This window comes from Arthrobacter sp. K410C (genome assembly GCF_059090105.1).
This window is the reverse complement of record NZ_JBNHFJ010000012.1, coordinates 56,146-104,204: the sequence shown is the minus strand read 5'-3', so window position 1 is coordinate 104,204 and position 48,059 is coordinate 56,146. Positions and strand designations below refer to the sequence as shown.

General features: G+C 65.2%; 44 protein-coding genes, 1 pseudogene and 1 riboswitch (1 of these 46 running past the window's edge). Of the genes and pseudogenes, 25 read left to right on the top strand and 20 right to left on the bottom strand.

What is annotated here, in order from left to right; genetic code table 11:
- Window positions 1-432: 432 nt before the first annotated feature.
- The 3 genes and pseudogenes from AC5RU7_RS16180 to AC5RU7_RS16170 all read left to right on the top strand — a co-directional run bounded on the left by AC5RU7_RS16180 (window position 433) and on the right by AC5RU7_RS16170 (window position 3,227).
- Window positions 433-1,458, top strand: a complete 1,026-nt coding sequence (locus AC5RU7_RS16180) for an ATP-dependent 6-phosphofructokinase (RefSeq protein WP_494053093.1) — start codon at window positions 433-435, stop codon at window positions 1,456-1,458.
- A gap of 120 nt (window positions 1,459-1,578) precedes the next feature.
- Window positions 1,579-2,334: pseudogene (locus AC5RU7_RS16175) on the top strand (aldehyde dehydrogenase family protein); the annotation flags it as partial.
- 62 nt (window positions 2,335-2,396) lie between these two features.
- Window positions 2,397-3,227, top strand: coding sequence for an endonuclease/exonuclease/phosphatase family protein (locus AC5RU7_RS16170; protein WP_494053092.1), 831 nt, complete (start codon window positions 2,397-2,399; stop codon window positions 3,225-3,227).
- 106 nt (window positions 3,228-3,333) lie between these two features.
- Here the strand turns inward: AC5RU7_RS16170 and AC5RU7_RS16165 are convergent, their stop codons facing one another.
- The 6 genes from AC5RU7_RS16165 to AC5RU7_RS16140 form a co-directional block, all read right to left on the bottom strand.
- Window positions 3,334-4,539: a fumarylacetoacetate hydrolase family protein gene (locus tag AC5RU7_RS16165; protein WP_494053091.1), complete on the bottom strand. Its 1,206-nt coding sequence runs from the start codon at window positions 4,537-4,539 to the stop codon at window positions 3,334-3,336.
- Window positions 4,536-6,002 (bottom strand): aldehyde dehydrogenase (NADP(+)), encoded by a 1,467-nt coding sequence (locus AC5RU7_RS16160; RefSeq protein ID WP_494053096.1) that lies wholly within the window; start codon window positions 6,000-6,002, stop codon window positions 4,536-4,538. Before AC5RU7_RS16160 ends, AC5RU7_RS16165 begins: the two co-directional genes overlap by 4 nt.
- Before the next feature lie 127 nt (window positions 6,003-6,129).
- Window positions 6,130-7,317: a mandelate racemase/muconate lactonizing enzyme family protein gene (locus AC5RU7_RS16155; protein WP_494053090.1), complete on the bottom strand. Its 1,188-nt coding sequence runs from the start codon at window positions 7,315-7,317 to the stop codon at window positions 6,130-6,132.
- A 10-nt stretch (window positions 7,318-7,327) separates the two neighbouring features.
- The gene (locus AC5RU7_RS16150) at window positions 7,328-8,164 is read right to left on the bottom strand and encodes a carbohydrate ABC transporter permease (RefSeq protein WP_494053089.1); all 837 of its coding nucleotides are present in this window, start codon (window positions 8,162-8,164) and stop codon (window positions 7,328-7,330) included.
- Window positions 8,161-9,147, bottom strand: coding sequence for a carbohydrate ABC transporter permease (locus AC5RU7_RS16145; RefSeq protein ID WP_494053088.1), 987 nt, complete (start codon window positions 9,145-9,147; stop codon window positions 8,161-8,163). The genes AC5RU7_RS16150 and AC5RU7_RS16145 overlap by 4 nt, the downstream gene beginning before the upstream one ends.
- Window positions 9,144-10,406: an ABC transporter substrate-binding protein gene (locus tag AC5RU7_RS16140; RefSeq protein ID WP_494053087.1), complete on the bottom strand. Its 1,263-nt coding sequence runs from the start codon at window positions 10,404-10,406 to the stop codon at window positions 9,144-9,146. The genes AC5RU7_RS16145 and AC5RU7_RS16140 overlap by 4 nt, the downstream gene beginning before the upstream one ends.
- 108 nt (window positions 10,407-10,514) lie before the next feature.
- Here AC5RU7_RS16140 and AC5RU7_RS16135 point away from each other — a divergent pair, with 108 nt between their 5' ends.
- Window positions 10,515-11,258: a FadR/GntR family transcriptional regulator gene (locus tag AC5RU7_RS16135; RefSeq protein WP_494053086.1), complete on the top strand. Its 744-nt coding sequence runs from the start codon at window positions 10,515-10,517 to the stop codon at window positions 11,256-11,258.
- Window positions 11,259-11,433: 175 nt separating this feature from the next.
- Entirely contained in the window at window positions 11,434-12,843 is a 1,410-nt protein-coding gene (locus AC5RU7_RS16130; protein WP_494053085.1) for an aldehyde dehydrogenase family protein, read from the top strand.
- Window positions 12,844-12,912: 69 nt separating this feature from the next.
- Here the strand turns inward: AC5RU7_RS16130 and AC5RU7_RS16125 are convergent, their stop codons facing one another.
- The 6 genes from AC5RU7_RS16125 to AC5RU7_RS16100 form a co-directional block, all read right to left on the bottom strand.
- Complete coding sequence (locus tag AC5RU7_RS16125) at window positions 12,913-13,299, bottom strand: hypothetical protein (RefSeq protein WP_494053095.1); 387 nt, start codon at window positions 13,297-13,299, stop codon at window positions 12,913-12,915.
- A 168-nt stretch (window positions 13,300-13,467) separates the two neighbouring features.
- Window positions 13,468-13,893, bottom strand: a complete 426-nt coding sequence (locus AC5RU7_RS16120; protein WP_494009823.1) for a heat shock protein transcriptional repressor HspR — start codon at window positions 13,891-13,893, stop codon at window positions 13,468-13,470.
- A 15-nt stretch (window positions 13,894-13,908) separates the two neighbouring features.
- Complete coding sequence (locus AC5RU7_RS16115; protein WP_494053084.1) at window positions 13,909-14,880, bottom strand: DnaJ C-terminal domain-containing protein; 972 nt, start codon at window positions 14,878-14,880, stop codon at window positions 13,909-13,911.
- A 351-nt stretch (window positions 14,881-15,231) separates the two neighbouring features.
- The gene (locus AC5RU7_RS16110) at window positions 15,232-15,912 is read right to left on the bottom strand and encodes a nucleotide exchange factor GrpE (protein WP_494053083.1); all 681 of its coding nucleotides are present in this window, start codon (window positions 15,910-15,912) and stop codon (window positions 15,232-15,234) included.
- Between the two features lie 3 nt (window positions 15,913-15,915).
- Entirely contained in the window at window positions 15,916-17,787 is a 1,872-nt protein-coding gene (gene dnaK / locus AC5RU7_RS16105; RefSeq protein WP_494053082.1) for a molecular chaperone DnaK, read from the bottom strand.
- A 112-nt stretch (window positions 17,788-17,899) separates the two neighbouring features.
- Window positions 17,900-18,964: a helix-turn-helix transcriptional regulator gene (locus AC5RU7_RS16100; protein ID WP_494053081.1), complete on the bottom strand. Its 1,065-nt coding sequence runs from the start codon at window positions 18,962-18,964 to the stop codon at window positions 17,900-17,902.
- An 82-nt stretch (window positions 18,965-19,046) separates the two neighbouring features.
- Here AC5RU7_RS16100 and AC5RU7_RS16095 point away from each other — a divergent pair, with 82 nt between their 5' ends.
- Window positions 19,047-19,481: a nuclear transport factor 2 family protein gene (locus AC5RU7_RS16095; protein ID WP_494053080.1), complete on the top strand. Its 435-nt coding sequence runs from the start codon at window positions 19,047-19,049 to the stop codon at window positions 19,479-19,481.
- 20 nt (window positions 19,482-19,501) lie between these two features.
- Here AC5RU7_RS16095 and AC5RU7_RS16090 read toward each other — a convergent pair whose 3' ends face one another.
- Both AC5RU7_RS16090 and AC5RU7_RS16085 read right to left on the bottom strand, forming a co-directional pair.
- Window positions 19,502-19,726: a hypothetical protein gene (locus tag AC5RU7_RS16090; protein WP_494009829.1), complete on the bottom strand. Its 225-nt coding sequence runs from the start codon at window positions 19,724-19,726 to the stop codon at window positions 19,502-19,504.
- Window positions 19,727-19,774: 48 nt separating this feature from the next.
- Complete coding sequence (locus AC5RU7_RS16085; protein WP_494053079.1) at window positions 19,775-21,970, bottom strand: MMPL family transporter; 2,196 nt, start codon at window positions 21,968-21,970, stop codon at window positions 19,775-19,777.
- A 191-nt stretch (window positions 21,971-22,161) separates the two neighbouring features.
- Between AC5RU7_RS16085 and AC5RU7_RS16080 the strand changes: the two genes are divergently transcribed.
- The 7 genes from AC5RU7_RS16080 to pabB all read left to right on the top strand — a co-directional run bounded on the left by AC5RU7_RS16080 (window position 22,162) and on the right by pabB (window position 28,362).
- Window positions 22,162-22,674 (top strand): MarR family winged helix-turn-helix transcriptional regulator, encoded by a 513-nt coding sequence (locus AC5RU7_RS16080; protein ID WP_494053078.1) that lies wholly within the window; start codon window positions 22,162-22,164, stop codon window positions 22,672-22,674.
- Between the two features lie 47 nt (window positions 22,675-22,721).
- Complete coding sequence (locus AC5RU7_RS16075; protein WP_494053077.1) at window positions 22,722-23,540, top strand: methyltransferase domain-containing protein; 819 nt, start codon at window positions 22,722-22,724, stop codon at window positions 23,538-23,540.
- 85 nt (window positions 23,541-23,625) lie between these two features.
- Window positions 23,626-24,249: a LysE family transporter gene (locus AC5RU7_RS16070; RefSeq protein WP_494053076.1), complete on the top strand. Its 624-nt coding sequence runs from the start codon at window positions 23,626-23,628 to the stop codon at window positions 24,247-24,249.
- Between the two features lie 148 nt (window positions 24,250-24,397).
- On the top strand, window positions 24,398-24,937 hold the full coding sequence (locus AC5RU7_RS16065; protein ID WP_494053075.1) for a low molecular weight protein-tyrosine-phosphatase: 540 nt from the start codon (window positions 24,398-24,400) through the stop codon (window positions 24,935-24,937).
- Window positions 24,938-24,991: 54 nt separating this feature from the next.
- Entirely contained in the window at window positions 24,992-26,074 is a 1,083-nt protein-coding gene (locus AC5RU7_RS16060; RefSeq protein ID WP_494053074.1) for a GTP-binding protein, read from the top strand.
- A gap of 52 nt (window positions 26,075-26,126) precedes the next feature.
- Window positions 26,127-26,249 (top strand): type B 50S ribosomal protein L36, encoded by a 123-nt coding sequence (gene ykgO / locus AC5RU7_RS16055; protein WP_494053073.1) that lies wholly within the window; start codon window positions 26,127-26,129, stop codon window positions 26,247-26,249.
- A gap of 16 nt (window positions 26,250-26,265) precedes the next feature.
- Window positions 26,266-28,362, top strand: coding sequence for an aminodeoxychorismate synthase component I (gene pabB, locus AC5RU7_RS16050; protein WP_494053072.1), 2,097 nt, complete (start codon window positions 26,266-26,268; stop codon window positions 28,360-28,362).
- A 55-nt stretch (window positions 28,363-28,417) separates the two neighbouring features.
- On the opposite strand, the gene AC5RU7_RS16045 is transcribed toward pabB, so the two are convergent.
- Both AC5RU7_RS16045 and AC5RU7_RS16040 read right to left on the bottom strand, forming a co-directional pair.
- Complete coding sequence (locus tag AC5RU7_RS16045; protein WP_494053071.1) at window positions 28,418-29,149, bottom strand: polysaccharide deacetylase family protein; 732 nt, start codon at window positions 29,147-29,149, stop codon at window positions 28,418-28,420.
- 234 nt (window positions 29,150-29,383) lie between these two features.
- Entirely contained in the window at window positions 29,384-30,412 is a 1,029-nt protein-coding gene (locus AC5RU7_RS16040; protein ID WP_494053070.1) for a LacI family DNA-binding transcriptional regulator, read from the bottom strand.
- 193 nt (window positions 30,413-30,605) lie between these two features.
- Between AC5RU7_RS16040 and AC5RU7_RS16035 the strand changes: the two genes are divergently transcribed.
- The gene (locus AC5RU7_RS16035; protein WP_494053069.1) at window positions 30,606-31,772 is read left to right on the top strand and encodes an endo-1,4-beta-xylanase; all 1,167 of its coding nucleotides are present in this window, start codon (window positions 30,606-30,608) and stop codon (window positions 31,770-31,772) included.
- A 102-nt stretch (window positions 31,773-31,874) separates the two neighbouring features.
- Here the strand turns inward: AC5RU7_RS16035 and AC5RU7_RS16030 are convergent, their stop codons facing one another.
- Window positions 31,875-32,786, bottom strand: coding sequence for an aldose-1-epimerase (locus AC5RU7_RS16030; protein WP_494053068.1), 912 nt, complete (start codon window positions 32,784-32,786; stop codon window positions 31,875-31,877).
- Window positions 32,787-32,815: 29 nt separating this feature from the next.
- Window positions 32,816-33,841 carry a LacI family DNA-binding transcriptional regulator gene (locus AC5RU7_RS16025; RefSeq protein WP_494053067.1) on the bottom strand — a complete coding sequence of 342 codons (1,026 nt, stop codon included), beginning with the start codon at window positions 33,839-33,841 and terminating at the stop codon, window positions 32,816-32,818.
- A 141-nt stretch (window positions 33,842-33,982) separates the two neighbouring features.
- Here AC5RU7_RS16025 and AC5RU7_RS16020 point away from each other — a divergent pair, with 141 nt between their 5' ends.
- From AC5RU7_RS16020 to AC5RU7_RS15995, 6 genes are all read left to right on the top strand, one after another.
- Window positions 33,983-35,281, top strand: a complete 1,299-nt coding sequence (locus tag AC5RU7_RS16020) for an extracellular solute-binding protein (RefSeq protein ID WP_494053066.1) — start codon at window positions 33,983-33,985, stop codon at window positions 35,279-35,281.
- An 8-nt stretch (window positions 35,282-35,289) separates the two neighbouring features.
- Complete coding sequence (locus AC5RU7_RS16015; protein ID WP_494053065.1) at window positions 35,290-36,243, top strand: carbohydrate ABC transporter permease; 954 nt, start codon at window positions 35,290-35,292, stop codon at window positions 36,241-36,243.
- On the top strand, window positions 36,244-37,062 hold the full coding sequence (locus AC5RU7_RS16010) for a carbohydrate ABC transporter permease (protein ID WP_494053064.1): 819 nt from the start codon (window positions 36,244-36,246) through the stop codon (window positions 37,060-37,062). It abuts the gene before it with no gap.
- 2 nt (window positions 37,063-37,064) lie between these two features.
- Window positions 37,065-39,428, top strand: coding sequence for a beta-xylosidase/alpha-l-arabinosidase (locus AC5RU7_RS16005; RefSeq protein WP_494053063.1), 2,364 nt, complete (start codon window positions 37,065-37,067; stop codon window positions 39,426-39,428).
- A gap of 91 nt (window positions 39,429-39,519) precedes the next feature.
- Window positions 39,520-39,747, top strand: coding sequence for a hypothetical protein (locus AC5RU7_RS16000; RefSeq protein WP_494053062.1), 228 nt, complete (start codon window positions 39,520-39,522; stop codon window positions 39,745-39,747).
- A 61-nt stretch (window positions 39,748-39,808) separates the two neighbouring features.
- Entirely contained in the window at window positions 39,809-41,083 is a 1,275-nt protein-coding gene (locus AC5RU7_RS15995) for a multidrug effflux MFS transporter (protein ID WP_494053061.1), read from the top strand.
- 18 nt (window positions 41,084-41,101) lie between these two features.
- Here the strand turns inward: AC5RU7_RS15995 and cls are convergent, their stop codons facing one another.
- Window positions 41,102-42,541 (bottom strand): cardiolipin synthase, encoded by a 1,440-nt coding sequence (cls, locus tag AC5RU7_RS15990; RefSeq protein ID WP_494053094.1) that lies wholly within the window; start codon window positions 42,539-42,541, stop codon window positions 41,102-41,104.
- A gap of 132 nt (window positions 42,542-42,673) precedes the next feature.
- Here cls and AC5RU7_RS15985 point away from each other — a divergent pair, with 132 nt between their 5' ends.
- The 3 genes from AC5RU7_RS15985 (at window position 42,674) to AC5RU7_RS15975 (ending at window position 44,600) form a co-directional block, all read left to right on the top strand.
- Window positions 42,674-43,603 (top strand): aminodeoxychorismate lyase, encoded by a 930-nt coding sequence (locus AC5RU7_RS15985; RefSeq protein WP_494053060.1) that lies wholly within the window; start codon window positions 42,674-42,676, stop codon window positions 43,601-43,603.
- A 41-nt stretch (window positions 43,604-43,644) separates the two neighbouring features.
- Window positions 43,645-44,112 carry a pyridoxamine 5'-phosphate oxidase family protein gene (locus AC5RU7_RS15980; RefSeq protein ID WP_494053059.1) on the top strand — a complete coding sequence of 156 codons (468 nt, stop codon included), beginning with the start codon at window positions 43,645-43,647 and terminating at the stop codon, window positions 44,110-44,112.
- Between the two features lie 233 nt (window positions 44,113-44,345).
- The gene (locus tag AC5RU7_RS15975) at window positions 44,346-44,600 is read left to right on the top strand and encodes a hypothetical protein (RefSeq protein WP_494053058.1); all 255 of its coding nucleotides are present in this window, start codon (window positions 44,346-44,348) and stop codon (window positions 44,598-44,600) included.
- A 106-nt stretch (window positions 44,601-44,706) separates the two neighbouring features.
- On the opposite strand, the gene opgC is transcribed toward AC5RU7_RS15975, so the two are convergent.
- The gene (opgC, locus tag AC5RU7_RS15970; protein ID WP_494053057.1) at window positions 44,707-47,181 is read right to left on the bottom strand and encodes an OpgC domain-containing protein; all 2,475 of its coding nucleotides are present in this window, start codon (window positions 47,179-47,181) and stop codon (window positions 44,707-44,709) included.
- 235 nt (window positions 47,182-47,416) lie between these two features.
- A riboswitch (SAM riboswitch) is annotated at window positions 47,417-47,531 on the top strand.
- Window positions 47,532-47,544: 13 nt separating this feature from the next.
- On the opposite strand from opgC, the gene AC5RU7_RS15965 reads away from it, so the two are divergent.
- The gene (locus AC5RU7_RS15965; RefSeq protein WP_494053056.1) at window positions 47,545-47,817 is read left to right on the top strand and encodes a DUF1737 domain-containing protein; all 273 of its coding nucleotides are present in this window, start codon (window positions 47,545-47,547) and stop codon (window positions 47,815-47,817) included.
- Window positions 47,814-48,059, top strand: the 5' portion of a protein-coding gene (locus AC5RU7_RS15960) for a rhodanese-like domain-containing protein (protein ID WP_479772852.1). 165 nt of this gene lie beyond the right edge of the window; only the first 246 of its 411 coding nucleotides appear in the window; the start codon lies at window positions 47,814-47,816; the stop codon falls past the right edge of the window. The genes AC5RU7_RS15965 and AC5RU7_RS15960 overlap by 4 nt, the downstream gene beginning before the upstream one ends.

The window sequence follows — 48,059 nt, the reverse complement described above, 5'->3', positions numbered from 1 at the left end:
CCGCCCTGGCAGCAAAAGAACTCCGCGAAGCCATCGCATAACCCCACCCCGAACCGTGTACTGCCCGCACAAAACACCACCGCGGGCAGTACACGGCTCAGGCGGGCTCGGCTGGATCTGAGCACATTTCGAAGATGCCGGGCCAGCAGATTGACTCGTAAGTGAGGTGAGGTCGCGATGAATCAGGCGGACTGTGCTGATAATCGTTCGGCTGTGGAACCGCCAGCCGTCGGGCCGCCCAAGGACATGCCTCCTATCCCCGCCCCGCCCCGTCGACAGGTCCCGGCAGATCGAATCCGTCCCTCGCGCGGTCGGGAACGCGAGTTGCGGCAGCTCATCCACGACCTCGCCGTTCTCGCCGCAAGGCCCGATCGCCAGGCCAAGTAGACACAGCCCCAAGCAGGAGCCACGTAACGCAGATTTGAGCCAAATATGAAAATTGGAATCCTCACCAGCGGTGGCGACTGCCCCGGATTGAACGCGGTGATCCGCGGCGCCGTGCTGAAAGGCATCGCCATCCACGGCCACGAGTTCGTCGGATTCCTCGACGGCTGGCGCGGCGTGGTGGAGGGCGACATCATTGAGATCCCCCGCACCATGGTCCGTGGCATCGCCAAGCAGGGCGGCACCATCCTCGGCACCTCGCGCACCAACCCGTTCGAGAACGGCGGCGGCCCCGAGGTCATCAAGGCCCACATGGACCGCCTGGGCATCGACGCCATCATCGCCATCGGCGGTGAGGGAACCCTGTCCGCCGCCAAGCGCCTCACCGACGCCGGCCTGAAGATCGTCGGCGTCCCCAAGACGGTGGACAACGACCTCGACGCCACCGACTACACCTTCGGCTTCGACACCGCCGTGCAAATCGCCACCGAAGCCATCGACCGGCTCCGCACCACCGGCGAATCCCACCACCGCTGCATGATCGCCGAAGTCATGGGCCGGCACGTGGGCTGGATCGCGCTGCACGCCGGCATGGCCGCCGGTGCGCACGCCATCCTCATCCCGGAGCAGAAGCTCAGCATCGAGCAGATTACCCAGTGGGTGAAGGAAGCCCACGCCCGCGGCCGCGCGCCGCTGGTGGTGGTGGCCGAAGGGTTTGTTCCCGAGCACATGGAAACCCCGCACTCCGAACGCGGCCTGGACACCTTCGGCCGTCCCCGCCTGGGCGGCATCGCCGACCAGCTGGCCCCCGAGCTGGAAGCCCGGACCGGCATCGAAACCCGCGCCACCATCCTCGGCCATATCCAGCGCGGCGGCGTCCCCTCCGCCTTCGACCGGGTCCTGGCCACCCGCCTCGGCATGGCCGCCATCGACTCTGTGGTGGAAGGCTACTGGGGCACCATGGTGGCCCTGAAGGGAACGGACATCGAGCACGTAGGCTTCCAGGACGCCCTGGGCCAGCTCAAGACCGTGCCGCAGAAGCGCTACGACGAAGCCTCAGCCCTGTTCGGCTAGGGCAAGCACTGGGAAGAGAACCAGTGAGCGTCCACCCGCTCCTGGGAGGGGCGGGCTGGGGTGAGCAGCATGGTTGCAGCGTCAATGTAACACCAAACCTGCCACCGGGACCGAACCGAGGAGCGTGGCCTGCCCGCCGGCGTCCTCAACGTGGTTTCGTCTTCTTCTGCGTCCGGGATCTCAGGGCCTCTGCTGAAGGACTCCCGCCTGCGGAAGGTCTCCTTCACCGGGTCCACCCCGGTCGGTAAACGGCTGATGGCCGACGCCGCCCAGAATGTCCTGCGCACCTCGATGGAACTCGGCGGCAACGCACCGTTCATCGTGTTCGAGGACGCCGACCTGGACGCCGCAGTCGAAGGGGCCATGGCGGCGAATATGCGGAACATGGGCGAAGCCTGCACCGCCGCCAACCGCTTCCTCGTCCACGAAACCGTCACCGCCGAGTTCACCCGGAAGTTCGCCGCCGCCATGGGCGCCCTGGCCACCGGCCGCGGCACCGATCCAGCCACCCAAGTGGGCCCGCTCATCGACGCCGGCGCCCGCGAGGACGTCCACGCTTTGGTGAGTGCCGCCGTCGACGCCCGAGCAGTAGCGGTCACCGGCGGCGCACCCGTGGACGGGCCCGGCTACTTCTACCATCCCACCGTCCTCGCCAACGTCCCCAACGACGCCGCCATCCTCGGTCAGGAAATCTTCGGACCCGTCGCCCCCGTCACCACCTTCACCACCGAGCAAGAAGCCATCAACATCGCCAACGCCGCCGCCCCCTTCAGCGGCGTGAAGCAATCCGGGCTCGGCCGCGAGGGCGGATCAGAAGGAATTGCCGAATACACCACCACCCAATACATCGGCATCGCAGACCCCTACGCCGGCTGACGTCCGCACCGCATGCCCCAGGGATTCTGGCGATCCCCGCGGCGTGCGGGCAGGATGGATGGATGGCGCAGCACCTGGACATTCCGCCGGACTTTTACGGCGAGCTGATCACGACCACCGCCCGTGTGGTCACCTGGAATGTGTGGGGCCTGTACGGCCCCTGGCAGGAGCGTGAAGCGGCGATAACTTCCACCCTGCTGGAGGCAAAGCCGGATCTTCTTGTGCTGACGGAGTCCTGGGCGAAGGGTGACGACAGCCAGTCCGCGAGGCTGGCCGGACCTCTGCGGCTGCCGTACCACGCCTTTAGCGGGGTTCCGGCTCAGGAGGACGAGTCAGCGCTCTCGGGCGTTGCCGTCTTGTCCAGATGGCCGGTTGCCGATGCTGCCGGCTTCAGCTTTGGTGCGTTGCGGGTGCAGTACGTCCAGGTGGACGGCCCGCGTGGACCGCTCCACGTGTACGGAGTGGTGATGGACGCCTGGTGGCTGGACCAGAGCCAGGCACGGCAGGATGCGGTACGCGGACTGATCACCCACCTGCACGCGGCACAGGATGAGCGGACTCCCCTGGTTGTCTGCGGAGACTTTAACGCCGACCCCGACAGCGACGAAATGCGCCTCATGACGGGCCGAGCGGCAGCACCGGTTCCTGGTTTGTCCTTCTACGATGCCTGGGAAGTGGCGGCACCGGGCATAACGGGCAGCACGTGGTCCAATACCAATCCATGGGCAGCCCAGCTCTTGTGGCCGGACCGGCGGATCGACTATATCTTCACCGCCGCACCACGAAGGGGTGGAGCCGGACATCCGAGGGCAGCAGCCCTGCTGGGCACCACCCCGGTGGCTGGCACCTATCCTTCGGACCACTACGGGCTGCAGGCTGACATCCGTTACTAAAAAGGATCCTCCTGGACTTCACTGACTAGCGCTGAGCGCCGAAGTTACATCCGGAGGAGTACTACCAATGCCGGAAGGCTGCTTGCGCAGCCTTCCGGCACGGTCATTAGGCAATGGGCTGGGTGCTTGCGGCGTGTATTCTCGCCGTCTCGGTTCCCAGCCCGGAGAGGTAGTTGAACAACGCGTTGATACCAAACGTCCAGGGCTCCATGTCCTCAGTCTTTTGGGTTTGGTTGATCAGCGCCCCAAGCTGGGGGCTGCTGATGGTGACTATATCCCCGTGTTTATGGGTGAAGCCCATCCCTTCTGTGCCGCGGTCCTGCGTCGGTGCGAAGAGTGTTCCGGTGAAGAGGGAGAAGCCGTCAGGGTATTGGTGATGCTTGCCTCGAGCCGCTTTGACCAGCTCTTCGAAGGGGCGGCTGATGTGGGCCAAGCTATTGCGGCCCTCCAACCGGTAACCGTCCTGTCCCTCTACCGTGAGGGTAATTTCTTCTTCGCGGAGGGATTCCAGCGTGAAGTCCTGGTGAAAGAGCCGGATCCACGGACCGATGGCACAGGATGCGTTGTTGTCCTTGGCCATGCCCAGCAGGAGCGCGCTGCGGCCCTCCACGTCCCGGAGATTGACGTCGTTTCCAAGCGTTGCACCTCGAATCTTGCCGGCAGAGTCGACGATGAGCACGAGCTCAGGCTCGGGGTTGTTCCAGGAGGAAAAGCTGGGGATGCCCACACCGGAACCAAATCCCACTGATGCCAGGACGGGGGCTTTCGTGAACACCTCGGGATCGGGGCCGAGTCCGACCTCAAGGTACTGCGACCACATGCCCTGCCCCGTCAAGACGTTCTTGACCTCTTGCGCCTCTTCAGATCCCGGCCGTAGCGAGTCCAGGCTTCCGCCCAAGGCGTCCGCTAAAGTCTTTCGGACTTCTACCGCGCGGTTGAAGTCACCGCCACAACGCTCTTCGATAACACGCTCGATCATGCTCTCGACGAACGTCACGCCACAGGCCTTGATCACCTGAAGGTCAATCGGGGCCAGCAGATGAGGTCTGCTGCGGTCCCCTTCCAAAGAGGCTTCTATGAGTTCCGGGAGGACCCATTTGGGAGCGTCAGCCCTGGGGAGAAGGAATTCCAGCGGGTTCTCGTGATCCACCAGCTCGGCAACAGTGCGGATCTCGGGCGTCAGATCGAAAACCTCGTCACCGCGGACAGAGACCACTCGGGGACCCTCGGAGACGGGATCCCAGACGCGCCCAATAAGAACGGCTTCCTCCCAGTCAGCCGGAAGGATCTGCCGTGACGCCTCGTTGATCATTTGATGTCCTTACCTTTAGCGGTTGGTTCCCAGAATCCGTCTACCCTTCGTCGGACGCCCCATGGATTGCTGTCCTGCAGCGGCGCTGGAAGTTGCTGGGCCGGGAAGGAGTCGTAGGCGACGGGACGCATGAAGCGACCAATCGCTGCTGTTCCGACGGAGGTAGTGGTGGCGGTGGTGGCCGGATAGGGGCCGCCGTGGTGCTGGGCGTACGAGACAGTTACCCCCGTTGGCCACGCGTTCCAGAGCAACCGCCCGGCCCGCTCCCGCAACTCCACCAACAGTTCAGTGACGTCTTCGTCGGGCTCTGCCTGCACGGTGGCGGTGAGTTGCCCATCCAAGAGCCGGGCCAAGCCCGCCAAGTCAGTGCCCTGTTGGTAGCCGATCACCAGCGTGGCAGGCCCGAACATCTCCTGCTCCAGGATTCCCGGGCGCTGGTGGACGTCCTCAGCAGTGGTAAGCAGCACCGTCGGCCGGGGAGCCAGCGACTCGTCCCCGGGCACCAGGACCTGGACGCCGGGCGTTGCACGTACTGAGTTCAGGGCCTTGTCGAAACCTTCCCGCAGCTTCGGGCTCAAGAGGGGGCTTGACGGTTTCGAGGCCAGTTCCTGGTGCAGAAACCCAGCGAGCTCTTGGATGTCGTTCACCGGGGCGAACAGCAGCCCGGGCTTTGTGCAGAACTGGCCCATGCCCAAGGTGAAGGATGCCGCGTAGCCGGCGAGGATTTCGTTCTGTCTGGCACTCCATGCCTGCTCGGTGACGAAGACAGGGTTGATGCTCCCCAATTCCCCAAAGAATGGAATGGGAACCGGGCGGCGCGAGGCCCGGTCAAAGAGGGCCCTACCACCGGCCGTTGACCCCGTAAAGCCGATGGCCTTCACCATCGGGTGATCAACCAATAGTTCCCCTGCCTGCCGGCCAGCGATCGTGGAGAAAAGCCCGTGGGGCGCGCCTGCCCCTTCAAGGGCATCCTGGACGATGGCGCCGGTCCGCACAGCCAGGTTCAGGTGGCCCTCATGGATTTTGTGCACCACCGCACACCCGGCCGCGAGGGCTGACGCGCTGTCTCCGCCCATGACGCTGAAGGCAAAGGGGAAGTTAGAGGCGCCGAAAACACCGACGACGCCGAGCGGCACGGAGTAGCGCCGTATGTCCGGCCTGGGACCCATCCCCCAGCCAGGATCGGCATGGTCAATGGTTGCGTCCAGGTGTTCCCCGTGCATTATTTCCGCTATGAAAAGCCGGAGCTGAAACACGGATCGCTTCAGCTCAAAGCGGAGCCGGCCTTCCTCCAGGTGAGTTTCCTGGCGCCCAAGAAAGACCAGTTCGTCCGCGTGGGTCTCCAGTGCAGCCGCGATAGCCTCCAACCAGCGGGCCCGAATTCCCGGCTCAACATCTCTCGCCTGCTCAAACGCCCGGTGAGCGTCAACGATCTGCTGATCTGTCGCCTCAGGTGATGTCATCCTCATCGTTGGTTCCTTCCGGGGCAACGGCCCCAAATTCACTGCCGCCTTGCTGATTTCCAATGGCTTGAGCCCTCCGGACAGGGGCGCAAGGACGTGCGCCGGCGCCCCTTCGGGTCACTTTCGGTCAGAGGGCCGGCGTGCGTTCGAGGTTGAAGTAGGAGCGGGCATCCGGCGGCCGGATGTCAGCAACTGCGTCTTTGAAGATCCGCATCGGATGCGGCGTGTACGGATGCTCAGCAATCGCGTCGAAGTCGAGTTCGATACCCAGTCCGACGCCGCCAGGAATGAGAATGTCACCCTCCTCGGTCAACTGGAGGCGCTCGCTGGAGATCTCGCTTCGCCACGGTACGTCCGAGGCCATGATTTCCAGGTATCGGAAGTTGGGCAGCATCGCGCCCAACTGGAGTGTTGCCGCGGTACTGAGCGGCCCGCTCGGGTTGTGGGGTGCGAACGGGATGTAGTGGGCTGCGGCGAGCGTGGAGATGAATGACAGCTCCAGCAGGCCCCCCGCATGGGTGACGTCCGGCTGTACGTAGTCAACCGCATTCCGTGCCAGGGCGGGAACGAAAGTGTTCCGTCCGAACCAGCGCTCCCCTGCTGCAATAGGGACTGGCGATTTGGAGCGTATCTCCAGGAGCGAATCTATACCATCCGGCGGGCATGGCTCTTCGAAGAACACTGGTTGGAACTGCTCGATTTCGCGGGCAACGCGGATGGCTGTGGGCACGTCGAAGCGGCCGTGTCCTTCGATAAACAGCTCAATGTCGTCGCCTACTGCCTCACGGACAGCGGCGACGGGCTCGAGCATGCGCCGCAGATCCCGCGGTTCGAGGGTGAGGTCAGCGGCTTCGAAAGGGTCCCACTTGAGTCCGCGGAAGCCTTGGGCGACTGTCTGCAGGGCGGCGTCCGCGAAGTCCTCCGGCGTTTTGGCTCCTGAGAACCAGCCGTTGGCGTAGGCGCGGACCCTGTCGCGGACCTGGCCGCCGAGCATGCGGTGGACCGGGACGTCCAACGCGCGGGCGGAAACGTCCCACATTGCCATTTCGAGGGCGCTGAGAGCGGTCATGGTCACGGGCCCGCCGCGCCAGTAGGCGTCGCGATTGAGCTCGTAGATGTTGTGGGCGATCCGAGTGGGATCCTTGCCGCGTACCGCGTCGGCGAGGACGGCGACGGCGCCGCGCACGGCGTGCTCCTGGCCTTCGAGGGTTGCCTCTGCGACCCCGGTGAGTCCCGAATCGGTGTGCAGGCAGACGAAGATGAGGTTCGTCCGGTAGAAGTCGACCACAACTGTGTCGAGATTGGTGATTTTCATAGATGGAATGTCATCCCTTAACAGCGCCGGCGGTCATACCGCTGACGACATAGCGTTGTGCGAACAGGTAGAAGGCGACGGCCGGAAGCGTAAACAGCAGACCGACGGCCATGATGCTTTGGATTGAGGTGTCCTGCTCGCCGATGAAGCCAGCCACACCAACCGAAGCTGGCTGGAGCGATTTGTCGAACACAAACGTCACTGCGAAGACGTACTCATTCCAGGCGCTGAAGAAAGCGATGACCGCGGCGGCCGCGATAGCTGGCGCGATCAGCGGCAGGATGATGCGGGCGAGGACGGTGGGCGGGCGGCTGCCGTCAACACGCGCCGCCTCGTCCAGGTCCCGGGGAACGCCGTCGATGGCGCCCTTGAGGATCAGTGCGACAACCGGAAGGGTGAAAGCTGTGTCGGCCAGGATCAGCCCGTGCAGCGAATTCAGCAGGTCGAACCGCCGGAAGATGGCGAACAGCGGCACAACCAGCAGGGCTTCAGGGAGCATCTGCGTGAACAGCAGCGCCAGGCCAACCGCAGCCTTGCCCCGAAAGGTGAATCTCGACAGGGCGTAGCCCAGCGGGATCCCCAGTCCGATGGACAGAACAGTTGTCCCCGCCGCAACGATGAAGCTGTTGAGCAGCCAGCCGACGACCTGGCCGTCCGCGAGTGCGTCTGCGAAGACGCCGAACCGGGAGAAGTCGGGAAGCAAGTTTATTGAAGATGATCCGAAAAGCACGTCGTCAGGCGCCAGAGCGGTCACAAACATCCAGTAGATGGGAAAAACTGAAATCCCGAGGACGAAGAGAACGGCGAGGGTACGGGCTGTCACCCCGAAGCGTATGCGGCCCATCATGCCTCCTTGGCGGCCGCACGGGCGACCAGTTGACTACCGACGATGACGATCAGGGAGATGACAATGCCCACCATGCCAATGGCTGCTGCCGTCCCCAGCTGCTTGGACTCGAACGCCTGGGAGTAGAGGTCGATCACGAGGGTGCGTGTGGAGCCCAGCGGTCCGCCCCGGGTCATCAGCCAGATCAGCTCGAAGCGACGCAGTGACCAGATGGTCATGAGTACCGCGACTAAGCCGACCGTCGGTTTCAGGACCTGCCAGGTCACCACACGGAAGGTCATCCACCGCCCGGCGCCATCGACCTGGGCTGCCTCCACCAGCTCCTGCGGAACTCCTTGCAGGGCCGAGAGGAGCACAACCGCCACGAACGGCACCAGCTGCCAGATAGTGGTGACAAGGATCGCCCCGAGCGCCAGCTGCGGGTTGTCAAGGATGCCGTTCGGACCCGGGTCGATTCCTATTCCCCGCAGCAGGCGTGTCAGGATACCGAACTGCGGGTTGAACATCCATGTCGCGATAAGGGCAACTGCAATGCCAGGCGCCGCCCACGGCACGGTTACCAGCGAGCGGGCCACAACACGGCCGGGGAACCGCCCGTTCAGCAGCAGGGCAACGAGCAGGCCAAGGCCCACTGCGCCGACGACGCATGCTGTGACGTAGATCAGCGTTGTGAGAAGGGTCTGGCGGAAAGCAGGATCTGCCAGGACGGATTGGTAGTTCGCCAACCCGACCCAGACGTTATTGTTCGGGTTGAGCAGGGTCGTCCTCGTAAAGCTGAGCCAGACTTCCTGCAGGAGCGGGACCAGTTGAAAGACGACGATGTAGAGAATGGCGGGGGCCAGAAAAAGGTACGGCGTCCAGGGGCTGCCAACCGCGCTCCTGCGGCGGCGTTTGCTCCCTCTGCGATTGGTGTCCGGGGCCGGCTCTCCGGTCGGTCCCGGGGACCGCACCAGAAGGCGCGGTCCCCTGCTTGGTTCAGTCATCGCCCGACCAGCTCCTCCGCCTGCTTCTGGGCCTTCTGCATTGCAGTCGCCATGTCCTGCTGACCCTGAAGTGCGGCCAGCACCTCACTCACCACGATGTGACGGATGTCGGCTGTCTGCGGACCGAAGCCGTTCACGATCTGGGGAACCCCAGAATCGGTCAACTCATCCAGTGCCGGAAGGAACGGGTACTTCTCCAGGCTCTCAGCGCTTCGCTCTGTCGGAGTGGCAACGCTGCTGGCGCCCAGTACTTCCTGCAGCTTGACCTGCTGGGCGGGTTCGAGCAGCCAGTTGATGAAGTTCAAGCCGGCATCCTTGTGCTTGCTGTTGGCGTTGATAGTAATCGGAGCCAGCAACGCGCCCTGCTTCTTCTCCGGGAAGGGAATGCGTGCCACGCTGAAGTTGAGGTTCGCGTTGGCGGATTTGGTGGCAGTGACATAACCGCCGTTGTTCAGTTCCATTCCAACCTTGCCGTTGGCGAACATCTTGCGGAACGTCGCGGCGTCGGCACCCTTCGGGATGACATTTGCGTCGTAGAGCTGCTGGTATGCCTTCAAGCCCTCGATCACCTCGGGCGAGTCAATGGTGAGCTTCTCGCCGTCGGACCAGTCACCGCCGAAGCCCAGAACATAGTTGAAGATGTCCTGCCATACGCCGGCTTCCTCCGCCTGGGTTTGGCGGAAGGCAAGACCGTAAACATCTCCCTTGGTCGTATCCTTTGCCGTCTGGACGAACTCCTCGAACGTCTTGGGCGCTTCGGGGATGAGGTCCTTGTTGTAGAACATGCCGTAATTCGAGTTCTCGAAGACGACGCCGTAGCGGTGATCATCAACCGTAAGGTACCTGTCCGGGCCAGGGATGAGGTTCAATTTTTCCGCGTCGATATGGTCGTCGAGCGGTTCGAGCAGGCCTGAGGACGCCGCTGTCGAGAACTCGGGCATGTCGAAGCGGACGACGTCCGGCCCTTCGCCTCCGCCCATCTGGGTCAGCACGGTCTGCCCGAAGCTCGGGAACGGGATCGATGCGGGCTCAACCTTGACGACGTCCTGGCTGGCGTTGTACTCGTCCATAAGCTTCTGCAGGCCTGGACCGCGGCCAGGGTCACCAAGTGTCGACGCCGCGAAAGTAATTGTCGCCGGCTGCGGATTGGCCGACGAACCCTCCGGCGAGGGCGAACAGGCGGAAAGGACGAGAGCTCCCGCGGCCACAACAGCCAGAGCGGAGAGTGCTTTCGAGCGGCGGGATGGTCGTAAAGACATTGCTACTCCTTCGTAGGTGGCGGGGTGATCTGCCCCACATCTGGCTATATATTACTAATAATAGGTATAAAGGCAATAGTGGCCCCGAAGCAAGGTAAAGTAGCCCGTATGGCCAGCCTGCACTCCGAGATCGTCGACATGCTTGGACTCCGCATCGTGCGCGGTGACTACCCCCCGGGGGCGCGCATCGATGTGGACTCCCTTGAACCTGAGCTTGGCGTTAGCAAGACCGCCATCCGGGAGGCCCTGCGCACCATCCGGGAAAAAGGACTGATCGACTCCTGGCCCAAACGCGGCACGATCGTGAACGACCGCGCAGCCTGGAAGCTGCTCGATGGCGACGTGATCATGTGGCGGCGCTCGGCGCGCCGGGACGATGACCGGCTTCTTGCCGAGCTGTCCCAGCTGCGGGATGTTATTGAACCGGCCGCCGCCAGGCTGGCTGCGCAGTACCGAAAACCGGAGGACATCGAGGCGCTCAGGCGCTCGTTCGCTGAGTTCGAGACCGCGGGGCAGGACATCGAAAGGCTCGCCGCCGCGGACCAAGATTTCCACATTCACCTGCTGCGGGCGACACATAACGAGCTCATGATGCGCCTGGACGTGGTCATCGTCCACGCCCTCAACGCCCGTAACCGGATTCAACACCACCCTGGCGCGGCCTGGCTCGATCCCGTGCCAGACCATAGGAGCGTGCTGGAAGCTGTCGAAGCCGGCGACCCAGAGGCAGCAGAGGCAGCCATGAGATACGCGATTCGAGAATCCGATCAGGACCTGACCAGCGGAGAACCGGCGTTTACCGAGCCCGCAGCTCTCCCCGGCGTCAGTGCCCGGAGAACGCCCGCTGGGTAGGACGTGGCTGCAATGGGAAGCCTTTCGTCAGCGGCCCACCACGCGCAGCCTGTTCCTCCCACGCCAAGGGCCTTGCGCCAAAAGACAAGAGCGGAGCCGGGACGGTAAACCACACTGGGGGTAACCCGCTACGCCGCCCGGCTGGCGTCCTTGCCTACTCGAAGTGGAGTATCCCTTGGAAACCTACGATGCGCTCCTCGCGTCCATCACACCCACGTCCGGTCCCAGCCGGACCATCCTGAACCCCGCCACGGGCGAAGCTGTGGGCGAGGCCCCCATCCATGACCTCGAGTTCCTGGAGCAGGCCGTCGCCACCGCCGTCGAGACGCAGCCCGCATGGGCGGCGCTGGGCCACGACGCCAGGTCCGCCGCACTCCTGAAAGCAGCCGACGCCGTCGAACGCTCCGCCGAGGAACTCGCCCAGCTGCTCTCCCGCGAGCAGGGCAAACCCCTCAACGGCCCCAACGCCCGCTTCGAGGTGGGCGCCTGCGTGGCCTGGCTCCGCGCCACCGCCGGCCTGCCGCTGGTACCGGAAACGATTGTGGACGACGGCGAGACCCGCGCCGAACTGCACTACAAGCCCATCGGCGTCGTCGCGGCCATCGGTCCCTGGAACTGGCCCATGATGATCGCCATCTGGCAGATCGCCCCCGCCCTGCGCATGGGCAACACTGTAGTCGTCAAACCGTCCGGCAACACCCCGCTCTCCGTCCTGGCCCTGGTCAAGGTCCTCAACGAGGAACTCCCCGAAGGAATCCTCTCCGTGGTCTCCTGCGGCCGCGAAGTCGGCGCCCGGCTCACTAACCACCCCGCCATCGGCAAGATCATGTTCACCGGCTCCACCGCCGCCGGCCGCGCCATCATCAAATCCTCGGCAGACACCGTCAAGCGCCTCACCTTGGAGCTCGGCGGCAACGACGCCGGTATCGTCCTGCCCGACGCCAACCCCAAGGCCATCGCCGAGGACATCTTCTGGGGCGCGTTCCTGAACACCGGGCAAACCTGCGCCGCCCTCAAACGCCTCTACGTCCACGACGACATCTACGACGCCGTCTGCGAAGAACTCACCAGCGTGGCCAAGGCCATGCCCATGGGCAACGGCCTGGATGAGACCAACGTCCTGGGGCCGCTGCAGAACAAGGCACAGTACGACGTCGTCGCGCACCTTGTGGAGGCGGCAAAGGCTTCCGGAGCACGCGTCCTCCTGGGCGGCAACCCGGATCCCAACCAGCGCGGCTACTTCTACCCCACCACCCTGGTGGCGGACATCGACAACGACAACCCGCTCGTGGCCGAGGAACAGTTCGGCCCCGCCCTCCCGATCATCCGCTACAGCACCATCGATGAAGCAGTGGAAAAGGCCAACGCCCTCGACGTCGGCCTCGGTGCCTCGGTCTGGTCCTCAGACCTTAATGCTGCCCGCGAGGTGGCCACCCGGATCCAGGCCGGCACCGTGTGGATCAACCGGCATGGCGCGGTGGACCCCCGCATCCCCTTCGGCGGCGCCAAGCAGTCCGGCTACGGCCTCGAATTCGGCGTCGAAGGCCTCAAGCACCTCGGCGTTCCCCAGGTCATCAACGGCTAGGAAGCATTGGAGACGGGAGCCCCGCATGCCTCCCGGTGTGCGGGGCTCCCGGGCTTTTCGGTGATGCCGCTACCCCATGGCCGGGGCGGTGGAGGTGCGGCCAGCCAACTGCCGGCGGGCCCAGCGGGCCAGCTTCTTGCCCTTGCCCTTCCACCAGTTGTCCTCGTCCTTGTCATGGTGCAGCCGGAAGATGATGGCCACCAGCACGAACATGCCCATGACCACGTCCACCCAGGACGCCACAACCAGGGCGATCAGCACGGTGAGGCCGTTGGCGATGATGGACGGGACGGCCAGGGTCCGGAACACGGTGCTGGCGACGTACCGCCGGTGCGACCGCGGAACCGACAGGGCGCGCACCATGTCGAAGCACACGCACACCACCACGATGGTCTGCCCGACGGCCAGCAGGACCTGGCCGGGAACCGAGCCGCTGAACGCGGCCACCGACTCCATCCCCGGGCTCACGGCCGGGCCTTAAGCTGAGAACCACACATCAAAAACCCCCAGAAACTTAGGAACCACTGCTGATCCAGCGGTGGTTCCATTGAAGTTTCCGGGGGCGGACGGGGCACGAGTAGTGGGTACTCGAATTTCGGCCCGGACCTGCAGCCGAGTACTTATTTACTGTCCGATGGCCCGCGGCCGCCACAGCACCACGGCCTGCGACCTGGGCCGCGGGCGCTGGCCGCGTGCCAGGGTCACCACGTCCCCGGCCGCGCCGGCGGCGAAAATGCGGGAGTCGAACGGCTGCGGTCGGCGGCCCAGTTCCTCAGTCAGTTCAGAGACGCGCCGTTGCAGGGCGGCTACCTGGTTTTCGAGCTCCAGGATGCGCTTGATCCCCTCCAGCGAAACGCCTTCCTGGGACAGCCGCTGCACCTCCCGCAGCATGTTGACGTCCCGCTGCGAGTATCGGCGGGACTTCCCCGGCGCGCGGCTGGGCTTGACGATGCCCAGCCGGTCGTACTGCCGCAGGGTCTGCGGGTGCATATCCGCCAGCTCGGCCGCCACCGAAATCACGAAGATGGGCTGGTCCGCATTGATGTCCACCGAACACCTCCGCTGCTACAGCCGGGCCTTGGCGGCCAGGCCCTCGCGGACGTCCGCACCGGCTGTGGCATCGGCAAAGGCCTTGACCGCGGCTTCGGCTTCCTTATTCAGGTTCTTCGGTACCGCGACGTCGATTGTCACCAGCAGGTCGCCGGTCACCTTCGAGGTCTTCACGCCTTTGCCCTTCACCCGCAGGGTACGGCCCGACGGCGTCCCGGCCGGAACACGGACCCGCACCTTGTCGCCGTCGATGGTGGGCACCTCTATGTCGGCGCCCAGCGCGGCTTCCGGGAAGGTGACGGGGACGTGTATGCGCAGGTTGTCGCCGTCGCGCGTATAAAACGGGTGGGGCTGGACCGAGACGGACACCACCAGGTCGCCGTTGCCGGCGGCGCCGGGCTGGCCCTTGCCACGCACGCGCACCTTCTGGCCGTCCTTGATACCGGGCGGAACCCGGACGTCGATTACTTCACCGCTGGGTTCCCGTAGGCCGATAGTGGTGCCGCGGATGGAACCGGCGAAGGAAATGCTGGTGGAGGCGGAACGGTCCGCGCCCTTCTGCGGGGTCCGCTGGAACCCGGTCTGGCCGAAGCCGCCACCAAAGAGGTCGGCGAACTCGGGCGGAATGCCACCGGCGGAGGGGTTGAACCCGCCCGCATGCCGCCCCGTGTTGCCGGTGAAGAGGCCGCCGAACAGGTCCTCAAACCCGCCATTGCCCGCGCCGGCGCTGCCCGGAGCAAACCGGGCACCGCCACCCATGGCACGGATGGCGTCATACTGCTGGCGTTCCTCGGGATCGGACAGCACCGAGTACGCCTCGGAGATGTCCTTGAACTTCTTCTCGGAAGCGGTGTTCCCCGAGTTGGTGTCAGGGTGGTGCTCGCGGGCCAGCTTCCGGTAAGCCTTCTTGATATCGGCGTCGGAAGCGTCCTTGGCAACACCAAGGATCTTATAAAAGTCCTTGTCCACCCAATCCTGGCTAGCCAATGGCGTTTCCTTTCTTGTTCAAACCTACGTGCGCGGCCGGGCAACGCTCCGCTGGATAGGGGGCCGTGCCCGCTCCGCGGTGCCCGCCACGCCGCGGCCCCCTATCCAGCTGCGCTTCGCTTGCTCCCACCTTAGGCGAGACGAACGCTGAGCGACGGACGGATGAGGGGGCCCGGGAGTGGCATGTAAGGATCTGGCCGAGGGCCCCGACACGAGCTTGCGAGTGTTGGGAGGCCAGATCCGCTTCCGGAGCTGGGTGGCGAAGGATCGTAGATCTTCGCCACCCAGCGAAGGGGCGGGGCCCCCTTATCCGTTCGGCGCGGTCCCGGCGTAGCGCCGGAAGTACCCCGACTACGCCGGGACCGCGACGATGACCTGGGCTGCGCGGAGGACGCGTTCTCCTGACTTGTAGCCGGAGCGGAGCACCTGGCTGACGGTGTCAACCTCGATGTCCTCGCCGGGCTGCTGGATCAGGGCCTCGTGGATGGTGGGGTCGAACTCCACGCCGGTTTCGTCGATGCGGACCAGGCCGTAGGTCTTCAGCGCGTTCTCCAGCTTGGTGGCGATCGCGGCGAAGGGACCGTCGGTCAGGTCGCCGTGCTGCCGCGCGGCGTCGACGTCGTCCAGGACCGGAAGCAGGGAGTTCAGGACGCCAATGACGGCCATCTCCCCTGCCACGGCGCGGTCGCGTTCCACGCGCTTGCGGTAGTTGACGTACTCGGCCTGCAGGCGGAGGAGGTCGTTCTTCAGTTCGACCGCCTCGGCGTTGCCGGCTGAGCCTGCCGAAACCCCCTGGGCCACGGATTCCTCGGCGGGCACCTCAATGCCGTTGAGGATTTCCTCGGCCTGGGCAAGTGCGTCGCCGTCGGAATCCTGGGCGCCGGCTTCGGGGGTGGACTGGCTGCCCTCGGGGTGCCGTGCCTGGCCGGTCACCGGGTCAACCTTGCGGTTGTCCCGGATGACCGGTTCGGAGACGCCGCCCTGCTGGCCCGCGGATGAGTTGTGCTCTTCCTCGTTACCGTGGTGCGGCATAATTTACTTCTTCGCTTCGTCTTCGTCGATGATCTCGGCGTCGACGATGTCCTCGTCGGCCTCGGACCCTTCCGGACCTGCTGCTCCTTCGGCACCTGCGGCACCGGTGGCGCCGTTGGGCGAACCGGCCTGGGAGTAGATGGCCTCGCCGAGCTTCGTCTGGGAAGCCTGCAGCTTCTCGAACGCAGCCTTCACAGCGGCATCGTCGGTGCCTTCGAGGGCCTTCTTGAGGTCGTCGACGTCGGTCTGGACCTCGGTCTTGACCTCTTCCGGCAGCTTGTCCGCGTTGTCGGCGATGAGCTTGTCCACGGAGTAGGCGAGCTGCTCGGCCGTGTTGCGGGTGTCGGTGGCCTCGCGGCGGGCCTTGTCCTCGGCTGCGTGCTCCTCGGCGTCACGGACCATGCGGTCGATGTCTTCCTTGGAGAGCGCGGTGCCGCCGGTGATGGTCATGGACTGTTCCTTGCCGGTGCCCTTGTCCTTCGCGGAGACGTGGACGATGCCGTTCGCGTCGATGTCGAAGGTGACCTCGATCTGCGGGATGCCGCGCGGTGCCGGGGCGATGCCGGTCAGTTCGAAGGTGCCCAGCGGCTTGTTGTCGCGGGTGAACTCACGCTCGCCCTGGAAGACCTGGATGGCCACGGACGGCTGGTTGTCGTCGGCCGTGGTGAAGGTCTCGGACCGCTTGGTGGGGATGGCGGTGTTGCGTTCGATCAGGTGCGTCATCACGCCACCCTTGGTTTCGATGCCGAGGGACAGCGGGGTGACGTCGATCAGGAGGACGTCCTTGCGCTCACCCTTCAGCACACCGGCCTGCAGGGCTGCACCAACGGCCACGACCTCGTCCGGGTTGACACCCTTGTTCGGTTCCTTGCCGCCCGCCAGTTCCTTGACCAGTTCGTAGACAGCAGGCATACGGGTGGAGCCACCGACCAGCACGATGTGGTTGATGTCGGTCAGCTTGATGCCGGCTTCCTTGATGACGTCGTGGAACGGCTTCTTGGTGCGCTCCAGCAGGTCCTTGGTGAGGTCCTGGAACTTGGCGCGGGTCAGCTGCTCATCCAGGTGGACCGGGCCGTCGGGGGTGACGGACAGGTACTGGAGGGAGACGTTGGTGCTGGTGGAGGAGGACAGTTCCTTCTTGGCCTGCTCGGCAGCTTCGCGGAGGCGCTGCAGGGCGATCTTGTCCTTGGAGAGGTCGATGCCCTTGACCTTGAGCTGGTTCAGCAGGTAGTCAACCACGCGCTGGTCCCAGTCGTCGCCGCCGAGGCGGTTGTCGCCGGCGGTGGCGCGGACCTGGATGGTGGAGAAGTTGTCTTCGTCCTTGCCGACTTCCAGCAGGGAGACGTCAAACGTACCGCCACCGAGGTCGAAGACCAGGATGAGTTCGTCTTCCTTGCCCTTGTCCAGGCCGTAGGCGAGGGCCGCGGCGGTGGGCTCGTTGACGATGCGCAGGACGTTGAGGCCCGCGATTTCGCCGGCTTCCTTAGTGGCCTGGCGCTCGGCGTCGTTGAAGTAGGCGGGAACGGTGATCACAGCGTCGGTGACCTTTTCGCCCAGGTAGGACTCGGCGTCGTTCTTCAGCTTCATGAGGATACGCGCGGAGATTTCCTGCGGCGTGTACTTCTTCTCATCGATGGCCTTGGTCCAGTCGGTGCCCATGTGGCGCTTAACTGACGAGATGGTGCGTTCGATGTTGTTGACCGCCTGGCGCTTTGCGATTTCGCCAACCAGGACTTCGCCGGACTTGGAGAATGCAACCACGGACGGCGTGGTGCGGCCACCCTCGGCGTTGGCAATAACGGTGGGCTCGCCACCTTCGAGAACGGAGACGACGGAGTTGGTGGTTCCGAGGTCGATACCTACTGCACGTGACATTGTGTTGCTTCCTTCTTTCCTTGGAAACTTGCTGGCGCCCGCTAATTGAGCGTTCTGCACTCAACCTTACTCAGGGCTCCGATGATGTCAAGCAGAGTTGAGTCAACTACGCTCAACTTTGCTTACTCAAGGAAAAGGGCAGCAACGAGTTCCCCCCGGCTCGCCACACCACCTTGCTGAAGATGTGCCGCAGGTGTTCCTGTGCGGTGTAGGGCGAAATGCCCAGCATGTGGGCCATCCGCTGGGTGGCATGACCTCGCACAACAAGCTCCGCGACCTGCAGCTCACGCGGGGTCAGTCCGAAAATCGCCGCGGTCAGAGGGGCCAGGTGCGCATGATCAGCCGGTCCGATGATGACGCCTGCAGACCCGGGCTGCGCGAGCTCCGCCTCGACGCCGTACAGGGCAGCCCATTGCCCGTTGGCCAGCCGGAGATGGAGCGGCCCCGCCGGGCTGCCCCCGGCCAGCGTCGCGAACGAGACGGCGTGAATGGGCAGCGGCAGGCCGCCCGCAGACGCGGGACCGTCAGGAAACAGTGCCAGCCATTCCCGCGCAGTTGCGCTCACGGCAATCGGAAGGCCTGCCGGGTCAACGATCACCAGCCCGGGCGAGCCGGGGCTCGGCGCGGCGGAGGTGGGACCGGCAAGCAGTCCCCGCCTGACCCCCTCTGCCAGCAATGGCGCAACCGAACGCATGAACTGCCGGTCTGACTCGGCAAAGGCAGGCATGGCGGCCGGCCTGTTAAGACGCACAGTCGCCCATACCTGGCCGGCATCGTCCCGCAGGGCCACCACCATCTCCTGCTCAAGATCGTGGTCCCGCATGTAGTCGCGGTAAATGGCACTGTGCCAGGGGTTCCCGCCGGTAACTTCGGCGAGGGTCTGGACGCCGGCCGGGTTCCGTGCAACGTCAACCGACTTGTTCACATCGTCGTCGATGTATTCCCAGCGCATCTGGGCGGCACCGTCCAGCGTGCAGTCGGGCCCGTACACACCGTTGATCAAAAGCGAGCGGGGGTCCAGGGAGTACCAGGTGGGCGTCGCCGCTGCGCCTGCCGCCGAGGGCACCGCCTGCGCAACGAGCGGTCCGGCAGCGGCGCAGAAGGCCGCGGCGTGGAGGGCGGCATCAACCAGTTCGCCCAGGTCGCGCCTTACCCTGCCCGCCGCCCGCTGGTCCATCTTCCTGCCTCAATCCGCCAGAAGCCCCAATAACAGAATCCTGTTATCGACGGAAGCCGTCAATGCCCGCATCATGGCTGCCATGGATGAATTCACTGGTTATGGCCAGGGGCTTGCGAAGACCTTCATCAGCACTGTGGGAAGCCGTGATCCTGGCGGCTGGGCCGCAATGTTTACAGAGGACGCGACGTATAGAACACCAGATCTCCCGGACGCCCTTCATGGCCGGCCGGCTTTGAAGGCGATGGCGGAGACACTCTTCACCGCCTTCCCTGACATGGTGTTCGTGGTGCGGTCGGTAACAGAGCAAGGCAACGTGGTGGTCCTGGAAGGCGCAACAAAAGGCACCTTCACCGGGCCGATGCAAACGGCCGCGGGAGAAGTGCCGCCGACCGGCAAGTCCTACGAGGCACCCTTCGCTGCCGTGTGCGAACTATCAGACACCGGGCTCATCAAGGCCTGCCGCGAGTATTACGACACGGCGGCTTTCGCCACCCAGCTCGGGCTGGCCGGCTGACCCTGGCGCTGCCGAAGCGGCTACCGCTCGGCGTCCGGATCGCCGTGCAGCGGACCGCGCTCGTCAGTGGTGGACATGACCTGCCCGTCCGTCAGGCCTTCACGGACGGCATCCTCGTTTCGGAAGTCCTCGGCGGGGTTCTCGGCGTCGCCCTCCCCGTACTGGCCGCCTTCACCTTCCAGCCCCGGCTCTGTGCTGCCGCGGCGGGGGTGCTCATCAAATGCTGCTTCGTGGCTTTCGGTCATGGCGGAACCTCTCCTTCGAGTCCGCGTCCGTGCGGGCGCACTGGCAGTCTATCGAGCAGCACAGCCAGCCAACAGGGCTTCATCCCGGTCTGGCCGTTCTTCAGTCTCCTGCCGGGAGAGCTTGCCGGGCCACCAGATCCTGGGGCCGATGTCGTAAGCCAGCGCGGGTACCAACAGCGAGCGCACCAGCACCGTATCCAGCAGGACGCCGAACGCCACAATGAAAGCCAGCTGCACCAGGAACATGATGGGAATGACGCCCAGCGCCGCGAACGTGGCCGCGAGCACCACGCCGGCGGACGTGATCACGCCGCCGGTCACGCCCAGGCCGCGGAGGATGCCGGGGCGGGTGCCGTGCTTCAGGGACTCCTCCCGAACCCGGCTCATCAGGAAGATGTTGTAATCCACACCCAGGGCAACCAGGAACACGAAGCCGAACAGCGGCACGGTGGCGTCGGCACCCGGGAAGCCCAGGATGTTGTTGAACACCAGCGCGGACACGCCCATGGCCGCCGCGTAGGAGAGCACCACGGAGAGCACCAGCAGGACCGGCGCGAGCACGGACCTCAGCAGCAGCATCAGGATAAAGAGGATCACCACCAAGACCACCGGGATGATGATCACCAGGTCACGCTGGGCTTTGGTGTTGGTGTCCAGCGCAGTGGCGGTGACACCGCCCACCAAGGCACCGGGGTCCACCGCCTTGACGTCCACGCGGAGGGCCTTGACGGCTTCTTCGGCCTCGAGAGAGTCCGCTGCGGAGTTCAGCGTGGCATTGATCAGCACCTTGCCCTCGCGGACGTCTGGCTCCCTGGGAGCCCCAGGGGCGCCGGTGATCGGTACGCTGCCTTCAACCAGCAGGTAGGCCTCCCCCACGCCGTCGGCCGCTTTCACCGCGTCCAGCACTTCCTGTGCCTTGCCTTCGTCCGCAACCACGACGGCGGGGCTGCCGCTGCCCGCGTCGAAGTGGCGGGCCAGCGCGTCCTGGCCGTCCACCGCATTGGAGGCGGTGAGAATGACGTCCGTCTGCGGGACGCCGTTGGCCTTGAGCTGGAGGACGCCGGCGGAGGCTGCAGCCAGCAGCAGGACGGACGCGATCCAGACGGTCCGCGGACGCCGCTGCACCAGCGCGCCGGTGGCCCGCCACAACCCCTTCTGGCCTTCCAGCCCCGTGACCAGCTCGGGCTCGCGCTCGCCAGCGGGGGCGGGCTTGGGACGGAACGGCCAGAAAACGGCACGGCCCAGGAGCGCCATCAGGGCGGGCAGCAGCGTGAGTGCGGCGAACAGCGAGCAGATGATGCCTGCCGCTGCCACGGGCCCCAGCGCCTTGTTGGAGTTGAGGTCTGAGAAGAGCAGGCAGAGCAGGGCGATGATGACCGTGGCGCCGGACGCCAGGATGGGCTCAAACGAGGTCCGCCAGGCCGTCAGCGCCGCGGATGTCCGGTTGGCCGTGTGCGTCAGCGCCTCACGGAAGCGCGCCACATAGAGCAGGGCGTAGTCGGTGGCCGCGCCAATCACCAGGATGGAGAGGATCCCCTGGCTCTGGCCGTTCAGCTGGATCCAGCCCGCCTTGGCCATGCCGAAGACCAGCAGGATGGCGGCACACAGCGCGAACACCGACGTCAGGAGCACCATGAAGGGCAGGAGCAGCGAGCGGTACACCACCAGCAGGATGACGAACACAGCGGCCAGCGCCACCAGCAAGAGGATGCCGTCAATCCCGGCGAACGCGGCCACGAGGTCGGCCGCGAGGCCGGCGGGCCCGGTCACGAACGTGCTCATCCCCCCGGGTGCAGCTTCAGCCACAAGGTCCAGGAGCTCTTTCACGGCCTCCTGCACTTCCACCTCGGACTCGCTGATGGGCGCAATGAACTGGACCGCCTTGCCGTCCTTCGACGGAATGGGCCCAACCACCGCGCTGCCCAGCTTCAGCTCTTCCAGGTCCGCCCGGAGCGCGGCCACTTCCCCGAGCTGCGCCGACGTGAAGGCCTCGTCGCTTTCGATGACGATGACGCCCGGCACCTCGTCCGAGTCCCGGAACTTGGCCTGCCAGTCCTGGGCGGCAGTGGCCTCCGCACTTGCCGGAAGGAAGGACGCCTGGTCATTGGAGGACACTTCCTCCAGGCGCCCGAAGGTGGGGCCGCCCACGCCGGCGAGCACCAGCCACGTGAGCACCAGGATGACGGGGACCAGCCAGCGCAGCCAGAACGGCACGCGCTCCCTGCTTTCGGTTTTGTGTTTCATGATGCCTTCCGGACGTACGGGACACGAGCAGTAGTTCCAGAGTAGACTATCTCCATTGTAGAGATAAGTGGTCATCAAGGTTTTTCTTAGCAATCGCCATGAGGGCACGGAGGGCAGGGCTGAAGTAGTATCCGTCAGTACGGCCGGGCGCACCCGGCGGTACTGCCCACCAGAAGGATGAGGAGGCGGCCATGGCAGCAAGCGGGCCCGCGGACACGCCGCACCCTCCGGCATCCCCTGGGCAGAATGGCGGCCCGCACCCCCTCGTCCGGCTCCTGCAGGAGTTCACCCTGGAGGCCAACCGGTACGTGGACACTGCCGGCAGCAGGAAGGACATGCACCGGACGGACCTGAACGCCCTGGCCGTGATCATGCGCCACACGGCCAAGGGGAATCCGGTGACACCGGGACTCCTCCGCAAGGAGCTGCACCTCAGCTCCCCCGCCACCACGGCGCTGATTGACAGGCTGGACAGCTCCGGCCACGTGGTCCGCGAGCGCAACAGTTCCGACCGGCGGCAGGTGCAGCTGAAGATGACACCCAAGGCCTTCCAGGAGGGCGGCGCCATATTCGCGCCCCTTTCGCGTCGAATGGGCAGTGCCATGGCGGAATTCTCGGAGGAGGAGCTGGAAACCGTCTCGCGGTTCATGACCGCAATGGTGGAAGCCACTGTGGCGGCGCGCGAAGAATCCTCGGCGGATTAGGCCGGCGAAATCCTTCCGCGCCGAGGCGTGAGGGGTAGCGTTTGGTTATGAGTGCCCAGCAGCCCGAAGAAGACGTCTACACGCACGGCCACCACGAATCGGTGGTCCGCGCCCACGCCGCCAGGACCGCCGAGAATTCCGCCGCCTTTGTCCTGCCCCACCTGACCTCCGGCTCGGACCTGCTCGATGTCGGCTGCGGACCGGGCACCATCACCTGTGATTTCGCGGCCCTCGTCTCGCCCGGAAAGGTCACCGGCCTGGACCGCTCACCGGACATCATCGCGCAGGCCCAGGCGCTCGCCGTCGAACGCCAGGTCCCCAACGTGGAATTCGTGGCCGGCAACATCTACGACCTCGAGTTCGAGGACGAGACGTTCGACGTCGTCCATGCCCACCAGGTACTGCAGCACCTCACCGACCCCGTGGAGGCCCTCCGGGAAATGCGCCGCGTGGCCAAGCCGGGCGGCATCGTCGCCGTGCGCGACGCCGATTTTCACGGTATGAGCTGGTATCCCGCCATTCCTGAACTGGACGAGTGGATGGAGCTGTACCAGCGCATCGCACGCCGCAACGGGGCAGAGCCCGACGCCGGGCGGCGCCTGGTCAGCTGGGCGCAGTCGGCGGGATTCACGGACGTGGCCCCCTCCAGCAGCAACTGGCTGTACGCCACCGGACAGCAACGCCGCTGGCAGGCCCGCGTCTGGGGCGAGCGGGTACTGCACTCAGCCTTCGCGGAACAGGCGCTGGAGTACGGCTTCGCCAATCCTGCGGATCTGGCACGGATCTCGGCCGGCTGGCACCGCTGGGGCTCGACCGACGACGGCTGGTTCCTGATCCCCAACGGCGAGGTCATCGCCCGCGCATAGGCCTACGTTGCCCATCCAGGCGTACGGTCCCGTAGCCACCTTGTGGCGACCCCGTCACCGGCCCTCTGCCGCGTAGGATTGACAGGTGCAATTTTCCCTCTGGCTGGCCTTGGCCGGCGCCGGCGCCCTGATCAGCTTCACCCCCGGCGCCGGAGCCATCAACACCATGAGCAACTCGTTGATCGCCGGCTTCCGGCGGTCCATCTGGGGAATCCTCGGGCAGCAGGCGGCACTGGTGGTGCACGTGGTGATCGTGGCACTCGGCGTCGGCGTGCTGGTTGCCAGCTCGCCGGTGGCCTTCAATGTGATCCGCTACGCGGGCGCCGCCTACCTCATCTACCTGGGCGTCCGCCAGTTCCTCAGCAAACCGAGCCTTGAAAAGGAGCAGACGGCGGCGCTGCGGAACGAGCCCTCCTTCTCGATCTTCCGGCGCGGGTTCTGGGTCAACCTGCTGAACCCGAAGGCCATCGTCTTCTTCCTCGCCTTCACTCCCCAGTTCATCCGGCCCGAACAGCCCTTGTGGACGCAGTACGCCGTGCTGACCGCCACCATCGTCGCGATCGACATCCTGGTGATGTGGTTCTTCTTCGCCGCGGCAGCCAGGTCTTTCCAGCGCTTCACCCAGACTCCCCGGGGACAGCTGGTGCTCAGTAAGGTGTTCGGCGTGCTGTTTGTGGCCGTCGGGATCCTCCTTGCCCTGATCCACTGATTCCCGGGCTCACTGATCCCCGGCCTCGCGGAGCACCCAACCTCACTACATACCCCTTCGGGGGGTTCGTCATGCATCTTTACAAACCCGTCAATTTTTATGAACCACCCGCTAGCCATGAGGCCGGAAAGCGCGCATGCTTAGCATCATGAACTCAGCGTCGAGCCCATACCGCGTCATCGCCGTCTGCACCGGCAACATCTGCCGCTCACCCATGGCGGAACTTATGCTGAGGGCCGCGTTTGAGCGCGAAGGGCTGGACGGATTGGTGGCGGTGGACTCGGCGGGCACCACGGGCTATGAGTCCGGGCGCCCCATTGACCCGCGGGCCGCGCGCAGGCTCGCAGCCACGCAATTGGCGTCCGAGCTGCACATCGCGCGGGAGTGGCTCCCGGAATGGTTCCGCGAACGGGACCTCATCCTGGCGCTCGATATCGACCACTACGCCTGGCTGAGCGAGGCGGCGCCGGACCAGGAGTCGCTGGGCAAGATCCGCATGCTCCGAAGCTTCGATCCCGCAATGGCCGGCAAAGACCTGCTGGACCAGGGCATCGAGGACCCCTGGTACGGCGGGCATGCGGACTTCGATGCGGTCTGGCACCAGATCCAGGCCGCCCTTCCGGGAATCGTGGAGCACGTCAAGGCGGCCGTCTCCTCGGACGCGCAGCTGCAACGGCAGGGAAGCTGACGGCCCACCGCCCATTCTTGCAATTGAGAACCGTTCTCAATTAGGCTCTTCGCTATGAGCCTTATTGTTGTGAGTTCCCTTGATGCCCTCTGCCGCCGGGAAGCCTGCGGGGACCTGGCAGCTGAACATCCCGGGAGCCTCGTGGTCTTCCACGACCTGCTGGAGAACGGACTGGTCATCCGGAGGGTTTTTGATGCCGCAGGTCCCGTCGAATACGAGGAAACCATGCTCGAACACGGCTGCCTCAGCTGTGCGGTACGCCTTGACCTCGTGCCCGCGATCGACCGCCTGGCGGCATCAGCAAAAGGCCCGATCATCATCGGCCTTCCGCCTGCCGTTCCTGCATCGGTGGCAGTCACGGCACTCAACCACGGGCTCAGCCGGCCGGCGACAGTTTCCTCGGCCATCCTTGCCCTCGCGCCGGACGCCCTGGAGGACCACATCTGGGATTCGCATACCCTGTTCGAGTCCGGATTCACCCCCATGGCAGACGACGAGCGGACCGCCGGCGAATTCCTGCTGGGCGAACTGGCATTCGCGGATACCGTCCTGGTGGCGGAGCCCGAAATCGTTCCGGCCCATCCCGCAGGCCGGGAGCGCGGCCTGCACCTGCTGCGGGAACTCGCACCGCATGCGCACCTTGCACACAATGCGGCAAACGTCCGTCCAGGTGGGCATCATTTTCCAGAAGCCGCCTCCCGGACGTCAGCGGGAACCATTCGGGTCCGCCGCTCTTCCGGTCCTGCTACGGCATCGCCCTTCGTTACCGTGGTCCAGCGCATGGAGCGGCCCCTGCATCCGGGGCGGTTCCGCCAGGTCCTGGGCATGCTCGCCGAGGGCTGCTGCGTCCTGCAGGGCCAGTTGTGGGTTGCCTCCGCACCCGAGTGCCGCATCGCCATCCAGGGCATTGGCCCCCGCGTCTGGCTCGAAAACACCGGGACATGGCGGGAAGAACCCGCCGGAACGGGGCAGGCGGCACGTGTACCCGGCCCCGCCGCCACCGTCCTGGCTGCAACGGGGGAGGGCCTGGACCCGGCGGAGTTCGAGCGGCTGCTGCGGGAGTGCGAGCTCACCGACGACGAGTTGGCAACCGGCGCGGTCCTGTCCGACCCCTTCGGCCTGCGGCCCGCCAACTGACCTTCCCGCCTGCCAGCCCATCAACCACCACCCCACCCACAAGGAGCACATAATGAAAGTACGGAATTCACTGCGGGCGCTGAAGAAAATCCCCGGCGCGCAGATCGTTAGGCGCCGCGGCAGGACTTTCGTGATTAACAAGACGGACCCGCGGATGAAAGCCCGGCAAGGATAAAGGTACGCTCTACTTCATGAGCCCAGCCCCCGTCATCATCGCCATCGACGGGCGCTCGGGCGCTGGGAAGACCACTCTCGCCGTCGAACTGGCTGCCCGCCTGCGCGCCCACCACAAGGTCTCGCTGTTCCATCTCGAGGACATCTACCCGGGCTGGAACGGCCTGGCCGCCGGCGTGGAGCGGTACGTCGCCACCGTCCTCACCCCCTTGCACAGGGGTGAGGCGGCAACGTGGGTGGCCTGGGACTGGGAAAACCATTACGACGGCGAGCCCCGGGTCACCCTCCCCGCCGAGATCGTCATCGTCGAGGGCGTGGGCGCCGCCGCGGCAGGTGCCCGGCCGCTCCTGGACGCCGTGATCTGGGCTGAATCCCCTGACGACGTCCGCCGCACCAGGGCCCTGGACCGCGACGGCGCAACCTATGAACCCTATTGGGACCAGTGGGCAGCGCAGGAAGACGAATGGCTGGCCGGAGATGACGTCCCGGCGCGTGCCGACGTACGCGTCCAGAACCTGGCGGACGGCTCCGCCGTCGTTGACCTCCTGCGGCTCCTCCCCTACCTTCCGGCGCTGGCTCCCGTCCTGGCACCCGAACTGTCCGCCCGCCGCGGGCTCCGCCTTCGGTCGGAACGGCTGCAAGAGCGTCCTGATACCGCGGCGCTGTTCCGTTCCCTCTACGGCGGCTCACCCAATGCGGTCTGGCTGGACTCCTCCAACGCCGGAACGGCAGCCTCAGCGGGCAGCGGTGCGGCGGGCACGGACGAGGTGTCCGCGCGAACCGCCGCGGAGCGCAGCCGTTTCAGCATCATGGCGGACGACGGCGGCACGTTCGGGCAGTCGGTAAGCCACCGGTCCGGTGAAAGCCTGATCAGCGCCGGTTCCGCAACCGCCAGGGTCACCGGCCACTTCTTCCGCTGGCTGGACACGGTGTGGGGCCGCCGCGCGGTCCGCGCGCCGGAGGGCTACCCCGGCCAGTTCACGCTGGGCTGGCTGGGCTGCCTGGGCTACGAGCTCAAGCGTGAAACAGGCGGCGCCGACCTGCCCGCCGCCACCCCGGACGCCGCCCTGATCTTTGCCGGCCGCGCCGTGGTGCTGGACCACGCCGAAGGCACCGCCTGGCTCCTGGCCCTCGAGGCACCGGACGCGGAGGACTGGCTGGCGGCTGCTGCCGCCGCAGTTCACCAGGCCGCGGTTCACCAGACCGCCGCCCCGGAACCCGGCGGCAGCACCGCCGTCGTACTTCCCGAGGCCCCCGCCTTCCGCAGCCGGGACACCGGCGAGGCCTACCGGAAGAAGATCGCAGCCGCGCAGCACGAGATTGCCGAAGGCAACACCTACGAGGTGTGCCTGACCACCACGCTCGAGGCACGGGTTCCAGCCGATGCCCTGGACCCGTGGCGCATCTACCTTGCGCTCCGCGGCCGGAATCCTGCACCCTTCGCAAGCTTCCTCCGGCTGGACGGGGTGACGGTGGCAAGCACCTCGCCGGAGCGGTTCCTGAAAATTGCGTCCGACGGCGGCATGCGCGCCGAACCGATCAAGGGAACCCGCCGCCGGGCTGCCGATGAGCAGGAGGACGCACGGCTGCGGACGGACCTCGCCACCTCGCTGAAGGACCGGGCGGAGAACATCATGATCGTGGACCTGCTGCGGAACGACCTCAGCCACTTTGCGGTCCCCGGCTCCGTCACGGTCAGCAGGCTGTGCGCCATCGAAAGCTACGCCACCGTGCACCAGATGGTCAGCACCATTGACGCCCGCCTGCTGCCCGGCTCCTCGCGGGCGGAGGCAGTTGCCGCCTGCTTCCCCGCTGGATCGATGACCGGGGCGCCCAAGATCAGCACCATGGCCATCCTCGACCGGCTGGAGGAAGGCCCGCGCGGACTGTATTCCGGCGCCATCGGCTACTTCTCGCTGAACGGCGCCACGGATCTCGCCGTCGCCATCCGCACCCTGGTGATCAATGCCCGGGGTGACGGAACGGCGGAGCTCACGCTCGGCGTCGGCGGCGCCATCACCGCCGATTCCGTACCGGACGAGGAGTACGAGGAGATCCGGACCAAGGCGTATGGGGTCCTGTCCACGCTGGGCGCGGAGTTCCCGGAGGACTGAAGGCGGCTGCTCGGCGGGCGGCCCGCGCCGGGCAGACCCGCCCTGGCCGGGCCGGCTAACCCCGCCGGGCAGGCCTGTCGAACTTCCAGCCCTCGGCTTTGAGTTCCGGGATCACCTGGTCAACCGCTTCCACCGTCTGGGTCCTGTCGCCACCGCCGTCGTGCAGGAGCACCACGCCGCCGGGCCGGACCCCTTCGCGGATCCGGCGGACCAGTTCGGGCGTTCCCGGCGGCTCCCAGTCCCCAACGGTCAATTGCCAGCCGAGAGGCTGCATTCCCAGTTCTGCTGCCACTTGGGGCGTCTGTCCCCAGCTCCCGTAAGGGGCACGGAAGTAATCGATTTTTGCGCCCGGGACGGCCTCACGGATCACGGCGCTGGTTTCCAACAGGTCAGCCTTGATGGCCTCCGGGCCCCACGTGGCCATGTTGTCGTGGTGCATGGTGTGGTTGCACAGAAGATGGCCGGCAGCAGCGATCTGCCGCGCTACCTCGGGGTACTGCTTCACATGGTCGCCCCACAGGCAGAACGTTGCCTTGACATGGTGCTTCTCCAGCACGGCCAGCAGCTTGGGGGTGCTGATGGGGTCGGGACCGTCATCGAAGGTCAGGCTAAGGTACTTGCCGTCATGTCGGGTCGAATCGACAATCGCCGGGGTTGCCTGGTCCGCCTGCGCCGGCGTTGCTGCGGCCAGGCTTGCCGGAATGGAGCCACCTACTGCCAGGACTGCGGCGGCGAGGGGCAACGCGGCCTTGCGCAGGGAAATGAGGCGGCGAGTCGGGAGGGGCATGTTTTTCCTTCCTGTCGTCATGACCGCCCCAGGCACAGTGCCGGCCGCGGCCGCACTAGAAGGCCGGACAACAGCGGTGTCTGCGGAACAAGGCAGCATTGACAGCCGGTGGGTCATGGAAAACTTCCGGTAATTTCCGGAACTCGCTCAGCGTAGGCTTCCGCCCTGAATGCCGTCAAGGGTTTTTCGGAATGTTGCCGGCTGTTTCAAAGCGGCCGATACATGAAGAGGGATTCAGCGGTTGGCGGCTGGAGCCGTACTTTCCCGCACCACCAGCCGGGTGGCAAGTTCCACCCGGGGGCTTTCCACGCCTTCGCCCTGCAGGATCCGGAGGACGGTGCGGGCAGCCAGCTTGCCCATCTCGGCCAGCGGCTGCCGGACGGTGGTGAGGGGCGGCGACGCCCAGCGGGCTTCCGGCAGATCGTCGAACCCCACAATACTGATGTCCTCGGGTACCCGCAGGCCCTTCTTCCGCACCGCTTCATAGACGCCAAGGGCCATCTGGTCGCTGGCTGCGAAGACGGCGGACGGCGGCTCAGCCAGCTCAAGCAACCGGCAGCCGGCACGGAACCCGGACTGGTAGTCAAAGTCCCCCTCCATGACGAGCCCGGGATTAAACGAAACTCCTGCCGCGTCCAGGCCGGCCCGGTAGCCGTCCAGCCGCGCCCTGCTGCACCAGAGGCCAGGGGCCCCCGCCACGAAGCCGATCCGACGGTGGCCCAGTCCTGTCAGGTGTTCCGTGGCGCCCACAGCACCGGTCCAGTTGGTGGCACCGATGGTGGGCACGTCCAGGTCAGGGACACCGGCCGGATCCACCACCACTGCCGGGACGTGGAGGCGCTGCAGCTCGGCGCGAAGGAACGAATCAAGGTCCGTGGTAACCAGGATGGCACCGTCACTAGCCCTGGCGCTGACATTGTCCAGCCATTGACGGGTGGATGTTGGATTGCTCTGGCGGTGGATGGCGGATACGACGGTCGAGGCGCCAGCTTCGTTGGCGGCTTCCTCCACGCCGCGGATAATCTCCACGGCCCACGGGCTGTCCAGGTCATTGAACACCAGGTCGATGAGGCCGGCCCGGACTTCTGGGCGGACGCCCCGTCGCTGGTACCCATACTCCCTCAGCAGCGTTTCCACGCGTTCCCGGGTCTGCGGTGCAACATCGCTGCGGCCGTTGAGCACCCTGGAGACAGTGGGCACCGATACTCCCGCTTCGGCAGCAATTGCCGAAATGGTGACTGTCCGGCGGGGGCTCTCCTGCACGCATTCCTCCTGGTCCGCTGCAAGTATAGGCCCTCGCGCGGCAGCGCCGGGCGTCACAAGTTTTCGAGAAACCCTTGACGCGCTCTCCGGAATGTTCCTAACCTACAACAACTAACTTCCGGAAAGTTCCGGAAGTTAGTTCATCGGCCTTATGTGGTCCGACTGACTCTGTACCTCAAAGGAGAGCTCTTTAATGAAGGTTGCCCAACTAGTCGCCGCCGCAGCGCTGGCGTCGACGTTTGTCCTTCCCACGGCACTGCCCGCAACGGCCGGCCAGAACGACCAGCCGCAGGCACCGGGCATTGCCAAGCAGGACACCCTGCGCTGGGCTGCGCCCAAGGGCGTCCGGATCGGAACAGCCGTTGCCGGCGGCGGCCACCACGAAACCATGCCCTACCCCAACCCCTTCACTTCCGACGCACAGTACCGGGAAGTCCTCGCTGCCGAGTTCAGCTCTGTCTCGCCTGAGAACCAGGCCAAGTGGGAGTTCATCCACCCTCAGAAGGACCAGTACCGGTTCGCCGAGATGGACGCCATTGTTGAATTCGCCCAGCAGCACGGACAGGTGGTCCGCGGCCACACCCTGTTCTGGCACAGCCAGAACCCCGCATGGCTGGAGCAGGGCAACTTCAGCAAGGAGGAACTGCGCTCCATCCTGAAGGACCACATCACCACCGTCGTGAGCCGCTACGCAGGCAAGATCCAGCAATGGGACGTTGCCAACGAAATCTTCAATGAAAACGGCACCCTGCGCACCACCGACAACATCTGGATCCGGGAACTCGGTCCGGAGATCATCGCCGACGCGTTCCGCTGGGCCCATGCGGCGGACCCGAACGCGAAGCTCTTCTTCAATGACTACGGCGTGGAGAGCATCAACGCAAAGAGCACGGCCTATGTGGACCTCATTTCGAAGCTCCAGGCCCAGGGCGTCAAGGTGGACGGCTTCGCTGTCCAGGGCCACCTGAGCACCCAGTACGGCTTCCCGGGTGACCTGCAGGCGAACCTTCAGCGCTTCGATGACCTCGGCCTGGAAACGGCTGTCACTGAGATCGACGTCCGCATGAACATTGCCGCCGGGGCAACCCCCACGGCGGAGCAACTCGCCAAGCAGGCCAGCTACTACCAGCGCGCGCTGGAAGCCTGCCTGAACGTTGATGACTGCAACTCCTTCACCATCTGGGGCTTCAACGACAAGTACTCCTGGGTGCCTGTCTTCTTCAGCGGCCAGGGCGAGGCAACAGTGATGTGGGAGGACTACACCCGCAAGCCGTCGTACTACGCACTGCAGTCCACCCTTCTGCAGGCAAACCCAGGCGGAGAACAGCGCTCAAACCACCACCCCGCGTACCGGCAGTAACCACTGCCACCTGCAGTGCTGACAAGGCCCAGTGCTGACAAAGCGCAGGCCTGACAAAGCGGCCCGGAACCATCAGGTTCCGGGCCGCTTTTTCTGTGGCGGCTAACCCTCCAGGGCGTGGATGCGATAGGTAAGCGTGTGCGACTGGCCCGGATCCAGGATGACCAGATCGCTGCCGGAATTGAAGGCATCTGGAGGGCAGCTCATCGGCTCCACCGCCAGCCCCTTCCGGCCGCGCAGCTCTCCTGAATAGAGCTGGACCCAGGGGGCTTGTGCTCCCGTAGATTGAACCACCGCCGACAGCTGGAGGCCGGGGTTGCGCAGGATGACGTGCCACTCCCCCTCCGGCAGAGCGGTGAAGGCATGGTCCAGGGACTGCGAACCGATGCGGCGGGCAGCCGAGAAATCGAAGTCAGTGCCCTTCGCGTCAGCAAGGCCGGCGGGCCGGAGTAGCTCGTCCGTCAGGAGCACTTTGCCAGCCCGGAATTCCAACTCGCACTTGGCGATGTCCTCGCCGCCAACAGTGACATAAGGGTGTGAGCCGCAACCGTAGGGCGCCGGCGATGTCCCGCGGTTGACCGCGTTGAGCTCGATGCGCAGCCCGGCAATTGGGTCCAGCGCGTAGGAAGCCGTTAGCGCGAGGGGAAAGGGATACCCGGGTTCGCCGTGCAGCAGGTAAGTGAGCGTCACCTCGGCCTGGGAGCGCTGCTCCACACGCCATTCGCTCCACAGGGCAAGCCCATGGAGTGCACTGCCGGTGGCTGCCTCATTGACGGGTAGCTGGTAATGCTGCCCGCGGAAGGTGTAGGCGCCGCCGCTGACCCGGTTCGGCCACGGCATGAGGGTCTTCCCGGCGAAGGCGGGAGGAAGTTCCTCAGGAGGAAAGGGCAGGACCAGGTCCGTGCCGCGGAAAGAAAGCTGCTGAAGCCCTGCTCCAACAGTGGTGACCGCTGCGGTGTAGTCGCCCGCCTCGAGCGTGACGAACTCACCGTTGGTGTTGACGATGGATGACATGAGGTTCCTTTCCGGGAACACCGCCAGGGTCAGTCCTGGCCCGGTGGCGCCGTGCTTTGGCGGACAACAAGCGATGTTGCAAGGTCGAGGCGCAGGTTGTTGGGCCGTTCACCTTCCCGCAGGCGCAGGACCATCCGGGCGGCCTCTTCGGCCATCTCGATCAGGGGTTGGTGCACAGTGGTGAGGGCAGGGCTGGACCAGCGTGCCACCTGGAGGTCGTCGTATCCCACAATTGACAATTCGCCGGGAACAGCCAGGCCAAGCTGGCGTGCGGCGTCCAGAACGCCCAGGGCCTGCAGGTCGCTGCCAGCGAAGATGGCGGTGGGCCGCTGCTCCATCTGCAGCAGCTCAAGGGCATGGCTTCGGCCGCCGTCCACGTGGAAATCGCCGTACCGGATGATGGTCCGGTCGATGGGAATGCCCGCAGTGTTCAAGGCGGAGCTGTAGCCATCGATCCGGGCCAGGGAGCACATCATGTCCCCAGGACCGGAGATGGCGGCAATGCGGGTATGGCCAAGTTCAATAAGGTGGCGGGTGGCCATCATGCCCCCGGCCCAGTTGGCCGACCCCACCGAAGGCACATCGGGGGCAGGGTCGCCTGCCGGGTCGATGATCACGAACGGGATGGAGCGCGCGTCCAGCTGCTGCCGGTACTCCTGTGGCAAATCGGAAAAGACCAGGACCACGCCGGCCGGCCGGCGTGCCATCACGCCTTCAACCCAGTCAACTCCGGGCGCATGCCTCGTGCCGCTCTCGGTGAGGATCACGCTCATGCCATTCGCTTTTGCGACGTTTTCGACCCCGCGGATGATTTCCAGCGCCCATGCACTCTCGAGCTCATGAAAGACCAGCTCCAGGAGGAGGGACTTCGATGCGGTGGTCTTCCGCCGCTTGTAGCCGTGCTCCTCGAGGAGCTCCTCAACTTTCGAACGTGTTTTACGAGAGACGTCGGAACGTCCGTTCAGAACCTTCGAAATAGTGGACAGTGATACACCCGCCTCCTCGGCCAGCTGGGCGAGGGTAACGCGCGTGTCGGGAGATGCAGGGCTGGACATGAGCACCAGCATAGCGGCAGTTTGCCTTATGAGGGGCCACAAAAGTTTCGTGCCTTGCACTGTCGATGTAACGCAACTTACACTTGCAGGCATCACATAACTTTCGATCAAAGCATCGAAACTTTCGAGAGGCGTTCGAAGATGAACAAGCACGGATGGGTCGCCCGCAGTCTTGCCGGCGGTGCGGCTCTTGCCCTTGGCCTGACGATGGCCGGCTGCTCGGGAGGGTCCGGCTCGTCGAGCCGGCCCGAGAACGAGATCCACGTCGCCATGTACGGCGACGCAGGTAACACAGTTGAACAAAAAATGATCGACGCCTTTAACGCCACCTCCGAGGTGAAGGTTGTCCTCGACAAAATCCCTGGTGCCGAGTACCAGTCGAAGCTGCAGACCATCATGGATACGCCGACCGCCCCGGATATCTTCTTCAACTGGGGCGGCGGCAGCATCAAGAGTTTCGTGGATGCCGACCTCGTGCTCCCCCTTGACGATTTCATCAAGGAAGATCCGCAGTTGAAGGACGCCTTCCTGCCGTCCGTGTTTGACACTGCCGTTATTGACGGAAAGTCCTACGGCATCCCGATGCGCGGCACGCAACCGGTCATGCTCTTCAACAACTCCAAGGTCCTCGCTGACGCTGGCATCACTGCCCCGCCGGCAACCTGGGAAGAGCTGCTCGAGGACGTGAAGATCCTCAAGGACAAGGGCATCACCCCCATCGCGCTGGGTGCCGGCGACCGGTGGCCTACGCTGATGTGGTTTGAGTACCTTTACGACCGGGTTGCCGGAGATGGCCTCTTCAAGAAGGCCCTCGAAGGGGACACCAGCGTCTGGGAATCTGAAGACAGCCGCAAAGCCCTCGGCATGCTTCGGGAACTCGTTGATGCAGGAGCCTTCGGCACCAACTTCGACTCAGTGAAGTTCACAGACGGCGGGTCCCCCGCCCTGCTTGCCAGCGGCAAGGCGGGCTTTGAACTGATGGGCTCCTGGGAGTACTCCACCCAGCAGAGCAACGACGCGCAGTTCGCCGCGGAGGTCCTCGGTTACAGCGAGTTCCCGAAGATCGAAGTCGGAAAAGGTGACGAGAACAACCTCGTGGGTAACACCAACAACTTCTACTCGATCCACAAGAACACCCGCTACCCGGAAGCCGCCCGCGATTTCCTGAAGCTCATGTACTCGGACCAGTTCGTGCAGGAGCAGGTAGGAATCGGTAACCTCCCCACCACCTCGAACACGGAGAAATTCCTCGACCAGGCGGCGGATCCCGAATACGCAAAATACCAGTTCGACCTGGTCAAGGAAGCGCCGTCGTTCCAGCTTTCCTGGGACCAGGCGTACCCGCCGGAAGCAACTGTCACCATCCTCACCGCCGTCTCCCAGTTCTTCAGCGGACAGATTGACGAAGACGGCTTCATCAAGGCCATGCAGAGCCTCTAGGAAAAATCATGACCACGACGCTTGCAAACCGCAGGCGCCCGGCACGCGCGGGCGGCCCCGAAGAGGGCCGTCCCGCGCGCCGGGGCGGCTCCTCGTCGAGCCGCCCCGGCTTTGTCTGGGCCCTTCCTGCCACCATATTCTTCGGACTTTTCGCGCTGGTCCCGCTTGTCGCGGTGGCAGTGCTGTCCTTCACCACGTGGAGAGGCCTCGGCGACCCCAAGTTCGTAGGCTTCAAAAACTGGGAATCCCTCTTCCAGGACCCGGTCATGCTCCAGAGCCTCTGGCTCAGCCTGCTGTTCATTGTGCTTGGCATCGTGACCCAGACACCTCTGAGCATCCTGCTGGGAGTCTGGGCGGCGGGCACACAGAAAAACCGCGCCATCCTGAGCGCGATCTACTTCGTTCCGCTGCTGCTGTCCTCGGCCGCGATCTCCGTCCTGTGGCGTGCCCTTCTTGACCCCAACTTCGGCATTCCCGGCCAGATGTCGTGGCTGTTCGGAGACGGCAATATCCTGGGCAGCCAGACGGGTGCCATCGCGGTGCTGATCTTCGTGGGCATGTGGCAGTTCACGCCGTTCCACACGCTCATCTACCAGGGCGCAGCGAAGCAGATTCCGCATGTCCTCTACCAGGCCGCATCAATTGACGGCGCAGGCACAGTCAGGCAGTTCTTCAGCATCACCCTGCCGCAACTGAAAAACAGCATCATCACGTCCGTGATCCTGATGGTGGTGGGTGGCCTGACCACTTTTGAGACAGTCCTCATCCTGACCAATGGCGGACCGGGCACCAGCACCACTATCACCGCTTTCCACATGTATCAGGAGGCGTTCCGCCGGTTTGATTTCGGCGCCGGCAGCGCCATCGCCCTCGTACTCGTCGTCATCTCCACGGCAATTTCCTTCGCTGTGGTCCGCGTTTCCGGATACGACAAGATGCGCAGTTCCCTGGAGGGGCTCTAAATGAAAACGCGTCCGAATTACCTTGCCGGCATCGGAGCCTTCATCTGGCTGGCCATCGTAGCGGTGCCGTTGTACGTCATGCTGTCTGCAACATTCCAGACGCGTGCCGAATTCGGCGACAATGGTCCGCTGTCCCTGCCTACCAGCTTCACGCTGCAGAACTATGTGGATGCCATCACCAGTGGGTTCGGCCGGTACTTCTTCAACACGGTCATCGTTACGGCCGGCGTCGTCGGCCTGGTCCTGCTCCTGGTACCCCCGCTGAGCTATGCGATCGTCCGGAGCCAGAGCCGTGCCGCCTCGGTCGTTTTCCGCGTGTTCCTGCTGGGACTGGCGATTCCCGCCCAGGCCGTCATCGTTCCGGTGTTCTACCTGATCAACACCGTGGGCCTCTACGACAACCTGCTGGGCGTCATTCTTCCGACGGCGGCCTTCGCCCTTCCGATCTGCACGATCATCCTCAGCGGAACCATGCGGGACATCACTCCCGATCTCTACGAGGCAATGGCCATGGACGGCGCCACCCCCGCACGTTCCTTCCTTCGCCTGGTACTGCCGCTGTCCAAGGGTGGACTGTCCACCATCGCGGTGTTCTCGGCACTTCAGGCATGGAACGGGTTCCTTTTCCCGCTGATCCTTACGCAGTCCGAATCAACCCGGGTGGTCACCCTTGGCCTGTTCAACTTCCAGACGCAGTTCGGCATCAACATCCCGGGACTCCTGGCCGCCGTGACCCTCTCCATGGTGCCGGTACTGCTCGCCTACCTCTTCGCGCGCCGCGCGCTTGTCCAGGGCCTCATGGGCGCTGGCGGAAAGTAATCATGACGGAAACCAAAACCCACAGCGCGCCTTGGCGCGACACCACGGCCCCACCGCAAGAGCGCGCCGACAGCCTCATCGCAGCCATGACCCTTCGGGAAAAGACCGCCCAGCTCTTCGGGGTGTGGGTGGGCGCCTCCACTGAAGGCGGCGAAGTGGCACCCCACCAAAATGAGATGAATCCTCCCGTCGACCTGGACGAAATCCTGCCGAACGGCCTTGGACAGCTCACCAGGCCGTTCGGCACAGCACCAGTGGACCCTGCCCTGGGCGCCTTGTCGCTCCAGCGGACCCAGCAGCGTATCGCCGGAGCCAACCGTTTCGGCATCCCTGCCCTGGTCCACGAAGAATGCCTCGCCGGCTTCGCCACCTGGCAGGCCACCGCCTATCCGGTCCCCCTTGCCTGGGGTGCCACCTTCAACCCGGAGATCATCCGTACCATGGGCGCCGCGATCGGCGCTGACATGCGCTCCGTAGGCGTGCACCAGGGCCTCGCCCCCGTCCTGGACGTCGTACGTGACGCCCGCTGGGGGCGGGTGGAGGAAACCATCGGCGAGGACCCCTATCTCATCGGAACCCTGGCCACCGCGTACATCCAGGGCCTGGAGAGCAGCGGCATCATCGCCACCCTCAAGCACTTCGTGGGCTATTCGGCGTCCAAGGCCGGCCGGAACCTCGCACCTGTTTCCGTTGGCGCCCGGGAGCAGGCGGACGTCCTGCTGCCGCCCTTCGAGATGGCCATCCGCGAGTCGGGCGTCCGCTCGGTCATGCACGCCTACACGGACATGGATGGCGTGCCCACGGCCGCCGATGCCTCCCTGCTCACCGGGCTTCTCCGCGATACGTGGGGCTTCAGCGGCACGGTAGTGGCCGACTACTTCGGGGTGGCCTTCCTCAAGAACCTCCACGGCGTCGCCGGATCCCTCGGTGAAGCGGCGGCCGCCGCGCTGGCGGCGGGCGTCGACGTCGAACTTCCCACCGTGCACGCTTTCGGCGAGCATCTCATTGCGGAGATAGAGGCCGGGCGCCTCCCCGCGAGCATGGTGGACCGTGCCCTGCACCGGGTCCTCGTGCAGAAAATTGAACTGGGCCTGCTTGATGAGGACTGGTCGGCGGTTCCGCCTGCCCTGGCGAACGCCGACCTGCTTGATACCGCCGGGCTGGAAGGCAGCCTCACGCTGGATACCGAGGCCAACCGGAAGCTCGCCGCCCTGATTGCCGAGCAGTCGATCGTCCTGGCCAGCAACAACGGCATCCTGCCGCTCGCGCACCCCGGCCGCATCGCCGTCGTCGGACCGAATGCGGACAACACGCAGGCGTTCCTTGGCTGCTACTCCTTCCCGGCGCACGTCGGCGGCCAGCATCCGGACGTCCCGGTTGGCATCGAACTGCCTACCGTGGCGCAGGCCCTGCGGGCCGAATTCCCGGACAGCACCGTTACCGTGGCAGCGGGCTGCTCGGTTGACGGCTCCTCCACCGAAGGGTTTGACGACGCCGTTGCTGCCGCCACCAACGCCGACGTCGTCATCGCCGTCCTCGGCGACCGCGCCGGACTGTTCGGCCGGGGAACCAGTGGCGAAGGCTGCGACGCGGAATCGCTGGTGCTCCCGGGCGTCCAGCAGCAACTGCTGGACCGGCTGATCGGAACCGGCGTTCCGGTAGTTGTCGTACTCCTCACCGGCCGCCCCTATGCCGTTGGCTCCGCCGTCGAGAATGCCGCAGCAATCGTCCAGGCGTTCTTCCCAGGCGAAGAAGGCGGCCCTGCCGTTGCAAAGGTCCTCAGCGGCCGGGTCAACCCAAGCGGGCGGCTTCCTGTCAGCATCCCCGCCCGGCCCGGGGCACAGCCCTCCACATACCTGGCATCCAAGCTGGCCCGGGCCAGCAGCGTCTCGAATATCGATCCGGCCGCGGCCTACCCGTTCGGCCATGGCCTCAGCTACACCACTTTCGAGTGGAGCACGCTAACCGTGGACGGACCCACCGCAGTGCCGGTGGACGGCGAAGTTAAGGCGAGTGTCACCGTCACCAACACCGGGGACAGGGCCGGAACAGAACTTGTCCAGCTGTACCTGTCTGACCCCGTGGCTTCAGTTGTCCGCCCGGAGCAGCGGCTCGTGGGCTATGCCCGCGTACCCCTGGAACCCGGAGCTTCCGCCCGCGTAGCCTTCACAGTCCCGGCCGACGTCGCGTCTTTCACCGGCCGGGACGGCCGGCGGATCGTCGAGCCCGGTGATCTCGAGCTCGGCTTCGGCGCCTCAAGCGGGGATATCCGCCTGCAGGCAACAGTCGCCCTCACCGGCGAAACACGCACCGTGGACCATACCCGCCGGCTGCACTGCGACGTCCAGGTTAAGCCGGGCAACTGATGTACGGCCGGGGTTTCCTGCCCGGGCGCCCCGGCCGTACACCTCACCTTGCAGCACCGGACCCAGCAGTCCACGAGCGAAAGGAAACCACATGGGCAACAGCCCGCATCTCCTGACGATTTCTGCCACTACCCGCTCCGAGGCGGACGAAAAGCTCAATGCTTCGGTCCGGCAGCTCCGCGACCTTGCCAGGGAATACCCTGGCATGGGGATCCTCGTGACAAAACGGGGCGCAGGGCACTTCACGGTCGAACTCACCGACCAGGTGCCCTATGGGCAGACACGGGAATCCGAGAACCACCTGGACACCGCCGGCTGAACCGCCCGAGCCATGCGGCAATCCCACACCATCAAAGCTTCCAACAAGTTAGGTTTGCCGCGTGACGGACACCCCGCAATCCCCAAACGCCAGCCCCCGGCCGGCGCGCAGCTTCAAATACGTCCTGATGCTGGGAGCCCTGGCAGCGCTTCCCGCAGTCACGACGGACATGTACCTGCCGTCCTTGCCAGCCGTCGTTGAGGATCTGGAAACCACCCAGGCCGCAGCCCAGCTGACGTTGTCCGGAACCCTCCTCGGCGGCGGCATAGGGCAACTTGTCATCGGCCCGTTCTCGGACCGGTTCGGGCGGCGGTTGCCCGTGGTCATCGGCATCTCCATGCACATCGTGATTTCGCTGCTGTGCTCCAACACGCCCAACATCGAGACACTCACTGGGCTGCGCGTCCTGCAAGGCTTCTTCAACGCCGCGGCCGCCGTGGTGGCCATCGCCGTCATCCGTGACCGGTTTGTAGGCTCAGCCGCCGCCCGCCTGCTCTCCCGCCTGATGCTGGTCATCGGCGTCGCTCCCCTTTTTGCCCCCACTGTTGGCCAGGCCGTCGCCGGGATCTGGCACTGGCGTGCCGTCTTCTACGTACTGGCGCTCATCGGCGTCGTCCTGGTGGCCATCGTGTTGAAGTTCATGCCCGAAACGCTGCCGGACGGCAGCCGCAGCCCTGGCCACCCCCGGCATGTCGCCGGCGCCTACTGGTCACTCCTGCGCGACAGACACTTTATGGCCCTGGCCGTCATACCGGGGCTCGGCCTTGCCCTGATCATGAGCTACGTGGTGGGTTCCCCCTTCGTTTTCCAAAACGAGTACGGCTTCACCGAGCAGCAGTTCGCCCTCGCCTTCGCGCTCAACGGTGCTGCGCTTGTCCTCTCGGCACAGCTGAATGCCATGCTGGTCCGGAAGTTCCCGCCCGTGCGCCTCCTGCGCACTGCCGTTCTTGTCCAACTGGCCCTTGCAATGATCCTCCTGGCCACGGTGGCCACGGGCGCCGGTGGAGCAGTGGGCCTTATGGCAGGGCTTTGGCTTGTATTGGGTGCACAGGGAATGATCCCGGCGAATGCCTCCGTGCTCGCCTTGCACAACTACGGGCATATGGCCGGGACCGCGGCCGCCGTTATCGGTGCCCTGCAGTCCGGCGTTGCCGGGCTTGTCAGTCCCCTGGTGGGACTGCTGGGTGGAACCGCGCTCTCAATGGTGGGCGTCATGATCGGCAGCTGTGTTGTGACAGTGCTTGTGCTTGCCGCCGGAACCCCTGCCTACCGCAGGGGCGGATGGCCGGACCACGCGGACCGCCCGGATGACGAGCGGGTCCCGGCCGAGGACTAGCGGTACACGCCCAGGCCCTTACTGCACCGTTGCGGTCAGCCGGGCAACGTTGTCCACGTAGCGCGCTGCAAAGGGACGGTTGCGCCACACGGGGAGCTTGAGCTCGTGCGAAATGTCCCGGTAGGTGTCCTCCACCGCCCGCATCTTGGTGACGATGTCCTCGCCGAGCAGCATCACGGACACCTCAAGGTTCAGTGAGAAGGAGCGCATGTCCATGTTGCTGGAGCCCAGGACAGCCACTTCGTCGTCGATGGTGAAGTGCTTGGCGTGGAGCACGAACGGGGCCTTGTAGAGGTAGATCCGGACGCCGGCCTCCAAGAGAGCCTCGTAGTAGGACTGCTGGGCGTGGTGGACCAGGAACTGGTCACCCTTCTCGGAGACGAAGAGTTCCACGTCCACGCCCCGCTGGGCTGCAGTGGTGATGGCGTATAGCAGCGAGTCGTCCGGCACGAAGTAGGGGCTGCAGATGGAGATTCGGTGCTGTGCGGAATAGATGAGCGTGTTGAACAGGCGCAGGTTGTTCTCGGTGATGAAGCCGGGGCCGCTGGGCACCACCTGCGCGGTGACGTTGCCCGGGTGGGGGTTCGCCGGCAGCTGCAGCTGATGCTCCAGCGACTCGTCGGTTTCACTCAGCCAATCCGTGGCGAAGACAACGTTCAGGGTGGTGACAATGGGGCCGCGCAGGCACGCCATCAGTTCCACCCATTCCCTTCCGGCCTTCCGGTGGCGGGGGTTGTTGTACGAGGGCTCGATCAGGTTCTGGGAGCCGGTGAACGCGATTTCGCCGTCGATCACCATGATTTTGCGGTGGTTCCGGAGGTCCGGCCGGCGCCACTGGCCGTGGATGGGCATGAGCGGGAGCATCCGCTTCCATTGGATCTTGCCCGCCCTGAGGCGCTTGAGGAGTTTCTTGTAGCCCTGGACCCGGAGGGTGCCGATGTGGTCGAAAAGCACGCGCACTTCCACGCCCCGTTCGGCCGCCTCCTCCAGGGCGGTGAGCAGGTCGTCGGTGATGTGGTCCGTGCTCATGATGTAAAACTCTGCGTTGACGAACTTCTTCGCCTTCCGCACTGCTTCCGTCATGGTGAGGATGGAGTCCGGGTATCCGGGGAGGAGGTCAACCGAGTTGCCGTCCACCATGGGCAGGGATCCCAGCCGGCGGTTGAGTTCCGCGGCGGAGGTGACCCATTCCGGGCCCGGGTAATGGCTTTCGACGTCGGCGAGGGACGAGATACCGGCACGTACCCTCTCGTTGACCTCCTGCTGCTGCTCCCGGCGGCGCTTTGACAACTGGAAGTTGCCGAACAGCAGGAACAGGATGATGCCCACAAACGGGACAAAGAAGATGCCCAGCAGCCACGCCATCGCAGTGGTGGGCCTCCGGTTTCCGGGGATGATCCCAACGGCGAGCACCCTGATGACCAGGTCGGCGACGCCGAGCACCACCACCACCCACATCGGTGCGGTGCCGGCAAGCGAAAATGGCCACAACAACGGAAAAACCCCCGGGCTCACGGGCTCCCGGCGGACGGATTCCGGCCGGGGCACTCAGCCCAGCTTATCGGCGTGGCGCCGCACTAAGCTGGAGCCATGACGTCACCTGCTTCCGTGGTTCTTGTTTTCCTTGATCCTGCTTTCCCGAACGGCCGGCTGGCCGACGCGTCCCAGCCGCAGCTGCTGGTCACGGACCAAGGTGCCACCCGCGGTGACGGGGCGTTCGAGACTATGCTCGCCGTCGGCGGCAACGTCCGGAAAATCCAGGCGCACCTGGACCGCCTGGACGGTTCCGGGGAAGCACTGGACCTCGCGATCCCGGGGCAGGACCAGTGGCGCCGGGCCATTGCCGCCGCCATTGCCGAACACCGTTCCCAGCACCCTCCTGTTTCGGGCGGCGATGATGAACTGGTGGTCAAGCTGGTGGTGACCCGCGGGGCTGAGGGCGCCGCTGCCCCCACCGCGTGGGTCCAGGTTTCGCCAGTGGGAACGGCCGCCCGCCGCCAGCGTGAGACCGGCATCGATGTCATCCTCCTTGACCGCGGCTATGACAGTGATGCCGCAGAGCGCGCCCCGTGGCTGCTGCTCGGCGCCAAGACCCTCTCCTATGCCGTCAACATGGCGGCGCTCCGCCACGCCCACAAGCAGGGCGCCGACGACGTCATTTTCATCTCCTCCGATGGCCGGGTCCTGGAGGGTCCCACGTCCACGGTGCTCCTTGCCCACGTGGACAAGTCCGACGGCGGCACAACAGTCAAGCGCCTCGTCACACCGCAGCTGGACAGCGGAATCCTGGCGGGGACTTCCCAGGGAGCGCTGTTCAGGGCCGCCAGGGAAGCAGGCTGGGAACTGGGGTACGGGCCGCTGGTGCCGCAGGACCTGCTGGACGCCGACGCCGTGTGGCTGATCTCCAGCGTGCGCCTGCTCGCGCCCGTCAACCGGATTGACGGGCAGGAGATCGGGACGCCGTCGCTCCAGAAGGAGCTGACCGCTGAGCTGAGTGAACTTTTCGCCGGCATTCAGTAAAGTGCTGTTCCCCCGGCCGGCCGGCCCGTAGGGTGTGGTTCATGGATTCACGCGCGCCGCAGCCAGATGACAACCTGACCTTCGACGAGTGCTGGGAACTCCTGGCCGCCGACACCCTGGGCCGCCTTGCCCTGGTGGTGGACGGCCATCCGGAGATTTTCCCCATCAACTACTTGGTTTACCGCCGCAGCATCACTTTCCGCACGTCCGGGGTGACCAAATTGTGGGGGGCCGCCCAGGAGCGCCCGGCCGCCCTGGAAATCGACGGCTACGATCCGCACACAGAGGAAGCTTGGAGCGTGGTGCTGCGCGGGGACACCGAAATCATGGAAGACCAGGCGGAAAAGGACGCCGTGGACGCGTTGGGGTTGGAGCCTTGGCAGCCCGGAGAGAAGAGCCACTACATCCGGATTTCCCCGCGGGCCCTGACCGGCCGCCGCTTCAGGGTGGCCCGTCCGGACATCTGGAACACCCGACTGCAGGACCGGCGGCGGGCCTCGTTCGAATAGCCCGCTTCGCTAAGACAGGTGGCATTGAAAGCGGTGTTCCAGCGAGTTAATCAAGACGCTTGCCGGATGCTTAGTCTACGCGTAGAGTCTACACTGTAGATGGGCGTCCATCCCGCGTGGGGTCCTCCTTTCTTGAAGGACCCAGTTCCACTCCATTGCCCCGTGCACGGCATGTGAGGTCTGTTGCTGTAGCCGAACGGCAGCGCCACCGCACTTAGCGAAGGGAAGCCGTCATGGCACATTCGCAGTTCGACATCTTTCTCCGTGAAGCTACCTACCTGGACCAAACCTCCGAACACAGCCTGGACCGTGACCGCCTGTACGGGCTTTACACCAGCTGGTGCTTCATCAATCAGCAGGCACTCAGTCCGGAGGACAGCTTCTGGGCTGGCATGCGCGACAGGATCAGCCCGGACCGCACCGGCCTCCAAATGAAGGGCCCCGCGGCCACGGACTACATCATGGCCAGTTACCCGGGCCTGGTCTAGGAGAACCAGGCCCAGGACACAAGGGCGGCGTGTACCGAGGGCAAGGGCCAGCGGTTCCCGCCGCTTTTTTATGTCTCGAACAGCCGCCGGTGCCCGGTGCCAGCTCCTACGTAGGAATGATCCGGAAAAGGAACTTCGTCCGGACCATCACCCACAGCAGCCCCAGCACCGCGGCGTAGGCAGCCGTGTTCAGCAGGACGTTCTCCTGCTGCAGGGCCGGGATGTTCGCCACCACGGCAATCAGCACCACGTGCATGATGAACACGTACAGCGTCGCGCGGCCCAGCGGAATCAGGAACCAGCCCAAAGCCCGCTGCACCGGCTTCCAGTACGCGGTGAGGAATGCGTAGGCAGCGACCACCAGGACCAGGACGTTGAGGAGCCGGCCGGGTGCCAGGTAGGTCCGTGCAAAGAGGGCGTCGTAGACCGTCCGGTACAGGGTGTCCGGGACAATGGCCAGCCGGACGTCGAAGCCGTTGGCAAGATAGGGGTTCCCCCAGGACAGGAAAGCCAGCAGGAACGCGAGCGCCGTGCAGGCGGCCACCACCCATGTCCGCGCCGAAAGCCAGTCGACAATACTGCGCCGGTGGAATCCGGCCACCAGGCCGAGCACGAACAGCACCTGCCACACGAGCAGCGGGAACGAGTCCTCGAACTGCGACGGCAGGAGCCGGAAGCGCGTGGCGGCGCCGACGGCGTAGACCGCCAGGGTGCCGGCCAGCACCCACACGGCCTTGCCCCGGTTGAGGGCGGCAAGAATAAAGGGGCTGGCCAGCAGCAGCACCACGTACAGCCCCATCACGTTGAACTGCCACGGACCGAACTGCAGCAGCAGGACGGCGGGGAGGACCTGGGCCGGCACCGGGAACTGGAAGAGTTGCTCCATTCCTGCATAAAGGTCGTAGGTGCGCCCGGCGCCGTCGTGCCCTGCCCCGCCGGTCCCCTGGTCCACGAAGGTGGTTAGCGCGTCGATGCGGAAAACCGGCAGCAGCGAAGCCAGGAAGACGCCCACGAGGACTATCAGTGCAGTCAGGTAGAGCTTGCCGGCGCGTCGGGACGTCAGGTCCACGACGGTTCCAAAATCGTCTTTCACCCGGGGCCCGTAGACCATGCCCACCACTAGACCGGAGAAGAGGACAAACAGTTCGGCACCCGAAACGAAGCCCACCGCCTCCTGGGTCAGGAGCTGGAACAGGGACGTCATGCCCAGGTGGTTGACCACGACAAACACGATGGCCAGTCCGCGCAGCAGGTCCACGCGCGAATCCCTGCCGGACGGGTCCGTGTAACCCCAAGCTGTTGCGGCGTGAACGCGCCGCGGAATCTGCCAGAGGGCCACCAGGAGGATGACGAGTGCGGCCCATACTGTCCAGGCGGCAGCCCCGGCCAGCGTGTTTGCCCGGACATAGTCGCTGCCGCCGGTGGACACCTCCGTGACGGGACCGGTCACCAAGGGCGAGGCCTCCAGCCGGTCCAGCGCCGCCCGGGCGATCTCCGGGCTGCCGGTCAGGAGCCAGTCGATGCTGGCCACGCCGGTGTCCCTGGTGCTGGTGCGCTCGTCCCAGACCACCGCGGACGTCCTGCCAAACTCTGCCGACGTGGCAGTGCCCACCACCTGGTCCCACCAGCCGGTCTTGATCTCAGCCTCGGACGCGCCGCCGGACGCGGGGCTGTAGAAGGCGGCGGTCTGCAGCAGGAACGGCTTGGCCCGCTCCTCGGCATAGGTGGCGTAGAAGTTTTCGCCGCCCGAGGCCGTCAGCATGTCCTCCAGCTCACCGGCGCGCGGAACGGTATTGACTGCGGCGCCACCGGCGGTATCGTCATGGAAAGCCGTCAGGCCAACCCAGTCCACGGCATCATCACCCGGATAGTACGGTTCGTAGGCGCTGTCAGACCCGTTCCAGGCACCGTCGCCGTTGGTATCCAGCAAGGCGAAACCGTCGCTTCCGCGGGCCGGCGCGTTCCGGTTCCGGTCAAAGGGGTAGTCCTTGCCCAGGTACGGCTCCCAGACCATAACCGTCCGGCCGTTGCCGGAATCCCCAAATGCCGCGGAGACAGCCTGGAACGCCTTCCGGTATTCGGCCGGCTGCTGGCCCCACTCCACCCAGGAGGCGTTCATGTCCGGGGCAAACCGCACCAGCACCTGCCCATGGAACTGCGCGGTAAGCCGTCTGATTTCCCCGGCGAATGACTCGGCTGCCGTGGCGTCTATCTGCTCCAGCGGCACCGTGGGCTTGACCGTGAGCATGGCGTGGGCGCCCTGGAGCGAGGACTGTTCAAGGAATCCCTTGATGTCGTTCTGCTCGGAGGAACGGTAGGGAAAAGCGATGTCGTGTCCATAGACAGCCGGTGACGCTCCCAGCCGCTCGGCAAACCCTGCAGCGGTGTCCTCGCCCCATTCCAGGACGACGCCGAGCAGCGGCTTGCCCGCGTCCGGTGCGGGTTCGGCTGCCCGGGCCGCCCCCGCCGGCAGGACCGCAGTCACATACGCAACAGCAAGTACGGCAAGGAACGCCCAGGCCACGCGAAGACGGGGGGCCAGGGCCGGACGGGGGCGGCGGCAGGGCGTGGCTGTTCGCATGTTCAAGGGACCCCCAGTGCTGATCTTTCACGGCGGGGCGCTGCCCCCCAAGAACTGTATCGGGCCGTCGCGCCGGGATGGGAAAGAAAGACCCGCCCACCTGCGGTGATACCGCCGTCGGCCGTTCACCGGTGACGGCACCGCCTCGCCGCCTTCGGCAGCGTTTCCGCTTCAGTTACGCAACATGACGACGACGGCGATGCGGCCGCCGGTGCCAGATGTTACGTTTTTGGGGAGTAATGAGTACCGGCGCCAAGCCCTGACTGGCCGGTCGGCAACCCTCCTTCCGCGGCGGGGTGCCTCAGGTGAATACTCGGCATATCGACCGATTCGAGCTGCAAGCGTGAGAGAAGGAGATCCGTCGTGTCCGACGCCCCCGAAGAAAAGTTGTCCTACCGCCTCATCAGCGGCCCGGACAACCGTGAATTCTGTGAGCGGATCTCAACCGCACTCGCCGAAGGCTACGTCCTGCACGGAAGCCCGGCGGCAGCCTTCAACGGCACCAGCGTCATCGTGGCCCAGGCCGTGGTCCTGCCGGCCGCCATCGCATCGGCGGACGCCGCCGTCGCCACCGCTGTTGACGACCTGGAAGCAGCCAGCGAGGACCTCGAGTTCGACGGCGAGGGCCACGCATGAGCTACGCGGGAGACCTGACGCCGGAGGAAGCCTGGGCCAAGCTTGAGCAGGGCGCCATCCTGGTGGACGTGCGCACCGAGGGCGAATGGGCGCACATCGGCATTCCGGACACCAAGGCCACGGACAACGATCCACTGTTCATCCAGTGGACATTCCCCGGCGGCATTCCCAACCCGGATTTCCTGAAGGACCTGAGCCAGCAGGCGCCGGAGGATTCCAACACGGAGCTGGTGTTCATCTGC

Excerpts from the sequence above, each read along its gene's own strand:
- AC5RU7_RS16060 (WP_494053074.1), top strand. The coding sequence starts at position 24,992 with ATGAGCCTTATTGTTGTGAGTTCCCTTGATGCCCTCTGCCGCCGGGAA.
- AC5RU7_RS16045 (WP_494053071.1), bottom strand. The coding sequence starts at position 29,149 with ATGCCCCTCCCGACTCGCCGCCTCATTTCCCTGCGCAAGGCCGCGTTG.
- AC5RU7_RS16110 (WP_494053083.1), bottom strand. The coding sequence starts at position 15,912 with ATGCCGCACCACGGTAACGAGGAAGAGCACAACTCATCCGCGGGCCAG.
- AC5RU7_RS16020 (WP_494053066.1), top strand. The coding sequence starts at position 33,983 with ATGAACAAGCACGGATGGGTCGCCCGCAGTCTTGCCGGCGGTGCGGCT.
- cls (WP_494053094.1), bottom strand. The coding sequence starts at position 42,541 with ATGTGGGTGGTGGTGGTGCTCGGCGTCGCCGACCTGGTCATCAGGGTG.
- AC5RU7_RS16150 (WP_494053089.1), bottom strand. The coding sequence starts at position 8,164 with ATGATGGGCCGCATACGCTTCGGGGTGACAGCCCGTACCCTCGCCGTT.
- AC5RU7_RS16160 (WP_494053096.1), bottom strand. The coding sequence starts at position 6,002 with ATGACATCACCTGAGGCGACAGATCAGCAGATCGTTGACGCTCACCGG.
- AC5RU7_RS15985 (WP_494053060.1), top strand. The coding sequence starts at position 42,674 with ATGACGTCACCTGCTTCCGTGGTTCTTGTTTTCCTTGATCCTGCTTTC.
- AC5RU7_RS16170 (WP_494053092.1), top strand. The coding sequence starts at position 2,397 with ATGGCGCAGCACCTGGACATTCCGCCGGACTTTTACGGCGAGCTGATC.
- AC5RU7_RS16015 (WP_494053065.1), top strand. The coding sequence starts at position 35,290 with ATGACCACGACGCTTGCAAACCGCAGGCGCCCGGCACGCGCGGGCGGC.
- AC5RU7_RS15980 (WP_494053059.1), top strand. The coding sequence starts at position 43,645 with ATGGATTCACGCGCGCCGCAGCCAGATGACAACCTGACCTTCGACGAG.
- AC5RU7_RS15975 (WP_494053058.1), top strand. The coding sequence starts at position 44,346 with ATGGCACATTCGCAGTTCGACATCTTTCTCCGTGAAGCTACCTACCTG.
- AC5RU7_RS16025 (WP_494053067.1), bottom strand. The coding sequence starts at position 33,841 with ATGTCCAGCCCTGCATCTCCCGACACGCGCGTTACCCTCGCCCAGCTG.
- AC5RU7_RS16145 (WP_494053088.1), bottom strand. The coding sequence starts at position 9,147 with ATGACTGAACCAAGCAGGGGACCGCGCCTTCTGGTGCGGTCCCCGGGA.
- AC5RU7_RS16000 (WP_494053062.1), top strand. The coding sequence starts at position 39,520 with ATGGGCAACAGCCCGCATCTCCTGACGATTTCTGCCACTACCCGCTCC.
- AC5RU7_RS16005 (WP_494053063.1), top strand. The coding sequence starts at position 37,065 with ATGACGGAAACCAAAACCCACAGCGCGCCTTGGCGCGACACCACGGCC.
- AC5RU7_RS16155 (WP_494053090.1), bottom strand. The coding sequence starts at position 7,317 with ATGAAAATCACCAATCTCGACACAGTTGTGGTCGACTTCTACCGGACG.
- AC5RU7_RS16075 (WP_494053077.1), top strand. The coding sequence starts at position 22,722 with ATGAGTGCCCAGCAGCCCGAAGAAGACGTCTACACGCACGGCCACCAC.
- AC5RU7_RS16080 (WP_494053078.1), top strand. The coding sequence starts at position 22,162 with ATGGCAGCAAGCGGGCCCGCGGACACGCCGCACCCTCCGGCATCCCCT.
- AC5RU7_RS16035 (WP_494053069.1), top strand. The coding sequence starts at position 30,606 with ATGAAGGTTGCCCAACTAGTCGCCGCCGCAGCGCTGGCGTCGACGTTT.
- opgC (WP_494053057.1), bottom strand. The coding sequence starts at position 47,181 with ATGCGAACAGCCACGCCCTGCCGCCGCCCCCGTCCGGCCCTGGCCCCC.
- dnaK (WP_494053082.1), bottom strand. The coding sequence starts at position 17,787 with ATGTCACGTGCAGTAGGTATCGACCTCGGAACCACCAACTCCGTCGTC.
- AC5RU7_RS16085 (WP_494053079.1), bottom strand. The coding sequence starts at position 21,970 with ATGAAACACAAAACCGAAAGCAGGGAGCGCGTGCCGTTCTGGCTGCGC.
- AC5RU7_RS16065 (WP_494053075.1), top strand. The coding sequence starts at position 24,398 with ATGAACTCAGCGTCGAGCCCATACCGCGTCATCGCCGTCTGCACCGGC.
- AC5RU7_RS16095 (WP_494053080.1), top strand. The coding sequence starts at position 19,047 with ATGGATGAATTCACTGGTTATGGCCAGGGGCTTGCGAAGACCTTCATC.
- AC5RU7_RS16010 (WP_494053064.1), top strand. The coding sequence starts at position 36,244 with ATGAAAACGCGTCCGAATTACCTTGCCGGCATCGGAGCCTTCATCTGG.
- AC5RU7_RS16030 (WP_494053068.1), bottom strand. The coding sequence starts at position 32,786 with ATGTCATCCATCGTCAACACCAACGGTGAGTTCGTCACGCTCGAGGCG.
- AC5RU7_RS16125 (WP_494053095.1), bottom strand. The coding sequence starts at position 13,299 with ATGGAGTCGGTGGCCGCGTTCAGCGGCTCGGTTCCCGGCCAGGTCCTG.
- AC5RU7_RS16135 (WP_494053086.1), top strand. The coding sequence starts at position 10,515 with ATGGCCAGCCTGCACTCCGAGATCGTCGACATGCTTGGACTCCGCATC.
- AC5RU7_RS16140 (WP_494053087.1), bottom strand. The coding sequence starts at position 10,406 with ATGTCTTTACGACCATCCCGCCGCTCGAAAGCACTCTCCGCTCTGGCT.
- pabB (WP_494053072.1), top strand. The coding sequence starts at position 26,266 with ATGAGCCCAGCCCCCGTCATCATCGCCATCGACGGGCGCTCGGGCGCT.
- AC5RU7_RS16100 (WP_494053081.1), bottom strand. The coding sequence starts at position 18,964 with ATGGACCAGCGGGCGGCGGGCAGGGTAAGGCGCGACCTGGGCGAACTG.
- AC5RU7_RS16090 (WP_494009829.1), bottom strand. The coding sequence starts at position 19,726 with ATGACCGAAAGCCACGAAGCAGCATTTGATGAGCACCCCCGCCGCGGC.
- ykgO (WP_494053073.1), top strand. The coding sequence starts at position 26,127 with ATGAAAGTACGGAATTCACTGCGGGCGCTGAAGAAAATCCCCGGCGCG.
- AC5RU7_RS16165 (WP_494053091.1), bottom strand. The coding sequence starts at position 4,539 with ATGATCAACGAGGCGTCACGGCAGATCCTTCCGGCTGACTGGGAGGAA.
- AC5RU7_RS16180 (WP_494053093.1), top strand. The coding sequence starts at position 433 with ATGAAAATTGGAATCCTCACCAGCGGTGGCGACTGCCCCGGATTGAAC.